General features: G+C 64.6%; 52 protein-coding genes and 1 pseudogene (2 of these 53 only partly in view). 34 read left to right on the plus strand and 19 right to left on the minus strand.

Annotated features, from left to right (window positions below; genetic code table 11):
- Positions 1-221, plus strand: the 3' portion of a protein-coding gene (locus tag GEU84_RS17350; protein ID WP_174539956.1) for a hypothetical protein. Its footprint begins 160 nt before the window's first position; only the last 221 of its 381 coding nucleotides appear in the window; its start codon lies off the left edge, out of view; the stop codon is at positions 219-221.
- Between the two features lie 89 nt (positions 222-310).
- Complete coding sequence (locus GEU84_RS17355) at positions 311-1,057, plus strand: YebC/PmpR family DNA-binding transcriptional regulator (protein WP_152828332.1); 747 nt, start codon at positions 311-313, stop codon at positions 1,055-1,057.
- 43 nt (positions 1,058-1,100) lie between these two features.
- On the opposite strand, the gene GEU84_RS17360 is transcribed toward GEU84_RS17355, so the two are convergent.
- From GEU84_RS17360 to GEU84_RS17370, 3 genes are all read right to left on the minus strand, one after another.
- Positions 1,101-1,745, minus strand: a complete 645-nt coding sequence (locus GEU84_RS17360) for an MT-A70 family methyltransferase (protein WP_152828333.1) — start codon at positions 1,743-1,745, stop codon at positions 1,101-1,103.
- The gene (locus tag GEU84_RS17365; protein WP_152828334.1) at positions 1,742-2,335 is read right to left on the minus strand and encodes a BglII/BstYI family type II restriction endonuclease; all 594 of its coding nucleotides are present in this window, start codon (positions 2,333-2,335) and stop codon (positions 1,742-1,744) included. The genes GEU84_RS17360 and GEU84_RS17365 overlap by 4 nt, the downstream gene beginning before the upstream one ends.
- Positions 2,336-2,414: 79 nt before the next feature.
- Positions 2,415-3,566, minus strand: a complete 1,152-nt coding sequence (locus GEU84_RS17370) for a HupE/UreJ family protein (protein ID WP_152828335.1) — start codon at positions 3,564-3,566, stop codon at positions 2,415-2,417.
- On the opposite strand from GEU84_RS17370, the gene GEU84_RS17375 reads away from it, so the two are divergent.
- Positions 3,565-4,365 carry a DUF4198 domain-containing protein gene (locus tag GEU84_RS17375; protein WP_152828336.1) on the plus strand — a complete coding sequence of 267 codons (801 nt, stop codon included), beginning with the start codon at positions 3,565-3,567 and terminating at the stop codon, positions 4,363-4,365. The genes GEU84_RS17370 and GEU84_RS17375 overlap by 2 nt on opposite strands.
- A 27-nt stretch (positions 4,366-4,392) precedes the next feature.
- On the opposite strand, the gene GEU84_RS17380 is transcribed toward GEU84_RS17375, so the two are convergent.
- Complete coding sequence (locus GEU84_RS17380) at positions 4,393-5,265, minus strand: LysR family transcriptional regulator ArgP (RefSeq protein ID WP_152828337.1); 873 nt, start codon at positions 5,263-5,265, stop codon at positions 4,393-4,395.
- Positions 5,266-5,357: 92 nt separating this feature from the next.
- Between GEU84_RS17380 and GEU84_RS17385 the strand changes: the two genes are divergently transcribed.
- The 4 genes from GEU84_RS17385 to galE all read left to right on the plus strand — a co-directional run bounded on the left by GEU84_RS17385 (position 5,358) and on the right by galE (position 8,415).
- Entirely contained in the window at positions 5,358-5,768 is a 411-nt protein-coding gene (locus tag GEU84_RS17385) for an ACT domain-containing protein (protein ID WP_217438604.1), read from the plus strand.
- Positions 5,765-6,370 carry a LysE/ArgO family amino acid transporter gene (locus GEU84_RS17390; protein WP_152828338.1) on the plus strand — a complete coding sequence of 202 codons (606 nt, stop codon included), beginning with the start codon at positions 5,765-5,767 and terminating at the stop codon, positions 6,368-6,370. Before GEU84_RS17385 ends, GEU84_RS17390 begins: the two co-directional genes overlap by 4 nt.
- Positions 6,371-6,412: 42 nt before the next feature.
- Positions 6,413-7,318 (plus strand): DMT family transporter, encoded by a 906-nt coding sequence (locus GEU84_RS17395; RefSeq protein ID WP_420899288.1) that lies wholly within the window; start codon positions 6,413-6,415, stop codon positions 7,316-7,318.
- Positions 7,319-7,428: 110 nt separating this feature from the next.
- Entirely contained in the window at positions 7,429-8,415 is a 987-nt protein-coding gene (gene galE, locus GEU84_RS17400; protein WP_152828339.1) for a UDP-glucose 4-epimerase GalE, read from the plus strand.
- 7 nt (positions 8,416-8,422) lie between these two features.
- Here galE and GEU84_RS17405 read toward each other — a convergent pair whose 3' ends face one another.
- From GEU84_RS17405 to GEU84_RS17420, 4 genes are read right to left on the minus strand one after another with little or no spacing between them, the layout of a single operon-like run.
- Complete coding sequence (locus GEU84_RS17405) at positions 8,423-9,208, minus strand: heme ABC transporter ATP-binding protein (RefSeq protein WP_152828340.1); 786 nt, start codon at positions 9,206-9,208, stop codon at positions 8,423-8,425.
- A 1-nt stretch (position 9,209) separates the two neighbouring features.
- A complete protein-coding gene (locus GEU84_RS17410) occupies positions 9,210-10,277 on the minus strand; it encodes a FecCD family ABC transporter permease (protein WP_152828390.1) in 1,068 nt (355 codons plus the stop codon).
- A gap of 4 nt (positions 10,278-10,281) precedes the next feature.
- Positions 10,282-11,160: a heme/hemin ABC transporter substrate-binding protein gene (locus tag GEU84_RS17415; RefSeq protein WP_241427746.1), complete on the minus strand. Its 879-nt coding sequence runs from the start codon at positions 11,158-11,160 to the stop codon at positions 10,282-10,284.
- Entirely contained in the window at positions 11,157-12,215 is a 1,059-nt protein-coding gene (locus GEU84_RS17420; protein WP_152828341.1) for a hemin-degrading factor, read from the minus strand. The genes GEU84_RS17415 and GEU84_RS17420 overlap by 4 nt, the downstream gene beginning before the upstream one ends.
- A 282-nt stretch (positions 12,216-12,497) precedes the next feature.
- On the opposite strand from GEU84_RS17420, the gene GEU84_RS17425 reads away from it, so the two are divergent.
- From GEU84_RS17425 to GEU84_RS17435, 3 genes are all read left to right on the plus strand, one after another.
- Positions 12,498-14,579 carry a TonB-dependent receptor domain-containing protein gene (locus tag GEU84_RS17425; RefSeq protein ID WP_241427747.1) on the plus strand — a complete coding sequence of 694 codons (2,082 nt, stop codon included), beginning with the start codon at positions 12,498-12,500 and terminating at the stop codon, positions 14,577-14,579.
- A gap of 1 nt (position 14,580) precedes the next feature.
- On the plus strand, positions 14,581-15,072 hold the full coding sequence (locus GEU84_RS17430; protein WP_152828343.1) for a hypothetical protein: 492 nt from the start codon (positions 14,581-14,583) through the stop codon (positions 15,070-15,072).
- A gap of 280 nt (positions 15,073-15,352) precedes the next feature.
- Positions 15,353-16,489 carry a TonB family protein gene (locus tag GEU84_RS17435; protein WP_152828344.1) on the plus strand — a complete coding sequence of 379 codons (1,137 nt, stop codon included), beginning with the start codon at positions 15,353-15,355 and terminating at the stop codon, positions 16,487-16,489.
- Between the two features lie 11 nt (positions 16,490-16,500).
- On the opposite strand, the gene GEU84_RS17440 is transcribed toward GEU84_RS17435, so the two are convergent.
- Together GEU84_RS17440 and GEU84_RS17445 are read right to left on the minus strand one after the other, a co-directional pair.
- The gene (locus tag GEU84_RS17440) at positions 16,501-17,382 is read right to left on the minus strand and encodes a cation diffusion facilitator family transporter (protein WP_152828345.1); all 882 of its coding nucleotides are present in this window, start codon (positions 17,380-17,382) and stop codon (positions 16,501-16,503) included.
- Positions 17,383-17,631: 249 nt separating this feature from the next.
- Positions 17,632-18,210 carry an SH3 domain-containing protein gene (locus tag GEU84_RS17445; RefSeq protein WP_152828346.1) on the minus strand — a complete coding sequence of 193 codons (579 nt, stop codon included), beginning with the start codon at positions 18,208-18,210 and terminating at the stop codon, positions 17,632-17,634.
- A 143-nt stretch (positions 18,211-18,353) separates the two neighbouring features.
- On the opposite strand from GEU84_RS17445, the gene GEU84_RS17450 reads away from it, so the two are divergent.
- Both GEU84_RS17450 and GEU84_RS17455 read left to right on the plus strand, forming a co-directional pair.
- Positions 18,354-19,340, plus strand: a complete 987-nt coding sequence (locus tag GEU84_RS17450; RefSeq protein ID WP_152828347.1) for a 2-hydroxyacid dehydrogenase — start codon at positions 18,354-18,356, stop codon at positions 19,338-19,340.
- A 169-nt stretch (positions 19,341-19,509) separates the two neighbouring features.
- On the plus strand, positions 19,510-20,481 hold the full coding sequence (locus GEU84_RS17455; RefSeq protein WP_152828348.1) for an acyltransferase family protein: 972 nt from the start codon (positions 19,510-19,512) through the stop codon (positions 20,479-20,481).
- A gap of 3 nt (positions 20,482-20,484) precedes the next feature.
- Here the strand turns inward: GEU84_RS17455 and GEU84_RS17460 are convergent, their stop codons facing one another.
- Positions 20,485-21,648: an alpha-hydroxy acid oxidase gene (locus GEU84_RS17460; protein WP_152828349.1), complete on the minus strand. Its 1,164-nt coding sequence runs from the start codon at positions 21,646-21,648 to the stop codon at positions 20,485-20,487.
- 134 nt (positions 21,649-21,782) lie between these two features.
- On the opposite strand from GEU84_RS17460, the gene GEU84_RS17465 reads away from it, so the two are divergent.
- Entirely contained in the window at positions 21,783-22,328 is a 546-nt protein-coding gene (locus GEU84_RS17465) for a heme NO-binding domain-containing protein (RefSeq protein WP_152828350.1), read from the plus strand.
- An 8-nt stretch (positions 22,329-22,336) separates the two neighbouring features.
- Positions 22,337-23,722, plus strand: coding sequence for an ATP-binding protein (locus GEU84_RS17470; RefSeq protein ID WP_152828351.1), 1,386 nt, complete (start codon positions 22,337-22,339; stop codon positions 23,720-23,722).
- A gap of 185 nt (positions 23,723-23,907) precedes the next feature.
- Here GEU84_RS17470 and trpA read toward each other — a convergent pair whose 3' ends face one another.
- Entirely contained in the window at positions 23,908-24,699 is a 792-nt protein-coding gene (gene trpA / locus GEU84_RS17475) for a tryptophan synthase subunit alpha (RefSeq protein ID WP_152828352.1), read from the minus strand.
- A gap of 157 nt (positions 24,700-24,856) precedes the next feature.
- Between trpA and ychF the strand changes: the two genes are divergently transcribed.
- On the plus strand, positions 24,857-25,954 hold the full coding sequence (ychF, locus tag GEU84_RS17480) for a redox-regulated ATPase YchF (protein WP_152828353.1): 1,098 nt from the start codon (positions 24,857-24,859) through the stop codon (positions 25,952-25,954).
- Positions 25,955-26,184: 230 nt separating this feature from the next.
- Here ychF and GEU84_RS17485 read toward each other — a convergent pair whose 3' ends face one another.
- The gene (locus GEU84_RS17485) at positions 26,185-26,484 is read right to left on the minus strand and encodes a hypothetical protein (RefSeq protein WP_152828354.1); all 300 of its coding nucleotides are present in this window, start codon (positions 26,482-26,484) and stop codon (positions 26,185-26,187) included.
- Positions 26,485-27,103: 619 nt separating this feature from the next.
- Between GEU84_RS17485 and fabI the strand changes: the two genes are divergently transcribed.
- The 12 genes and pseudogenes from fabI (at position 27,104) to GEU84_RS17545 (ending at position 40,910) form a co-directional block, all read left to right on the plus strand.
- Positions 27,104-27,868, plus strand: coding sequence for an enoyl-ACP reductase FabI (fabI, locus tag GEU84_RS17490; protein WP_152828355.1), 765 nt, complete (start codon positions 27,104-27,106; stop codon positions 27,866-27,868).
- Positions 27,869-27,878: 10 nt separating this feature from the next.
- On the plus strand, positions 27,879-30,371 hold the full coding sequence (locus GEU84_RS17495) for a DUF3141 domain-containing protein (protein WP_152828356.1): 2,493 nt from the start codon (positions 27,879-27,881) through the stop codon (positions 30,369-30,371).
- 1 nt (position 30,372) lies between these two features.
- Entirely contained in the window at positions 30,373-31,749 is a 1,377-nt protein-coding gene (locus GEU84_RS17500) for a bifunctional enoyl-CoA hydratase/phosphate acetyltransferase (protein ID WP_152828357.1), read from the plus strand.
- Positions 31,746-32,921, plus strand: a complete 1,176-nt coding sequence (locus GEU84_RS17505) for an acetate/propionate family kinase (protein ID WP_152828358.1) — start codon at positions 31,746-31,748, stop codon at positions 32,919-32,921. Before GEU84_RS17500 ends, GEU84_RS17505 begins: the two co-directional genes overlap by 4 nt.
- Entirely contained in the window at positions 32,918-33,571 is a 654-nt protein-coding gene (locus tag GEU84_RS17510; RefSeq protein ID WP_152828359.1) for a CoA transferase subunit A, read from the plus strand. The genes GEU84_RS17505 and GEU84_RS17510 overlap by 4 nt, the downstream gene beginning before the upstream one ends.
- A 10-nt stretch (positions 33,572-33,581) precedes the next feature.
- Positions 33,582-34,235, plus strand: coding sequence for a 3-oxoacid CoA-transferase subunit B (locus tag GEU84_RS17515; RefSeq protein ID WP_152828360.1), 654 nt, complete (start codon positions 33,582-33,584; stop codon positions 34,233-34,235).
- A gap of 40 nt (positions 34,236-34,275) precedes the next feature.
- Complete coding sequence (locus tag GEU84_RS17520; protein ID WP_217438605.1) at positions 34,276-35,136, plus strand: 3-hydroxybutyryl-CoA dehydrogenase; 861 nt, start codon at positions 34,276-34,278, stop codon at positions 35,134-35,136.
- Between the two features lie 24 nt (positions 35,137-35,160).
- Positions 35,161-36,006 (plus strand): alpha/beta fold hydrolase, encoded by an 846-nt coding sequence (locus tag GEU84_RS17525; protein WP_152828362.1) that lies wholly within the window; start codon positions 35,161-35,163, stop codon positions 36,004-36,006.
- Between the two features lie 415 nt (positions 36,007-36,421).
- On the plus strand, positions 36,422-36,865 hold the full coding sequence (locus tag GEU84_RS17530; protein WP_338144826.1) for a helix-turn-helix domain-containing protein: 444 nt from the start codon (positions 36,422-36,424) through the stop codon (positions 36,863-36,865).
- 158 nt (positions 36,866-37,023) lie between these two features.
- On the plus strand, positions 37,024-37,437 hold the full coding sequence (locus tag GEU84_RS17535; protein ID WP_152828363.1) for a universal stress protein: 414 nt from the start codon (positions 37,024-37,026) through the stop codon (positions 37,435-37,437).
- Positions 37,438-37,537: 100 nt separating this feature from the next.
- Positions 37,538-38,308: an SDR family NAD(P)-dependent oxidoreductase gene (locus GEU84_RS17540; protein ID WP_152828364.1), complete on the plus strand. Its 771-nt coding sequence runs from the start codon at positions 37,538-37,540 to the stop codon at positions 38,306-38,308.
- Positions 38,308-40,910: pseudogene (locus tag GEU84_RS17545) on the plus strand (cation-transporting P-type ATPase). Before GEU84_RS17540 ends, GEU84_RS17545 begins: the two are co-directional and overlap by 1 nt.
- Positions 40,911-41,325: 415 nt before the next feature.
- Here the strand turns inward: GEU84_RS17545 and GEU84_RS17550 are convergent.
- The 3 genes from GEU84_RS17550 to GEU84_RS17560 are packed head-to-tail and all read right to left on the minus strand — an operon-like array spanning position 41,326 to position 45,203.
- Positions 41,326-42,432, minus strand: a complete 1,107-nt coding sequence (locus GEU84_RS17550) for an aminomethyl transferase family protein (RefSeq protein WP_152828365.1) — start codon at positions 42,430-42,432, stop codon at positions 41,326-41,328.
- A gap of 1 nt (position 42,433) precedes the next feature.
- Complete coding sequence (locus tag GEU84_RS17555) at positions 42,434-44,593, minus strand: oxidoreductase (RefSeq protein WP_152828366.1); 2,160 nt, start codon at positions 44,591-44,593, stop codon at positions 42,434-42,436.
- Positions 44,583-45,203 carry a hypothetical protein gene (locus tag GEU84_RS17560; RefSeq protein WP_152828367.1) on the minus strand — a complete coding sequence of 207 codons (621 nt, stop codon included), beginning with the start codon at positions 45,201-45,203 and terminating at the stop codon, positions 44,583-44,585. The genes GEU84_RS17555 and GEU84_RS17560 overlap by 11 nt, the downstream gene beginning before the upstream one ends.
- Positions 45,204-45,577: 374 nt before the next feature.
- Here GEU84_RS17560 and GEU84_RS17565 point away from each other — a divergent pair, with 374 nt between their 5' ends.
- A complete protein-coding gene (locus tag GEU84_RS17565) occupies positions 45,578-46,201 on the plus strand; it encodes a TetR/AcrR family transcriptional regulator (RefSeq protein WP_152828368.1) in 624 nt (207 codons plus the stop codon).
- Between the two features lie 230 nt (positions 46,202-46,431).
- On the opposite strand, the gene GEU84_RS17570 is transcribed toward GEU84_RS17565, so the two are convergent.
- Entirely contained in the window at positions 46,432-47,016 is a 585-nt protein-coding gene (locus GEU84_RS17570; RefSeq protein ID WP_174539958.1) for a YgjV family protein, read from the minus strand.
- Positions 47,016-47,300, minus strand: a complete 285-nt coding sequence (locus GEU84_RS17575) for a hypothetical protein (RefSeq protein WP_174539959.1) — start codon at positions 47,298-47,300, stop codon at positions 47,016-47,018. Before GEU84_RS17575 ends, GEU84_RS17570 begins: the two co-directional genes overlap by 1 nt.
- Positions 47,301-47,436: 136 nt before the next feature.
- Between GEU84_RS17575 and GEU84_RS17580 the strand changes: the two genes are divergently transcribed.
- Positions 47,437-49,335 (plus strand): PAS domain S-box protein, encoded by a 1,899-nt coding sequence (locus tag GEU84_RS17580; protein WP_174539960.1) that lies wholly within the window; start codon positions 47,437-47,439, stop codon positions 49,333-49,335.
- Here the strand turns inward: GEU84_RS17580 and GEU84_RS17585 are convergent.
- Positions 49,325-51,103 (minus strand): calcium-binding protein, encoded by a 1,779-nt coding sequence (locus GEU84_RS17585; RefSeq protein ID WP_174539961.1) that lies wholly within the window; start codon positions 51,101-51,103, stop codon positions 49,325-49,327. The genes GEU84_RS17580 and GEU84_RS17585 overlap by 11 nt on opposite strands.
- Positions 51,104-51,352: 249 nt before the next feature.
- On the opposite strand from GEU84_RS17585, the gene GEU84_RS17590 reads away from it, so the two are divergent.
- The 5 genes from GEU84_RS17590 to GEU84_RS17610 form a co-directional block, all read left to right on the plus strand.
- A complete protein-coding gene (locus GEU84_RS17590; RefSeq protein ID WP_152828372.1) occupies positions 51,353-52,090 on the plus strand; it encodes a response regulator in 738 nt (245 codons plus the stop codon).
- Between the two features lie 165 nt (positions 52,091-52,255).
- Entirely contained in the window at positions 52,256-52,498 is a 243-nt protein-coding gene (locus GEU84_RS17595) for a hypothetical protein (RefSeq protein ID WP_241427748.1), read from the plus strand.
- A 333-nt stretch (positions 52,499-52,831) separates the two neighbouring features.
- The gene (locus tag GEU84_RS17600; RefSeq protein ID WP_152828373.1) at positions 52,832-53,635 is read left to right on the plus strand and encodes a hypothetical protein; all 804 of its coding nucleotides are present in this window, start codon (positions 52,832-52,834) and stop codon (positions 53,633-53,635) included.
- A 124-nt stretch (positions 53,636-53,759) separates the two neighbouring features.
- Positions 53,760-55,664, plus strand: a complete 1,905-nt coding sequence (locus GEU84_RS17605; protein ID WP_152828374.1) for a hypothetical protein — start codon at positions 53,760-53,762, stop codon at positions 55,662-55,664.
- A gap of 270 nt (positions 55,665-55,934) precedes the next feature.
- On the plus strand, positions 55,935-56,774 hold the start of the coding sequence (locus tag GEU84_RS17610) for a toll/interleukin-1 receptor domain-containing protein (protein WP_338144827.1). Its footprint extends 2,148 nt past the window's final position; only the first 840 of its 2,988 coding nucleotides appear in the window; it begins with the start codon at positions 55,935-55,937; its stop codon lies beyond the right edge, outside the window.

Here is a 56,774-nt window from a genome sequence, read left to right on the forward strand (position 1 = left end):
CCGAGGGCCGGTTTGACCGCTGCAATGCCGATCTGGGCTGGCAGATTGCGCCCGACCTGCCCGCCAACCCGCTGCGTCAGGTGGTCGAGGCGGTGTTTACCGGCATCGGTGCCGAAACGGCACTGGCCCCCATGGCACGCATCACCCTGACCGACGCGGCAGGGCGCAGCAAGGAATTCATCTCGCCCGAGCCGCTGGATCTGTCCAACTTCGGCGATTGAACTGGCCTGCGCCCGGCCCGGGCTTGCGGCCCCCCCCGCCGCTGGGCTATAGCCCCACAGCGCCGGAATTCAGGGATCGGAGATGGGTCATGGCAGGCCATTCAAAATGGGCAAACATCCAGCACCGCAAGGGCAAGCAGGACAAGCTGCGCTCCAAGCTGTTCTCGAAACTCGCCAAGGAAATCACCGTTGCGGCCAAGATGGGCGACCCCGACCCTGACAAGAACCCGCGCCTGCGCCTGGCGGTAAAGGCCGGCAAGGCCGTGTCGATGCCGAAAGACGTGATCGACCGCGCCATCAAGAAATCCATCGGCGGCGACGCGGCGGATTACACCGAACTGCGCTATGAGGGCTACGGCCCCGAGGGCATCGCCATCATCGTCGAAACGATGACCGACAACCTGAACCGCACCGCATCGAACGTGCGCAGCTATTTCACCAAGCATGGCGGCAATCTGGGCACCACCAATTCGGTCAGCTTCATGTTCGACCGGGTGGGCGAGATCACCTATCCGGTATCGGCGGGCGATGCCGATTCGGTGATGATGGCAGCCCTTGAGGCCGGGGCGGATGACGTGGAATCCGATGACGAGGGCCACTGGATCTATTGCGCCGCCGACATGTTGTCCGAAGTGTCGGATGCGCTGGAAAAATCGCTGGGCGAAAGCACCGAGGCGAAATTGATCTGGAAACCGCAGAACCGCACGAATGTGGATTTCGATACCGCGGTCAAGCTGATGAAGCTGATCGACGTGCTGGAGGAAGACGACGACGTGCAGGCGGTGACGGCCAATTTCGACATCCCCGAGGATGTCGCGGCCCGGCTGGACGCCTGATCTGCAAAACCAAAGGCCCCGGTTGCGGGGCCTTTTTTTTTGGTCAGACGCGTTTCTTGAACGGCACCACCTTGGCCTGTGAATGGTTGGAATAGGTGTCCCAGGTGGGGGTGTAATCGTCTGACTGGTTGCCCCAGACTGTCCAGCCGGGGCGGGGGCCGCGCGCGAACAGCTCCAGCCGCGGGCCGGGGCTGCACCCTTCGATCAGCGCATATTGCTCATCCGGCTTGCGGCTGTGTTCGCGCTTTTGCGTGGACAGGATGTTTTCCTGCGTGCGGCCTTGCGTCAGGGTGCGGGCGTTCTTGCCGCGCACGCCGAACAGCAGCACCTCTGTCACATTTCGGAAATAGAAGCCCACGCCGCGCCGGTCCGGCCCGCCATCCTTGCGGATTTTATACCAGATGATGTTGCTTTTATAGCTGAACCCCCAGTTTTCCATCACGCGCAGCCCCTCGGGCAGCAGGGCGTTGGGCACCCACAGATACAGATGCGCCGTTTCTTCCACCACCGCCTCGACCGGCAGGTCGCAGATGTCGCGCAGCGTCATTGTGGGGTAGCGCGACAGGCGCTTGTGTTCCGGCGCCATCTTGCCGGTGCGGTTCTGGAACTGCCATGGTGGGTCGGCCAGCACGGTCTTGAACTTTTGCCCGGCGGTGCGGGCCAGAAGGTCGTCACTCGCGCTGATCATTCTGTGTCCTTCACGAAGAGGGCCTTTGTAATGCCAAACACCAGCAGCGGGCAACCCGCCCCGCCACCGCCTTCGATCCGTGGCAGCAATTTCGACATATGCGTGGTCGAGGCCCCATAGGATGAGCCCCGGCCAATGCCGTTGAAAATCTCTTGCAGGCTGTCGGCCCGGGTGATGATCACCCCCACGCTGACCGCGCGCAGGTCGAACAGCAGGCGGAAATTGTTCAGGTCGCGGTCAAAGAACGGATCCTTGTTGTTCCATTCGATTTCCAGCGCGATGCCGTTCTTGAAGCAGTCGATCTTGTGGGTGGGCGAGTCGAGCCGGATGTTGTCGATGACCACGCCGGTGTGGAACTGTTTTTCAACCCAGCCACGCGCATAAAGGAAACGGTCGATGAAGCCTGACAGGCCCGATTTGTTGCCGCCGCCCGCGCTGATCCAGCTTTCGCGCAGCCGGAAGGTGCCCAGCAGGTCAAGCAGATCCTGCCATTCCTGCGCAAAGTCCTGCGACAGGATCGCGCTGGCATGCCGCCACTCGTGACATTCGTAATGGTCACGGATGAACGGCGGCAAACGGCCATGCAACATGTTGTGTTCCGGGTGCATCCGGCAAGCATAGGTGGCGGCCCGGGGCAAAGCAACGGCTGTTGCCCCGGGCCTTGGGCCGTTACAGGAACACCCGTTCCACAAACCAGTAGCCGCCCACCATGGCGATGACCGCCGAGGCCGGAACCGCGATGGCGCGGCGATACCAGGGCTTCTTGCCAAACCAGTAGCCGACCAGCAGGAACGCCACGGCGATGACCGCCAGCTGCCCCAGTTCCACCCCCACGTTGAACCCCAGCAGCGCCGGGATGAACTGGTTCGCAGGCACGCCGAACTCGCCCAGAACCGAGGCGAAGCCCAAGCCGTGCAGCAGGCCAAAGGCAAAGACCACCGCCGGCCGCCAGGGGCTAAGCCCGTTGGACAGGATGTTTTCCACCGCCACATAGACAATGGACGCCGCGATGATCGGCTCCACGATCTCGCCCGGGATGTTCACATAGCCCAGGGCACCCGCCGCCAGTGTGAAAGTATGCGCCAGCGTGAAGGCCGACACTTGCCACAAGAGCGGCGCAAGGCTGGTGGAAAGGAAGAACAGCCCCAGCACGAACAGGATGTGATCCAGCCCCTTGGGCACGATATGGTCGAACCCCACGGGGATGTAATCGACAAAGGCCTCGAACGCCGTGGCCTGATCGCCGCCACCCAGCGCGATGGGCGGGCTGACATCGCCGGGTTGCAGATAGCCGTCATAGGGGCTTTCAACCCCGTTCTGCCGCAGTACCAGCGCGCCGTAGGGGGCAGCCCAGCCCACCTGCACCGCCGTCGCACCGGGGGGCAGCGCCGCCGTAAACCGCAGCACCGATGTGCGGGGCACCTCGCTGTCGGGGGCAGGCGGCACGGTCAGGCCGACCAGAACCGGGGCCAACGCTGCACCATCCGCCGTCAGGGCGATGTTTTCGGCCATTGTGGGCCAGAAGGCGCGAAACCGCGCCTCCAGCGCCGCAGGGTCCATCGCGTGCAACTCTTCATAGGTCGCGACTTCGGGGGCGGCGTCGGTATCGGTGACAGCGGCAAGGTCGATGCCCGCAATGAAGCTTTCCGCGTTCATCTGGATGTCGAAGGTCAGTTCATCCCCGGCGCGTGCCATGTCGGCGATGGCGGGCATCACCTCATGCGCGGTGGCCGATGACGGAAGAGTGATGGACACAAGCAGCAGACTTGCCAGTATCTGTGCAAGAAATCCTCTGCCGCGTTGAATGTAGGAAAATGCCATGCGTGTCTTGTCCCTTTGTCTGTTCTTGGTGGCGTCGTCGGTGTCGGCCCATGAATTCTGGATCGAACCACTGGATTATCAACCGGAAGTAGGGGGTTCGCTGCGAGCGAACCTGCTGAACGGCGAGATGTTCGAAGGTCAGACCTTTGGCTTCCTCCCTGACCGAAGCAGGGTTTTCGTTGTGGTGGCAGGGGACAAGACCATCGGTGTGACAAACAGGATCGGCAACCTGCCCGCCGTCGACCAACCGGCCCTGGGCGATGGGCTGCACGTTGTGGTTTACCAATCGGTGAATAACAAAGTTTCATATGCAACCTATGAAAAATTTGAACCCTTTGTTCTGCACAAGGATTTTTCCGGCATACGCGAACGTCATGCGGCACGCGGCCTGCCCGAAACCGATTTTGCCGAGCTTTACACCCGGTTTTCCAAGTCACTGATCGGGGTGGGCAGCGGGGCGGGGGCCGACCGCTTTCTGGGGCTGGAAACCGAGATTGTGGCGCTGAACAACCCCTATACCGATGACCCGGCGCAGGGCATGCACGTGCAGGTGTTCTACCGCAACAGCCCGCGCGCCGATGTGCAGGTGGAGCTTTACGCCCGCGGCGCGGATGGGGTGGCCACGGTCACAAAGCACCGGACCGATGCCGAAGGGATAGCACTGCTGCCGGTGGCGCGGGGCATGGAATACATGGTCGATGCCGTGGTGCTGCGCGAACCCGAACCGTCATTGGCGCAGGCGACCGGCACGGTATGGGAATCGCTTTGGGCCAACCTGACGTTTCGCGTGCCGGATTAAGCGGGCCGTGTGCCGGATTGAGCGGGATCAGGCCACGGGGCGCAGCACTTCCGCCGCCGCGCGGATGGCCCGGGTCAGCGGTGCCAGCGCGGGTGCCGACAGCCGGGTGAATTGCCAATACAGCGGCACATCCAGCGGCAGCGCCGGCGCCAGATCGACCAGCCGCCCCTTGGCCAGATGACCGGCCACCAGCAGGGCAGGGTTCATGCCCCAGCCAAGGCCGGCCAGCGCCGCATCGACAAAGGCCTGCGATGACGCCATCCGGTGCGTGGGAAAGGCAAAGCGCCGACCCGTGACGGCGCGCAGCCAGTCTGCCTGTAACCTGTCCTTGTCGGAAAACGTCAGTGCGGGGGCCTTTTCCAGCGCCTGCACCGTGGGGCCATCCGGCAGCCAGCGCGCCACAAAGCCCGGGCTGGCCGTGGCGTGATAGCGCAGGGTGCCCAGCGGGATCGTATCGCAGCCCTGCAACGGGCCGGGGTGGCCGGTGATCGCCGCCGCCACCTCGCCCCGCCGAAGCCAGTCCTGCGAATGGTCCTGATCGTCGATCACCAGATCGAACAGCACGCCCTCTACCGCCGCCAGTGCCGGGATCACCCAGGTCGCCAGACTGTCGGCACTCACCGCGATGCGCAGCGTGGCCATGGCCGCGCCGGGTCGGGGCAGCGCAAGTGCCTGTTCCAGCAGCATCACCTCGTCCAGATGGCGGATCAGCCGCAGGCCCGCATCGGTGGCCACCGAAGGCTGGCCCCGGCGGATCAGCAAGGTGCCCATCCGCTCCTCCAGCGCCTTGATGCGCTGCGACACGGCCGAGGGCGTCAGCCCCAGACTGGCAGCCGCCAGATCGAAACTGCCGCGCCGGTGAACGGCGGCAAGGGCGGTGAGAAGGGGATAGTCCAGCATTAGTTTGGCTTCATTGGGAACAGGAAATTTAACTCGACTAATGTCATGGCCCCATGTCAGGTCAAGCCGGAAGCGATGATGGACGGGACGGCATGATGGACAAGGGCGAAACCGATCTGGCCACCCTGCTGCGCTGCATGGTGCCGGTGCTGCATGATCAGGATCATGGCTTTGGCCTGCTGGCCGTCGGTATGGCGATGCCGGCGGGCCTCGCCCCCTTTGCCATCGTGGCAGAGGCCGAGGGCACCACGCTGATCGCGCCGGCTGCCGATCTGGCCCGACACGGGATTGCCCACCGGGCCGGATGGGCGCGCATCAGCCTGACCGTGCATTCCGATCTGGCGGCGGTGGGGTTGACGGCTGCCTTTGCCACAGCGCTGGCCCGGCAGGGGATCAGCGCGAATGTGGTGGCGGGCTGGCATCACGACCATATCTTCGTGCAGCGCGAACGCGCCGCCGAGGCCATGGCGGCGCTGGCTGCGCTGGCGGGGCCAGAGGCATGACCGGGGCCTTGCTGGCGGGCTATCTGGTGTCGCTGAGCCTGATCGCCGCCATCGGCGCGCAGAATGCCTTTGTGCTGCGGCAGGGCATCAGGCGCGAACATGTGGGCGCGGTGGTTCTGGTCTGCGCGCTGTCGGATGCCGTGCTGATTGCCGCCGGGGTGGCTGGGTTTGGCGCGGTGTCGGGCGCCGTGCCCTGGCTGGGCACGGTGATGCGCTGGGGCGGGGCGGGGTTTCTGCTGGTCTATGGCGCGCTGCGGTTTCGCGCCGCATTGCGTGGCGGGGCGGCGCTGCAACCGGCGGCCACCGGCCCCGCACCATTGCGCCGGGTTCTGGGCACGGTGCTGCTGCTGACCTGGGCCAACCCGCATGTCTATCTGGATACGCTGGTGCTGATCGGGTCCATTTCCGCGCAATATGCGCCGCGCGGGCTGGCCTTTGGCACGGGCGCGGTGCTGGCCTCGCTCAGCTTTTTCACGGCGCTGGGCTATGGCGCGCGGCTGCTGGCCCCGGTGTTCGCCAGCCCGCGCGCCTGGGTGGTGCTGGAACTGGTGGTAGGCTGCACCATGTGGGCGATTGCGGCGGGGCTGCTGCTGCACGGCTGATCCGGGGTTGCAGGCCCCCCGTGGATCGGAAATGGTCGCAGCATGAACCCGCCCCCGCCCACCCGCACGTTGCAAGGCATTGGCTGGATGCTGGCCTCGGGCCTGTGTTTCGTGGCCGTGACCGGCATCGTGCGCTATCTGGGCACCGATCTGCCCACCGCGCAATCCGCCTTCATCCGCTTTGCCTTTGGCGGGGTGTTCCTGTTGCCCGCGCTGATCCCCATCCTGCGGGGTGGCTTTGCCCCCGGCGCGCTGCGGCTGTTCGGGCTGCGGGGCTTTGTGCATGCCTGCGCCGTGGTCTGCTGGTTTTACGCCATGGCGCGCATCCCGGTGGCCGAGGTGACGGCCATCGGCTATCTGAACCCGGTTCTGGTCACGCTGGGGGCGGCACTGTTCTTTGGCGAGGCGCTGGCCTTTCGCCGTCTGGCAGCCATCGGCGTGGCCGTGGCGGGCGCGCTGATTGTCCTGCGCCCGGGTGTGCGCGAGGTGACGGACGGCCATCTGGCGCAGATCGCAGCGGCGTTTTTCTTTGCCGGTTCCTACCTGATCGCCAAGCGGCTGAGCGAGCGTGCCGGGGCAGGGGCCGTGGTGGCGATGATGTCATTCGCCGTGACGCTGGTGCTGTTGCCCTTTGCGCTGTGGGTCTGGGTGCCGGTGACGCCGGTGCAACTGGGCTGGCTGGCGCTGGTGGCCGCCTTTGCCACGCTGGCGCATTACTGCATGACACGGGCGTTTCGTGCGGCACCGCTGACGGTAACGCAACCGGTGACATTTCTGCAACTGGTCTGGGCCACGGCGCTGGGCGCGCTGGTGTTTGGCGAGGGGGTGGACGGTTTCGTGCTGCTGGGTGGCGGGGTCATCATCGCGGCCATCAGCTATATCACCTGGCGCGAGGCACGGGTAAAGCGCCGCGCCGTGACACCGAACCCGGCGGAAACCAAGGGCTGAGGCTGTGGCGCTGTGTCCGCAGCGCGTGGATTTCGCGTGGCGGACATTCGACAGGCACCGCTTTTCAGGCTAGGCGGAAGGCGGAAACGGGACAGTGGCAGGGTAGTGTGATGGCGGATCATGTGCTGGTGACGGGCGGGGCTGGCTATATCGGTGCGCATGCCTGCAAGGTCTTGCGGAACGCGGGTTTTGTGCCGGTGGCCTTTGACAATCTGGCAACCGGCTGGCGCGGGGCGGTGAAGTTCGGCCCCTTCGTGCAGGGTGATCTGATGGACCGCGCGGCAATTGATGCGGCACTGTCGCAGTATCGCCCGGTGGCGGTGATGCATTTTGCGGCGCTCTCGCTGGTGGGCGTGTCGATGCAGGATCCGGGGCTTTATTGGCGGGTGAATGTGAACGGCGCGCTGAACCTGCTTGAGGCGACTGTCGCGGCGGGGGTGAAGAATTTCGTGTTCTCCTCGACCTGCGCCACCTATGGCGACCAGGACGGCGTGCTGCTGGACGAGGATACACCGCAGCGCCCGATCAACGCCTATGGTGCCTCGAAATTGGCGATTGAAGAGATGCTCCGCAATTTCGGCGCGGCCTACGGGCTGAACCATGTGATCTTTCGCTATTTCAACGTGGCGGGGGCCGACCCGGACGGCGAGGTGGGCGAACAGCACACACCCGAAACCCATCTGATCCCGCTGATGCTGGATGCGATTGAAGGCAAGCGCGCGGCGCTGACGGTGTTCGGCACCGATTACCCCACGCCCGACGGCACCTGCATCCGCGACTATGTGCATGTGATGGATCTGGCCGAGGCGCATGTGTTGGGCCTGCGCCGGCTGCTGGACGGGCAGGGCGATGGCGTGTTCTGCCTTGGCACCGGATCGGGGTTTTCGGTGCGCGAGGTGATCGAGGCCTCGCGCGCCGTGACCAACCGCGAGGTGCCCATCGTGCTGGGGGACCGGCGGGCGGGCGATGCGGTGGCGCTGGTGTCAGGCTCGGCCCGCGCGATGCGCGACCTGGGGTGGGAGCCGAAACGATCAACCCTGCCGCAGATGATCCGCGATGCCTGGGCCTGGTCGCAAAAGCCGGGGTTCGAGGGCTGAAACTGGCCTATTCCGCCGCCAGTGATGCCGCATGTGGCAGCAGCCACGTGCCCGCTGCCGGTGGCGTGTTGACCCGCACGCGGCAGCGATAGGCCTGCGTCAGCAAACCGTCGGTCAGAACGGCGGCAGGCGTGCCTTGCCCCAGAACGCGGCCCTCGGCGATCAGCGCCACAGAATCGGCGAACATCGCGGTCAGGTTCAGGTCATGCATCACCGCCACCACCCCGCCGCCCGCATCGGCAAAGTCGCGGGCGATCTGCATCACCAGCAGCTGATGGCCAATGTCGAGGCTGGAGACCGGTTCATCCAGAAACAGCCAGCGGGGGTGCCCCTGTGCCACGGGTTGCCACACCTGCGCCAGAACGCGGGCCAGTTGCACGCGCTGCTGCTGGCCCCCCGACAGTTCCTGATAAAGTCGGCCCTCATAGCCCTGCAAGCCACAGCGGGCCAGTGCCTGCGCCGCGATGCCATGGCGGGCGGCGTCGATACCCGACGCAAGGCCCAGCCGCACCACCTCGACCACGGTGAAGGGAAAGGCCAGCGGCGTGGCCTGCGGCAGCACGGCGCGGATGGCGGCCAGTTCCCAGGCCTTTGCGCGGCGGATGTCGTGGCCGTTCAGCGTGACGGGGCCGGTGGAGGGTATCTCGCCCGTCACCGCGCGCAGCAGCGTGGTCTTGCCCGACCCGTTCGGCCCCACGATGGCCGTCAGCGCGCCCGGGCGGGCGGTGAAATTGACGCCATGCAGGATGGTTGTGTGGCTCAGCGTCACGGTCAGGGTGGTGGCGGTCAGCATGTCACAGATCCATCATTCCCCTGCGGCGCAGCAGGATCCACAGAAACACCGGCGCGCCCAAAGTGGCGGTAACGATGCCGATGGGCAATTCGGCGGGGGCCACGACCAGCCGCGCGATGATGTCGGCCAGCACCAGCAGGATCGCCCCCAAAAGCGCGGCGTTGGGCAACAGCCAGCGGTGATCGGGGCCGGAGGCGAGCCGCAGAAGATGCGGCACTACGATGCCGATGAACCCGATCCCCCCCGCCACGGCGACCGAGGCCCCGGTTGCGGCGGCCACAGCCAGAATGGCCAGCAGCTTGATGCGCTGCACCGGCAGGCCGATATGCCCCGCCGCGGCCTCGCCCAAAGCCAGTCCGTTCAGCCCGCGCGCCAGCAGCGGCGCCAGCGCCAGCGCGGGCAGGATCAGCGGGGCCGCCGTCAGCAGCTTGGCCCAGCTTGCCCCGGCCAGCGACCCCATGCCCCAGAAGGTCAGGTCGCGCAATTGCCGGTCATCGGCCAGATAGACCAGTATCCCCGTCACAGCCCCCGCCAGCGCACCCAGGGCGATGCCCGCCAGCAGCATCGTCGCCACCGAGGTTTGCCCCCGCCGCGTGGCCACGCGGTAAAGCAGCAGGGTCGAGGCCCAGCCCCCCAGAAAGGCCGCAAGGCTGACCAGATGGTTGCCCGCCACCGCCGCCACGGATGCGGGCAACAGCCCGCCCAGCACGATGGCGAATACCGCGCCCAGCCCCGCGCCCGCCCCTACACCCACGATGCCGGGGTCGGCCAGCGGGTTGCGGAACAGCCCCTGCATCACCGCGCCAGATACCGCCAGCGCCGCCCCGATCAGCACACCCATGGCAAGGCGCGGCAGGCGGATATCCAGCAGCACCACGCGGTCGCGCGTGCTGATCGGCTGCCCGGCCCACAGATCGCCCAGCACCTGCGGCACCGACACGCCCGAGGCCCCGGTGCCGACCGACAGCAGCGCCGTCAGCCCCAGTGCGGCCAGCAAGACCCAGAACAGCATTGCCGCCCGGGCCGAACGGTCGCCCGGCATGCTGCGGGCAAAGGGCAGGGCCACCATCGGCTCAGCCCCTGCCGTAAAGGGCTGCATTCAGCGCCATGGCGGCATCGGGGGTGCGCGGGCCAAAGCCCAGCAGCAGCATGCCATCCATGCGGATCACCGCGCCATTGACGGCGGCAGGGCTGCTGGCCAGCGCCGGGTGTGCGAAAAGATCGGCATCGGACATGGCATGATCGCCCTCGCGGTCCATCATCACGATCACATCGGGGGCGGCGGCCAGAACCGCCTCATCCGTCATCTGCTTGTAGCCCTCAAAGCCCGTGGCGGCATTGGTGGCCCCCGCCAGATGCAGGATGCCTTCTGCCGATGTTCCCTGGCCCCCCGCCATGATCCGCCCGCCCTGCATTGACAGCACGAACAGCACCTTCTTGGGGGAAGTCACCGTGGCGGCCTGTGCCGCAGCCCGGGCAAAACCATCCTGAACCGAGGCGGCCAGCGCCTTGCCCTCTTCGGGCAGGCCGATGGCACTCGCCACTGCGGCGATCTTGGCCAGCACGCCCTGCGCCGAGGGATCTTCGGGGATGGCCACATAGGGCACGCCTGCGGCCTGCAACACTGCCACAGCCTCGGCCGGGCCTGCGCCCGCCTCGGCGATCACCAGATCGGGGCCAACCGACAGAACACCTTCGGGCGACAGGGCACGCACATAGCCCACATCGGGCAAGGCCAGCAGGCTGGCGGGATAATTGGTCGTGCTGTCACGGGCGATCAGCCGGTCAGCCGCCCCCAGCGCCGCGATGACTTCGGATACCGATCCGCCCACCGACACGATACGCTCGGCGCGGTTCTGCGCCTCGGCGGGGGCCAGGAACAATGCGCCCGCCAGCGCCAGCGTCAGCACCAGATGCAACCCGCCGACCGAGGGTTTCAGACGGCACATCATGCCATCACCTCGACCGCCAGCCGGGGCAGTGTGGCGGTCAGCGCCTGCCATGCCTCGGGCCCGGTGTTCTTGCGGTAGCCGAAGATCTGCACGATCAATTCGCCATCCGCGTCAAAGGCCTCGACCGACACCGCATCGCCGCGCTGGGTGGGTTTCGTCACCAGCCAGACCTCGGCGATATGGTCGGCGCGCAGATGCAGGTTGAATCGCGGATCCATCACGTTGATCCACGGCCCCATCGGCACCACCTTTTCGATCGGCCCGCCATGGATCTGGATGCAGCCCTGATTGCCGACAAAGATCATCACTGGCACCTTGCCATCGGCCGCGGCATGCAGCGCCGCCGTGACCGCGCCAGTTTCCAGCGGCAGGGCAAAGGGCGAACCCACCACACGGTTGGCACCCAGCCGGTTCATCTTCAGCCGCCGCACCAGTTTCAGAAACTGATGCGTGTCGGTCATCTGGCCCCATTCCGCGCGCAGGTCGTCGGCGCGGGCCGGGTCTGCCCGTGGGCCTTCGGGGGCGGCGCGGGGGGTGGTGGCGACTGTGTCGGACTGTTCGGCCACCCGCAGCGTCTCGACCAGCGTGATGAAGGCCAGATGGTCGCTTTCCGGTTTCAGATGCACCTTGTGCACCGCATCGCCATGGGCGTCAAAGATTTGCAGGCTGCGTTTCGCGCCCTCGGGGCTGTTTTCCTCGACCGCAAACCCATGCACCCAATGGGCGGGGAACATCCGCATGTCGATCTCGTCGCCCGTCACCATCGCCGCATGCGCGCCGCCGTGAAACGGGGTGTAGCTGCCGCGCCGTTCATGCACGCAAGATGAATTGCGCGTCAGCGCCATCACATCGCCCAGCGTGCCGATCAGCGGGAACAAAAGGTCCACGGTCGCATCAATCCGCGTGGTGCCGTGGCCCACAAAGGCGGCCACCAGGGCGGCCTCGGATATGCCATGCAGGGCGGCAAAATCGCGGGCGCGGGGTTTCGGGTTCTCGGCACGCAGCAGGCGAATCTTCGCGGGGCTGAGCGGGGCAGGCACAAGATCGGCAGCCATCGGCGCGGTTCCTTTCACAACATTTGTGGCGGGCGCGTGTCTGGCGGGCCAAGGGGGGGGCGGGGCTGGAGCGCGTGGCCCGGCCTAAAGCGCGGGCGATACTTGACAGTTTCTGTCGGAGTATCTAGAAGCCTTTTCCTGACAGATCAAGTCAAGAAATCCCTGCACCCGCCAGCTCCTGCCGCCAGCCCCTTTGCAGAAACAATTCTGGGGAACCGCATGTCTGCTGGCCAAATCCGGGCGCCTTTGGGGCGTCTACTTTCCACCGTTGCACTGGGCGCTATGCTCGCCGCCACACCCGCCGCCGCGCAGGACCAGGACGAGGGCCTGTTCACCCTGCTGGGGCGGCTGATTCTGGGCACCGGCACGGCCAAGGTGGCCATCGACACGCCGCAGGCGGTCAGCGTGCTGGAACAGGCCGATCTTGACCGCGAGCAGGCCACCAGCATCGGCGATCTGTTTGCCGCCGTGCCGGGTGTTCAGGCGGCCGGGGCCTCGGCCCGGGCGCTGGGGCAGGCGTTCAACATCCGCGGCATCGGCAACACCGAACAGACCGCGTCCGAGGCGCGGATCATCGTCACCGTCGACGGCGCGCCAAAATTCTTCGAACAATACCGGATGGGGTCGTTCTTTGGCGATCTTGAACTGTTCAAGCGGGTCGAAGTGCTGCGTGGCCCGGCATCATCAACGCTTTACGGCTCGGGCGCCATCGGCGGCGTGGTGAATTTCACCACCAAGGATGCGTCGGATTTCCTGGTGGACGGGTCAGACAACGCGCTGCGGTTCAAGCTGGGCTATGACAGCAACGGCGACGGGATGCTGGCCTCGACCATCTTTGCCACCCGTGTGGGCGAGAATGCCGAATTTCTGGGCGCGCTGAACTGGGGCAGTTCGGGTGCCAGCGAGGATGGCAGCGGCGCGGAGATCCTGGGGTCGGGCTATGACCGTGTGTCGGGGCTGGCCAAGGGCCGCTTCACCTTTGGCAATGACGCCGACCAATCCGTGACCCTGTCCTTCTCGCGCAGCGACAGCGATCTGGATGATACCGTGGTGGCCCAGACCGGCGGCGCTGCGGTGCCGTCCTTTGGCACGGCCGATGTGCATACGGTGGATGACACCTTCACCCTGGCCTACAACCACGCGGCATCTGCCAACCCGCTTGTCGATCTGGATGTGACCCTGTCCTACACCGACACATCGGTGGACAAGACGAATTTCAGCCTCGGCTCCTTCTGCAGCCCCGGCACGTTCCAGGTGCTGTGCGACAATGACGCGGCCTACAAGACCCTGAGCCTGAAGGTAGAAAACACCGCCGACATCAGCAGCGGGGCGTGGGATAACTACCTGACCTTCGGCGTGCAGCTGCAGGAGCAGGAGCGTGAAGCGTCATCCTCGATCGGCGCGCTGGCCTTCCACCCCGAGGGCACCGACCGCAAGCTGGGCCTCTATGCGCAGGGCGAGTTTGTCTGGAATGACCGGCTGACCCTGATCCCCGGCATCCGCGTGGATTTCGGCGAAACGACGCCCGGCACGGCGGCTGCGGCGGCAGGGGCCACCGCGCAGGATGACACCGCTGTGTCGCCCAAACTGGCGGCCATGTATAGATTCAACGACTCGTGGGGCGTCTTTGGTTCCGTTGCGCGCACCGAACGGATGCCCACGCTGGATGAACTTTATTCGTCGGAAGGCGAGAGCTTCTCGCGCACGACCGGGCTTTATTCGGCAGCCCGTCTGCCCAGCCTCAATCTGGAAAAGGAAACCGCCACCACGTTTGAACTGGGGGCCACCTTCCAGCGCGAGGGGCTGCTGGCCGAAGGCGATTCGCTGCAGCTGAAAGCCACGGTGTTTCACAACGATGTGGATGACTTGATCGCCACGACACCCCGGCCCACCTCACCCACGCCGGGGCTGACGCCGGTGGCCTATTATTCCAACATCCGCGCGGCGGAAATCTGGGGCGCAGAGATCGAGGGCAGCTATGATGCCGAAAACTGGTTCGCGCAGCTGGCCTATTCCAATGTGAAAAGCAAGGACAAGGACACCGGCCTGACGCTGGCCGACACACCGGCGGAAAACGTGGCGCTGACGCTGGGTGCAAAACTGCCGCAGTGGGATGCCGTGCTGGGCTGGCGTGCCAGCTATTACGACGCGATCACCACTTCCTCGGCCACGACATCGGCGGGCAGCTATGACACGCACGACATCTTTGTCACCTGGACGCCGGATCAGGGGGCGTTCAAGGGCTTCAACGTGAATTTCGCGGTGGAAAACGTGTTCGACAGCACCTACCGCAACAATCTGGTGCAAGACAACGCGGCGGGGCGCACGTTCAAGCTGTCGCTGGCCAAGACGCTGGATTGGTAAGATGGCCGTGTTGCGCGCAATGGGGTTGGGGCTGGCGCTGTGTGCGGCAGCCCCCGTCTGGGGCCAGGATGCTCCGTTGACCGGTGCGCAGGCAGGCGGCGCGGCAGGGGCGGGGGGCGGTGCGGTGCAGCCCGCCTCAGCCTCTGCCGCGCTGGTGCTTGATCTGAACGCGGTGCAGGATGCGGGCGGGGCCTGCCGCCTGATCTTTGTGGCCGAAAACCGGCTGGGCGCCGATCTGGCCTCGGCGGTGTTCGAGGCGGTGTTCTTCACCCCGGATGGCGGGGTGGAACGGTTGACCCTGCTCGACTTTCAGGATTTGCCGCAGAACCGCCGCCGGGTGCGGCAGTTCGACCTTCCAGATACGGGCTGTGCGGCGCTGGGGCAGGTGCTGATCAACGCCGCAACTTCCTGCGAAGGTGCGGGGCTGGCAACGGGGGCCTGCATGGCCGGGCTGACCGTCAGCTCGCGGGTGGCGATGGGGATTTCGGGGTGATGGCATGGCGGTGATGCTGGCCCGGAACCGGCTGTGGCAGAATGCGCCCGCCTTGTCCGCCCGCCGGGCTGTCGCCGGCGGGCCACCGCGCCCGCTGGGGGCCGCGCCACTTGCGGCCAATGCGGTGAACGGGCCGCGTGGCGCACCGGCATTTGCTGCCATTGCCGAAGACTTGGCCCAAGCAGCGCCTGCCGGTTTGACGGCAACTGCATGGCCCCTGCCAGTGTCGCCCTCGCCTGCCCCGCCGCTACCTTGCCTCGGCATCAGCACAGGGCAATCCATGCGCGGGCAGGCTGCCCTTGCTGCCCCGGCCCGGTTTCCGGTGGGGCTGGCGGCATCCAGCCTCGCCCATGCGGGGGCCGTGCTGTGGGTGGCCCTTGGCGGACTGTTCTTTGCGGATGATGAACAGCCCCAGATCGCCGGGGTGGAAGTCTCGTTGATTTCCGGGGCTGCGTTTGACGCGCTGATGGCACGGTCTGACGGGGACGCAGCGCCGCCTGATCCGACCCCCTTTGCCGACATGCAGCCGGTGCCCAGTCTGATGCCCGAGGTGCAAGCCGCAACGCCGCCCGCCACCCCTCAGGCCATGCCTTTGGCCGTCACACCGCCCCCGCCAACCCTGCTGACCGCACCCACCGCCGCCCCGACCGCGCCTGACGCCACAAGGCCACTGGCTGTGCCAGCAGCGCCGGTGACAACAACCGCGCCCGTTGAACTGGCTCGCGCGCCAATGCTGGCTCCTGTCGGTGCCACGCCCAGCTTGCCGCAGGCCAACGTTGTGTCGGCGCTGGTGCCGCAGTCGGGTGCTTTGGCCCCTGCGCAGGCCACGCCCGCCGCCCCGCCGCCCCCCACGGTCCTGCAACCCTTGCCCGACCTTCCCGCCGCACAAGAGGCTGGGCCAGACACGCCCCGCCCCCGCCCGCGCCCCGCGCCAGAGGATCGGCGGGTGGCCAAAGCCGCGTCGCCCGCCCCCGCACAGGTGGTTCAGAAACAGGTGGAACCGGAAAGGCCCGCAGCAAGGGCCGCCCAAAAGCCCGCAGCCACCACCGACGGCGATCAAGAGGTGAACAACCGGCGCGGCGCCGCCGAGGGCGCGGCAGATGGCGCTTCGGTCGATGGCAAGGCCAAGGCTGCGGGAAAGGTTGCAGGCAATGCCAGGGCGTCGAATTATGGCGGTCAGGTGCTGCGCCAGATCAGTCGCACGAAAAAACCCAAAGCGCCCGCGCGCGGCACGGTGGTGGTGGGCTTTACCATTGCCGACTCGGGCGGTCTCGCTGGTGTTCAGGTGTTGCGCAGTTCGGGTGCCCCCGCACTGGATGCCGTGGCGCTGGATCATATCCGCCGCGCGGCACCCTTTCCCGCACCGCCCGAGGGGGCAAAGCGCAGCTATTCGTTCGAATTCGTCGGGCGGCCCTGACCTGCGCAGGGTTACGTCCGCGCCACATCCTTGTGGATGATCACATCGGTCTGCGGATAGGCCAGCAGGATGGTGCGGCGCAGGCCCGCGCCGATGTCATGCGCCTCGCGCAGCGTCAGGTCGCCGTCCAGCTCGATATGCAGGTGCACGAAGATGCGGCTGCCCGCCGAGCGGGTTTTCAGGTCGTGAAACCCCCGCACCCCCGGCCATTCGCGGGCCAGTGTGGCGATGCCCTCGATCACCGCAGGGTCGGCCCGCCGGTCCATCAGCGCATCGAACGCGCCCTTGCCGATGCGCAAGGCCCCCAGCGCCAGCATCGCCGCCGCCCCCAGCGCCACGGCACTGTCGATCTGCCCCAGACCGAACCGGGCCGACGCATAAAGCGACACGATGGCCCCGATGTTGGGCAGAAGGTCGCCCAGATAATGCAGCCGGTCGGCCTGCACCACGCGGCTGCCCGTGCGCCGGGCCACCCGGCTTTGCCACAGCACAAGGGCAATGGTCAGCGCGACCGACAGCGCCATCACCGCCATGCCACGGCCCTGCGCCGCCAGCGGCACCGGGGCCGGATCGACCAGCCGCGCCACGGCGGCATAGGCAATGATGCCCGCTGACACGAGGATGAACAACGCCTGCCCCAGCGCGGCCAGATCCTCGGCGGATGTGTGGCCAAAGGCATGGTCATCATCGGCAGGCTTGGCGGCATAAAGGATGGCGGCCATCGCCCCCAGCGACATCATCAGGTCCATCGCCGAATCCGCCAGCGAGGCCGCAACCGCCAGCGATCCGGTCTCGCCCATCGCCCAAAGCTTCAGCGCGACCAGCAAGGCGGCGACGACCAGCGAGGCTGCGCCTGCCGACAGGTTCAGGCGGGTGGTATCGGGGATGGCCATGGGGGTATCCGCGTTGCTGCGATGCGGCGGAATTATCGCAGGGCAGGGCATGGCGGCAAGCGCGAACGTCTCGCAGCGGCGGGGGAAGGGTGGCGCGTGCCCGCGCCGGGCGGTTGTCGCTGCGGCTGATGCCCGCTTTGCCGCAAGTGGTGGTGCTGCGCGCTGGCTGGCCGCGTCGCTGCGCCGAAAGCGAGGATCGCCCGAACGGAAGGGGTCAGCGGCCTGTGCGACCCGTGCCGCCAACGCCCCCTATTCGATCACTTCGCCCGGCTCTACCCCCCACAGCGCCGGTTTGCGCAGCCAGCCGCGTTCACCCTCGACGCTGACGCGGCACCAGTCGGTGCTGCACTCCATCAGCCGCGCCACCACGCCCAGTTCTGCCTGCATCAGCACGGGGGCCTCATCGGCGGGCTTGCTGCGGAATTCGGCCATGTCTTGCGCGATCAGCACCGAACGGGTGCCCGACAGCAGCGCATAATGCATCCAGCCGCCTGCGCCCTCGGCATCTTCCACACGCCGCCAGTTTTCATATTCCGCCGTCACCCGCAGCGGCATGCCGACGCGGGTGAACACCCAGTCGATGCGGTGCGACAGGCCGGGGCCGCGCCGGGCGTTACCCTCGGCGGTTTTCAGCGTGACATAGCGCGGCAGCGGCAGGTTGGTGACAGCGCCGCGGTTCGGGTCGCGCGGCTGCTCCGGCGGGGCGGCAACGGTGGTGATGTCGGCGGGCAGCGCATCATCGGGCGACGTCTCCGCCTCCTGCGCCAGAGCGGCATTGCATGCCAGCAGAGCCACAGCGGCCACAGCCGCAAGCCTTGTCAGTGCCATCCTGTCCTGCCCTCTGCCACCCGTTCGGGGTGGCTGCTTGCCTCGCCGCCGGTTCGGCGGCACTTTCCGGGGCTTGTGGAATGCCCCGCTTGGCGTCACCTTGCCACCAAGAGGCCAGCTTTGGAAGTGCAGGGAGGGGTGACATGCCCGCAGGACGCCTGAGTGTTGTAGTCACGCGACGCTTGCCCGAGGTCGTGGAGACCCGGATGAAGGAATTGTTCGACGTTGACCTGCGCGACCCCGACGAAAAGATGTCGCGTGACGAGCTGGCCGATGCGATGCGCCGTGCCGACGTGCTGGTGCCCTGTCTGAACGATCAGATCGACGCGGGCCTGCTGGGCCAGGCGGGTGACAAGCTGAAGCTGATCGCCAATTACGGCGCAGGGGTTGACCATATCGACGTGGCCACTGCCCGGCAGCGCGGCATTCTGGTGTCGAACACACCGGGCGTGATGACCGAAGATACGGCGGATATGGCGCTGGCGCTGATGCTGTCGGTCACAAGACGCATCCCGGAGGGGCTGGCGGAAATGCAGGCGGGCGAGTGGCGCGGCTGGTCGCCGATGGCGCATCTGGGCGGGCGCGTCGGCGGGCGGCGGTTGGGCATTCTGGGCATGGGGCGCATCGGGCAGGCGGTGGCGCGGCGCGCGCGTGCCTTTGGCATGCAGATCCATTACCACAACCGCAAGCGCCTGCGCCCCGAGGTGGAGGCGGAACTGGAGGCGACCTATTGGGAAAGCCTTGACCAGATGGTCAGCCGGATGGACATCATCAGCGTCAACTGCCCGCACACGCCTTCAACCTTTCACCTGATGAACGCGCGGCGGCTGAAGCTGATGAAGCCCACGGCGGTGATCGTCAACACCTCGCGCGGCGAGGTGATCGATGAAAACGCGCTGACACGCGGGCTGCGCGCAGGCGAGATTGCCGGGGCGGGGCTGGATGTGTTCGAACATGGGCACGAGATCAACCCCCGCCTGCGCGAACTGCCCAATGTGGTGCTGCTGCCGCATATGGGCTCGGCCACGGTCGAGGGGCGCATCGAGATGGGCGAAAAGGTGATCATCAACATAAAGACCTTCGCCGATGGCCACCGCCCGCCCGATCAGGTGTTGCCGGGGATGCTGTAAGCGCGGTTCTCGCACCACATCAGCGCCGATTTGCCGACAATTGGCGGCGCTTTGATGTGGGTTTTGCAGGAATTGCCCTCAGATGACCGCATTGTTGCCAGAATAGGGGTGCAGCCATGACGCAGAACGGCAAAGCACCCCGGCGGTTGAGGACAGAGATTTGGCTGACATGACGCATTTTCCGGCCCATGCCGCTGCCCCGGCCGCTGTCGCAGCCCCGGTGGCCAAGGCCATCGGCTACCGTCGTGCCATCGACCTTGCGCGCTTTCTGGCGGCGGCGGGCATCGTCTGGGATCATGCCCGCGCGCCCTATGCCGACATCGGTTATGTCTCGCTGGCGCTTTTTCTGATGCTGACCTCGTTTCTGGCGGTGCAATCCTATGAACGGGCCAGCCCAGCCGATACGGGCACCCGCAGGTTCTGGCTGTCGCGGGCGCGGCGCATCGCGATGCCCTGGCTGTTCTGGTCGGTGGTCTATTTCTTCGTGCATCATTGGGTGACGGATGATGAAGGCCCGTGGTGGCAGATCGACCCGTTCACCCTGCTGATCGGATCGTCACTGCATCTGTGGTTCCTGCCCTTCGTGATGATCGCGCTGGTGCTGATCCCTCCCATGGCGCGGACGATCCGCACACCCGCCGCCGTCTGGTTGGCCTGCGGCGGGCTGATTGCGCTGTCATTGCCGCTGGCATGGGTGTCGCTGCCGATTGCCTGGGTGGAAAACAGCGGGGCTTTCAACGAACCGTTGCCGCAATGGGCGTTCTCTCTGCCCCTGTTCCTTTATGGCGCCATTGCCGCGCTGGCCCGGCGGCTTGACATGGTGGCGCTGCCGGTCGCCACCGCCGGCATCATCAGCCTTGGCGAATATCTGATCGAGCCGGGTTTCGGGTCTGTCCAGATGATCATCGTGGCCCTGCTGTTCGAGGCGCTGTGGCGCTGGAACCTGAAAGGCGCATGGGCCACCGTTCTGGCCGGCCTCGCCTTTGGCGTCTATCTGGTGCACCCGTTCTTCATGCTGGTGGCGTTCAAGTTTCTGGGCACCGACACCGACCGGACCACCATCGGCCTGTTTACCCTGTTGGCCTCGGTCATCGGCACCATGGTGTTGCAGCGCCTGCCATTGGTGCGGCGGTTCGTCTGACCGCTACTCCCAGTCGCCCGCAAAGCCCTTGGGGATCAGCAGGTTGTCGCGCCGCAGCGCCTGCACGTTCTTTTCGCCGCACAGCGCCATCGAGGTGTCCAGCTCTTTCCTGATCACTTCCAGCGCCTTGGTCACGCCCGCCTCGCCCATCGCCCCCAGCCCATAGATGAAGGCGCGGCCGATATGGGTGGCATGCGCCCCCAGCGCCAGTGCCTTCAGCACGTCCTGACCCGACCTGATGCCACTGTCCATATGCACCTCGATCCTGTCGCCCACCGCCGCGACAATCGACGGCAGCATGCGGATGGCCGATACCGCGCCATCCAGTTGCCGCCCGCCATGGTTCGACACGATGATGGCATCGGCGCCGAAATCAGCAGCCAAACGGGCATCGTCGGCATCAAGGATGCCCTTGAGGATCAGTTTTCCGCCCCATTGGTCGCGGATGCGGGCGATCTTGGCCCAGTCCAGCATCGGGTCGAATTGCTCCGATATCCAGCTCATCAGGCTGGACGTGTCGCCCACGCCCTTGGCATGGCCCACGATATTGCCAAAACTGCGGCGTTTCGTGCCCAGCATTCCCAGACCCCAGCGCCATTTCGTCGCCAGATCCAGCAACACCGGCAAGGTCAGCTTGGGCGGGGCAGACAGGCCATTCTTCAGATCCTTGTGGCGCTGGCCCAGGATCTGCAAATCCAGCGTCAGCACCAGCGCCGAACAGCCCGACCGTTTCGCCCGGTCGATCATGCCATCGACAAATTCCTCGTCCTTCATGACATAAAGCTGGAACCAGAAGGGTTTGGCGGTTTGCGCCGCCACGTCCTCGACCGAGCAGATCGACATCGTGGACAGGGTGAAGGGCACGCCGAACGCCTCTGCCGCCCGCGCCGCCTTGATCTCGCCATCGGCGCATTGCATGCCGGTCATTCCCACCGGGGCCAGCGCCACCGGCATTGTGACTGGCTGGCCGATCATCGTGCTGGCGGTGCTGCGGCCCGCCATGTCGACCGCCACCTTCTGCCGCAGGCGCAGCGCCGCAAAATCGCCCGTATTGTCGCGGAAGGTCTGTTCGGTGTAGCTGCCGCTTTCGGCATAATCATAAAACATCTTTGGCGCGCGCTTGCGGTGCAGGCGTTTGAGGTCTTCGATGCAGGTGATGACGGCCATGGGGCACCCTATGCGCGGATCGGTCAATTTTGTTTACCAATGAGGGGAGGCAAGATCAATCCTGCGCAGATTAAACAAGGCTTAACTCTGGCGCTGCTAGGGTGAAGCGGGCAATGTGGCACGATGGGGGACGAATGAAGGGCATGGTTTTCGTCGAACTCTTGCAGATGGCCGAACAGGCCATGGGCGAAGAGGCGGTTGATGACATCATCGAAAGTTGCGACCTGCCTTCGGGCGGGGCCTATTCGGCGGTGGGCAACTATCCCTGTGCCGAGTTGATGACGCTGGTGCAGGCGTTCAGCGCCCATACCGGCGCGCCGGAAAATGACCTGCAACGCGCCTTTGGCCGCTGGATGCACGAACGTTTCGTGGTGTCTTACCCTGCGTTCTTCCGTGACAAGCCCGATGCTTTGGCCATGCTGGCCGCCATCGAGGGCGAGGTGCATGTCGAGGTGCGCAAACTATACCCCGATGTCGAACTGCCCACGTTCGAAACCGAACGCCTGTCGCCCCGCGTGTTGCGCCTGACCTACCGTTCACCCCGTCCGCTGTCGGATTTCTGTCATGGGCTGGTCGAGGGCTGTCTTGACCATTTCGGCCGGGCCGCCGTGATCGAACGCCGCGATCTGTCGCGTCCGGGTGAATCCGTGGCCGAATTCACCATCACCCTCGCCGCCTGACCACCATCATGACCGAACCACCGCCCCGCTTTCCGCTGCAAAACCCGGCCCCGGCGGAACCTTCGGCCATGGTGTCGCGTGGGCGGTATGAGCGGGAAAAGCGCGCCCGGCAAGAGGCCGAGGCGCTGCTGGAGGCGAAAAGCCGCGAACTTTACGAGGCGAATCAGGCGCTTACCCGACAGGCCGAGGCGCTGGAACGCGCCGTGCGCGAACGCACCGCCGATCTGGAGGCCGCCCGCGCGCAGGCCGAGGCAGCGAATGCCGCCAAGTCGATCTTTCTGGCCAGCATGAGTCACGAGATCCGCACCCCGATGAACGGCGTGCTGGGCATGACCACCGCATTGCTGGAAACCGATCTGGCCCCGGTGCAGCGCGACATGCTGGAGGTCATACTGGGCTCCGGCGATCTTTTGCACAGCGTGATCAACGATATACTTGATCTGTCCAAGATCGAGGCCGGCAAGTTCGAGATCGAATCGCTGCCTTTCGATTTGACCGCCGCCGTGCAGTCGGTGGCCGCGCTGCATGCGTTGAAGGCGCAGGAAAAGGGGCTCGATTTCTCGGTGCGGCTGGGGGCCGGTGCGGCGGGCTGGGTGATCGGTGATCCGACGCGGCTGCGGCAGATCATGGGCAACCTGATTTCCAACGCGATCAAATTCACCGAACGCGGCGCGGTGCGGGTCATCGTTGACCAGATCAGCGCGGGGCAGGGGGCCAGCTTGCGCATCACCGTGTCCGATACCGGGCCGGGCATTCCGCCTGACCGCTGTGCGCAGCTGTTCGCGCCCTATGCGCAGGCGGGGGCGGGGGTGTCACGCCAGCATGGCGGCACCGGGCTTGGCCTGTCGATCGCGCGGCAGTTCTGCCGGTTGATGGGCGGTGACATCACGGTGCAAAGCCATCCCGGTTTTGGCACCACCTTTGTCGCCCGCCTGAACGTCACGCCCACGGTTCCTCCGCCGCTGGTGGGGCAGGGCGAGCCGGAGCGAGAGTTTGCCGCCCTTCTGCGGCATCGACGGCTGAACATTCTGGCGGCCGAGGACAACGGCACCAACCAGCTTGTGCTGCGCAGCCTGCTGCGACGGTTCGACCTGCGGCTTGACATCGTGGGCAATGGCCATGCCGTGCTGGAGGCCTGGGCCGCGCGCACCCCCGATGTGATCCTGATGGATGTGCAGATGCCGGGCATGAACGGGCTGGAGGCAACAGCTGCCATCCGCGCCGCCGAGGCCAGCGGCGGGCTGCGCCGCACCCCGATCATCGCGCTGACTGCGAACACGATGCGGCATCAGGTGGCGGAATATCTGGCGCTGGGCATGGATGCCAATGTGGCCAAACCGATCCGGCGCGGCGAGTTGTTGCAGGTGATAACGGCGCTGTTGCCGCAGGGCTGAACGGGGGGGCGCTGCGCCGGGATCAGCGCCCTGATGGCCAACTGGCAGGGCGAAGGCGTCTCGCGCGCTTGCCGGTGGTTTGTGCCACCACAGGCATTGCGAAGCGTGCCGCCGATCGCAGCCGCAGGTTCCCGCCGTGATGGCGGGCCGCGGCGGGAACATGCGGCCGTTGCAGACCTCAGCCTTCAGGCCGCATGTGCCCCCGCCGCCAGCGCAGCAATGCCGGCCAGCACCTCGGCCACAGGCTTGCCCGCGCCGATTTCTTTGACAATGGCCGATCCCACCACGCAGCCATCGGCAATGCCTGCGATCCCGCGCGCCGCGTCGGGCGTTGTGATGCCAAAGCCCACGATGACAGGCAGGTCTGTGGCCGCCTTGATCCGCGCCACATCGGGGGCCACATCGGCAGGCTGCGGCGCCGCTGCCCCGGTGATCCCGGTGATCGAGACATAATACACAAAGCCGCTGGTGTTTTGCAGCACCTTGGGCAGGCGTTTGGCATCGGTTGTCGGCGTGGCCAGCCGGATGAAGTTCAACCCCGCCGCCTGCGCGGGCAGGCACAGCTCGTCATCCTCCTCGGGCGGCAGATCGACGACGATCAGCCCGTCGATGCCCGCCGCTTTCGCCTCGGCCAGAAACACATCCACCCCACGGGAATAGATCGGGTTGTAATAACCCATCATCACGATCGGGGTTTCGGAATCGCCCTCACGGAAGGCGCGCACCATATCCAGTGTCTTGGCCAGCGTCTGTCCGCCTTCCAGCGCGCGCTGCCCGGCCAGTTGCACGGTGGGGCCATCCGCCATCGGATCGGTGAAGGGCATGCCCAGCTCGATGATGTCCACCCCCGCGCCGGGCATGCCCTGCATCACCGCCAGCGAGGTTTCGACATCCGGATCGCCCGCCATGATATAGGCGACAAAGGCTTTTTTGCCCTCGGCCCGCAGCCGAGCGAAAGTCGTGTCAATTCTGGTCATGTCCCCGCCCGCCTGTCCTTGATGCTTTTCATGTCTGTGCGACAGGCGGGGCGGAAAATCAATGGCCTGTCACAGCCTGCCGCGCGTGGCAAAGCGGTGCTTGCGCCGGGGCGGGGGCTTGCCTAAAAGCCCTGCAAACCTTGGATCGGAGAATGCAATGGGCTTTCGCATGGGGATTGTCGGCCTGCCGAACGTGGGGAAATCCACGCTCTTCAACGCGCTGACCCGCACCGCTGCCGCACAGGCCGCGAACTTTCCGTTCTGCACGATCGAGCCGAATGTGGGCGAGGTGGCGGTGCCCGATGCGCGGCTGGAAAAGCTGGCGGCGATTGCGGGCAGCAAGCAGATCATCCCCACGCGGATGACGTTCGTTGACATCGCGGGACTGGTGCGCGGCGCCTCGAAGGGTGAGGGGCTGGGCAACCAGTTCCTTGCAAACATTCGGGAATGTGACGCCATCGCCCATGTGCTGCGCTGTTTCGAGGATGGCGACATCACCCATGTCGAGGGCCGGATCGACCCGGTGGCCGATGCCGAAACCATTGAAACCGAACTGATGCTGGCCGATCTGGAATCGATCGAGCGGCGGCTGGCGAACCTCGCCCGCAAGCTGAAGGGCGGCGACAAGGACAGTCTGGACCAGGACCGGCTGCTGCGCGCAGCCCTTGCGGCGCTGGAGGCGGGAAAGCCCGCCCGCACCGTGAAAGTGGCCGAAGATGACCAGCGCACATGGCGTCTGTTGCAACTGCTGACCTCGAAACCCGTGCTTTATGTCTGCAATGTAGAGGAATCCTGTGCGGCCGATGGCAACAGCCAGTCGGCCCGTGTGGCGGCGATGGCTGCGGCGCAGGGTGCGGCTTCCGTTGTGATTTCCGCCCGGATCGAGGAAGAGATCAGCCAGCTGCCCGCCGACGAGGCCGCGATGTTCCTGGAGGAGATGGGCCTGCACGAGGCGGGTCTGGACCGGCTGATCAAGGCGGGCTATGCGCTTTTGGGCCTGTCCACCTATTTCACCGTCGGCCCGAAAGAGGCCCGCGCCTGGACGATCACCAAGGGCATGCTGGCCCCGCAGGCGGCGGGCGTGATCCATGGCGACTTCGAGAAGGGCTTCATCCGGTCGGAAACGATTGCCTATGAGGATTACATCGCGGGCAAGGGCGAGGCGGGGGCGAAAGAGGCCGGCAAGTTCCGCGTGGAAGGCAAGACCTATGAGGTGAAGGACGGCGACGTCCTGCACTTCCTCTTCTCTGGCTAAGCTGTTGCGGGCATCGGGTTGACCGCAAGCCGAGCGGCGACTTGCGTGTTGCACCGGGCTTGCAGGCCGCCACTGGCGGTTCACAATGCGTTTGCCCCGGCGACGCAGGGCCGGCGGGCAGCAAAAACCCGCAGCAAAGACACCGCCATGTCCTGCGGATCAAAGCTGCGGGCGCGGAAATGGTCTTGCGCGACAAGGGGGTATCGGTCGCGGTTTCCTGCCGTGATGTCTCATGTCAGGCTCAGCACAGTCATCAGGATCACCACCGCCGCCCGCGCCAGGTCGCCATGCCGGTGTGGCGGATCGTGGCGTGCAGCGGACCGCCAGACGCCGACAACTGCCACGACATTGTAGGGAACCGAGAAACCATAGCCCACGATCAGGGCTGGCCAGGGTTGATCCATCGACAGCAGCACCAGGAAGGCGATGCTGGTCGTGAGGTTGACCAGCAGCCCCCCAAACACGGCCCATGTCCAGAAGGCATCATCAAGGCGCAGGTCGCCACGCCACAGTGCTGTCAGCTTTTCCATAGGCCCTGTTTGGTCATCATCGGGCAAAATGCCACACATTCCGCCCGTTGCATCGCTGGGGCCAAGCCGATTCTTGGTTGGCCGGGCTTGTCGCGTCAACCCCCAAGAGCGCTGCATTTCGATCTTGTCCTGACTATAAAGGCCGCACCGATGGGCAGTAACTGCCGCCAAAGCCGCCGCAAATGGCCAAACCATCATGGGCCCGACCGATCAGCGCAAGCGCATTGCGGCGGGTCATCCATCGCCGGGTTCCGCGCCATCTTTGACGCACCCAGAAGCCGCAGCGGCGGATGGATGTGGCCATGGTTCATCTGCCTTGCTACGCTTTGCCCGGTCAAAGGTGCGGCAGCGAAGCGCCTAAGCTCCGGTGGCCCCTTTGGGACGGCCGCCTTCAGATATTTTGCCAACGACCGCAGATGGGGCCGATCAACCGCGACATGTGCTGTCGTCAGATCGCGCGCAATTGGCCGGACCGGATTGCACGCTCAACCCTTCCGGAAAATCGGGCACGAAGCGGGAATAAAGCAGCCGAGCACTCAATGCAGCAAAAGTGTCGTTTATCTGAAACCCGCGCGCGGTAAGCCAAGCGCAGGAATCGTATTTTTCCGAAGGGGTGACCATGTTTTCGCTGGCTGGCAAGACTGCATTGATCGTCGGCATTGCAAACGAGCATTCCATCGCCTGGGGCTGCGCGCAGGCGCTGAAGGCCCAAGGGGCCGATCTGGCGGTGACCTGGCTGAACGACAAGGCCGAACCCCATGTCCGCCCGCTGGCCGAACAGGTGGGGGCGTCGATCATGATGCCGCTGGATGTGTCGGTGCCGGGGCAGTTGGAGGCGGTGTTCGACCAGATCACGTCGCAGTGGGGGCGGCTTGACGCGCTGATCCATTCCATCGCCTTTGCGCCGCGCGCCGACTTGCAGGGCCGGGTCGTCGATTGTTCCGCCGAAGGGTTTGCCCTGGCGATGGATGTCTCGGTGCATTCCTTCGTGCGGATGATCCGGCTGGCAGAGCCGCTGATGCCCCAGGGCGGGTGCTGTCAGTCTGTGTCGTTCTTCGGGTCGTCGCGTGTGGTGCGGCACTACAACATGATGGGTCCGGTCAAGGCGGCGCTGGAAAGCGTGGTGCGCTACACCGCCGCAGAACTGGGGCCGCAAGGCATCCGCGTGCATGCCCTGTCACCCGGGCCGCTGAAAACCCGGGCCGCCAGCGGAATCGACCACTTTGACGAGCTTCTGTCGGCCGCGTCCGAGCGCGCCCCGACACACCAACTGGCCACGATCGAGGATGTGGGGGCGATGTGCGCCTTTCTTGCCTCGGACGAGGCGCGCAATCTGACCGGCGGTGTGCATGACATCGACGGCGGCTTCTCGATCACCGCGTAAGGAGACTGCCATGGTCAACGTTTTCGACATGTTCGATCCCGCCCGCCAGCCCGCCGTGCCCCGCCCGGAAGGCGATGTGCTGGACGTGATGCGCCGCACGATGGAAACAATGGAGCGCGAGCTGACCGCCACTGCGGCCACATCGAACATCCTGTCCACCGCCGCGCAGCGCCATACGCAGCGGATTTCGGACACCCATTCGGCCCGCGCCCGCGATTCGGTCGCCAAGGCCGAGGCGCTGATGCAGGCCCTGCGCGACAATCAGGCCAACGGTGGCCTTGTCCAGGCCTGGCGCGACTATGTGCGGGATGCGACCGAACGCGCGGTTCTGAGCATGGATACACTGCGCAAGCGCGGTGACATCTTCTTGCAGCATGAAGAGGCAGGCTGCCCGCCGGTGCTGGTCTATGACTACGAGATCGTGATGGATGGCGCCGACCTGCCGTTCCCGTCGAACTACATGCTGCTGCGCATCCTGCCGCCCGAAGGTGTGACGATCATCGACACCCGCCGCCCCTATGTCATCATCGACCCGCGCGCGGGTCACGGGCCGGGCATTGGCGGGTTCAAGTCGGACAGTCAGGTGGGCGTGGCGCTGCGCGAGGGCCATCCGGTGTATTTCGTGGCCTTCCGCCGCGAGCCTGAGCCGGGGCAATTCCTGTCCTACGTCACCCGCGCAGAGGCGGCCTTTGTGCGCGAGGTGATGCGCCGGCACCCCGAGTCGGCCAAGCCGGTGGTCATCGGCAACTGTCAGGGGGGCTGGGCCACACTGCTGCTGGCTGCGACCAACCCCGACCTGACCGGGCCGGTCGTGATCAACGGTGCGCCGGTTGCCCCGTGGTCGGGCAAGGTGGGCGAGAACGTGATGCGCTACAACGCCGGGGTTCTGGGCGGCACGTGGATTCCGATGCTGCTGTCCGACCTTGGCGGCGGCATCTTTGACGGCGCGCATCTGGTGCAGAACTTTGAACAGATGAACCCGTCGCGCACATTGTTCCGCAAATATACCGATCTCTTCCGCGACATCGACAAGGGCGACGAGACGTTCCTTGATTTCGAACGCTGGTGGGGCGGGTTCTTCTTGCTGAACGAGCCGGAAATCAAGTGGATCGTCGAGCAGTTGTTCGTCGGCAACCGTCTGATCAAGAACGAGGCCCGGATCGAGCCCGGCCGCCCGGTTGACCTGAAGGCGATCCGCGCGCCGATCATCGTCTTCGCCAGCCACGGCGACAACATCACCCCGCCGCAGCAGGCGCTGAACTGGATCGCCGAAACCTATGCCGATGTGCAGGAAATCCGCATCCGGGGTCAGCGCATCGTCTATATGGTGCACGATCAGGTCGGGCATCTGGGGATTTTCGTATCGTCGGGCATCGCGAACCGCGAACATACCGAAGTGGCATCCACCCTCAAGACCATCGAGGCTCTGGCCCCCGGCCTTTACGAGATGACCATCGTCGATGTGACGGAAAAGAACGGGCAGAAACACTTCACCGTCGGCTTTTCGGAACGCACCTTCGCCGATATCCGCGGGCTGGACGACGGCCACAATGATGAGCAGTCCTTTGCCGCCGTGGCGCGGGCGTCGGAAATTCAGGCGCAGGTCTATGACACGATGCTGCGCCCGATGATCAAGGCGGCCGTCACCGGGACTGCCGCCGAGATGAGCCGGGCGCTGCATCCGCAGCGGCTGACCCGGGCGCTGGCCTCGTCGCGCAACCCCATGGTCAAGCCGGTCGAGGCGATGGCGCAAAAGGTGCGCGAGACCCGCGTGAAGGCCGCACCCGACAACCCGTTCCTTGCGGCCGAGGCGCTGTGGGTGCAGACCACCGAACAGATGATCGACGTGATGCGCGACGTGCGCGACATGACGTTCGAACTGGCCTTCTACACGATGTGGGGCAACCCTTGGGTCCGCGCCTTCGGCAAGACCCACGAGACGCGCCGCACGCTCAAGACCAGTGACGAGTTGCGCGGCCTGCCCGAAGTGGCGCAGGCCCTGATGACGATGGAACTGGGCGGCTTCCCCGAAGCGGTGATCCGCATGCTGGTGCTGCTGGCGGAAAACCGCGGTCAGGTGCGACGCGACCGTCTGGAACGCGCCAGCCGGGTGTTGACGCAGGACGAACCGTTCCGCAGCCTTGGGGCGGAACGCCGGGCGATGATCATCCATCAGCAGACCCTGATCGCGACTTATGAAGAGGAGCGGGCCATCGAAACCCTGCCGCTGCTGCTGCCCGACGCCAAGGACCGCGAGCTGGCCTTGCAGGTTGTGCAGTATGTGCCCGGCGTGATCGAGGAAATGTCGCCGCGCACCCTGTCGCTTTTGCAGCGGTTCCGCGATGTGCTGGGTCTGCCGCCGCTGACCGGCGATGTGGTGGACGACCCGCTGCATGTGGAGCCGGAGGCAGAACCGGCCCCTGTTGCCGATCAGGTGGTCGCCGCACCAACCCGAAAGCCCCGCCGCGAGGCCTCAGAACAGACATCAGAAACGGTCGAATAACATGCTGCTGGTAAATCGGACCTATGACGAAGTGCAGCCCGGCGATGTGGCCGAGCTGCGGCGGCTGATCACGGCGGACGACCTGTTCGTGTTCGCCGCCGCATCGGGCAACCACAACCCGATGCACCTGACCGACAGCGATCTGGACGGCGACGGACAGACCGAACGGGTGGCTCCGGGCATGTTCGTGGCCTCGCTGATCTCGGCTGTTCTGGGCATGCAACTGCCGGGCGCCGGCACGCTCTATCGCCGCCAGGTGCTGGATTTCCACGCCCGCGCCCATGCGGGCGAAGAGGTGATCGTGCGCGTCGAAGTGCTGGAAAAGCTGGAGGGTGGCGTGGTGCGGCTGGCCACCACCATCCGGCGCAGCACGGACGATGCCCCTATCCTGACCGGCGAGGCGCTGGTGCAGGCGCCCACCGAAAAGTTCGAGCGCGATGGCATCGACGTGCCCGGGCTGGTGGTGCAGCGGCATCGTCATTTCGAGGCGCTGCTGATGCTGGCCAAACCCTTGCCCGCGCTGCCGACCGCTGTCGTGTGCCCCGATGATGCCAACTCGCTGGGTGGCGCGCTGCTGGCGATGCGCGAAAGCATCATCACCCCCATTCTGATCGGATCGGCGGCGGGTATCCACGCAGCCGCCGCTGAAATGGGGGCCGATCTGGCAGGGATCGAGATCATCGACATCGAAGGCGACGAGGCGGCGGCGGCCATGGCCTGCGCGCTGGTGCATCAAGGCCGGGCGGCGGCGGTGATGAAGGGCCATCTGCACACCGACGACCTGCTGCGGCCGATGATGGACAAGTCTTTGGGTCTGCGCATCGGGCGTCGGCTGACGCATGTCTTCGTGATGGACGTGCCGGGCCAGCCCGAGCCGGTGATGGTCACCGATGCCGCGATCAACATCGCACCCGACCTCGCCACCAAAATGGACATCTGCCAGAACGCAATCGATCTGGCGCTGTCCCTGGGGATGGAGCCGCGCGTCGGCGTGCTGTCGGCGGTGGAAACGGTGAACCCGGCGATCCAGTCGTCGATAGACGCCGCGCTGCTGTCAAAGATGGCGGATCGCGGCCAGATCAAGGGCGGGCTGGTCGAGGGGCCCCTGGCGATGGACAACGCCATCGACATGGCCGCCGCGCGCACCAAGGGACTGACCGGCGGCGTGGCAGGGCGGGCCAACATCCTTGTCGTGCCGGGGATCGACGCAGGCAACATGCTGGCCAAGCAACTGGCCTTCGTCAGCCACGCCGAAGGCGCGGGGTTGGTTCTGGGGGCGAAGGTGCCGGTCATCCTGAACTCGCGTTCTGACAGCCCGGTGTCGCGGCTGGCGTCCTGCGCGGTGGCGGCGATCCACCACTTTGCGGGGGCCAAATGACCGAGGCTGTTCTCACGCTCAACGCGGGCTCGTCCTCGCTGAAATTCGCGCTGTTTCCGGCACGGGGGGACCGCCCGCTGGCCACCGGACTGGCCGACCGGATCGGGCCCGAAGGCACGCTGAAGCTGAAGGGTCGGGACGGTCAGCCTGTGGCGGCAGCGCCCGGCGACCTGCGCAGCCATGCAGGTGCCATCCGCGCGGTGTTCGACAGCTTTCGGGGCCAATACCCTGATCTGACGTTGCGGTCGGTCGGGCACCGCGTGGTGCATGGCGGGGTCAGCCATGCCGCGCCCGTGACGGTGACGGCCACTGTGATGGCCGAACTCGAGGCGCTGGCGCCCTTTGCCCCGCTGCACCAGCCCCACAACCTGACCGGCATCCGGGCTGCGGCCGAGGCCTTTGCCGGGGTTGCGCAGGTCGCCTGTTTCGACACGGCGTTTCACCGCAACCAGCCCTGGATCAATGACGCCTTCGCCCTGCCACGTGCGTTGTATGACGAAGGTGTGCGGCGCTACGGCTTTCACGGTCTGAGCTATGACTATATCGCAAGCGTCCTGCCGGGCGAAGTGGCGCATGGGCGGGTGATCGTGGCGCATCTGGGCAACGGCGCCTCGATGTGCGCCCTGCACAATGGTCGCTCTGTGGCCTCGACCATGGGGTTTTCAGCGTTGGACGGGCTGCCGATGGGCACGCGCTGCGGCCAGATAGACCCCGGCGTGCTGCTGTATCTGATGGATCAGAAAGGCATGTCTGCGGCGCAGATCTCGGATCTTCTGTATCGGCAATCCGGGTTGCTGGGCCTGTCGGGGCTGTCCAATGACATGCGCATGCTCGAAACCGCTGAAACCCCTGAGGCAGAGCAGGCGATTGACTATTTCGTATACCGCTGCCAGCGCGAGATCGGCTCGCTGGCGGCTGCGGTGGGCGGGATCGACGCGCTGGTGTTCACTGCCGGCATCGGGGAAAACTCGCGCTTGATCCGCGCCCGCATCTGCGCGCGCCTGTCCTGGATGGGGATCGAACTAGACCCCGCCCGGAACGCCGACAACGGACCGGTGATTTCAGCCGCCGGTGCGCCCACGACCGTCATGGTCATCCCGACGAACGAAGAACTGGTCATCGCCCGGGCGGCCCGTGCCGCCGTGGGGCTGACGGAACAGGAGGCGGCATGAAGGGCGCAATAACTCCGGCGGCGGCGGCCGAGATGATCCCCGACGGGGCCAGCCTGATGATCGGCGGCTTCATGGCGGTGGGCACGCCGGAACGGATGATCGACGCGCTGGTGGCGCGGGGCGCGCGCGGGCTGACCGTGATCGCCAACGACACCGCGATGCCCGGCAAGGGCATCGGCAAGCTGATCACGGCGGGTGCGGTGGCGCGGGTCATCACCAGCCATATCGGCCTCAATCCCGAAACGCAGGCCAAGATGATCGCAGGCGAGATCGAGGTTGAACTGGTGCCGCAAGGCACGCTGGTGGAACGCATCCGCGCCGGTGGCATGGGGCTTGGCGGCGTGCTGACGCCGACCGGGCTTGGCACCGAGGTGGAAGACGGCAAGCCGGTGATCGAGGTCGAGGGCAAGCGGTTTCTGCTGGAAACCCCGCTGAAGGCCGACTTTGCCCTGCTCGCGGCCTGGCAGGCCGATTACGTCGGCAACCTGTGCTACATGCTGACCGCGCATAATTTCAATCCGGTGATGGCGCTGGCCGGCCGGACGGTGATCGCCGAGGCCAGCAGCATCGTGCCGGTGGGTGTGATCCCGCCGGATGCGGTGAAAACGCCGGGTGTTCTGGTCGATCACCTGCTGATCCGTGCAAGCTGAGGGGGCGATGATGGATGCCAAGGATCTGATCGCCCGCCGCGTGGCACAGGAAATCAAGCCGGGGATGCTGGTCAACCTCGGGATCGGGCTGCCCTCGCTGGTGGCGGGGTTCGTGCCTGCCAGTCTGGGCGTGTTCTTTCAGGCCGAGAATGGCGTGATCGGTCTGGGCGCGCGCCCGACCGAAGGTATGGAAGACCCGCATCTGACGGATGCGGGCGGCGGGTTTGTATCGGCCGTGCCGGGGGCCGCCAGCATCGACAGTGCGATGAGCTTTGGCCTGATCCGGGGCGGGCATCTGGACATGACGGTTCTGGGCGGGCTTCAGGTGGATGAGGCCGGGCATCTGGCCAACTGGAAAGTGCCGGGCAAGATGGTGCCGGGCATGGGCGGCGCGATGGATCTGGTCACCGGGGCCGCCCGCGTCATCGTCGCCATGCAGCACACCGCGCGGGGGGCATCCAAGATCGTGCCGCGCTGCACGCTGCCGCTGACCGCGCGGCGCCGCGTCGATCTGATTGTCACCGATCTGGCGGTGATCGAACCCACCGAAGCCGGCCTTGTGCTGCGCGAACGGGCGCCCGGCGTCAGCGTCGAGGCGATCCTGGTGGCAACCGAAGCGAACTTGATTCTGCCCGGCGACATTCCCGAAATGACCCTGGTCTGAAACTGATGATGGCGGCGCAAGCCCCCGAAGGGAGATGACAATGACCGACCTGCGCAACATAGGCGTGATCGGCGCCGGAACGATGGGCAATGGCATCGCGCAGACCTGCGCGCTGGCCGGGTTTCCGGTGGTGCTGCAAGACCTGTCCGACGCGGCCCTGGACCGCGCGCGCAAGACGATGGAGGGCAGCCTGGCCCGTCTTGTGAAAAAGGCCACCCTGACCGAGGCGCAGGCGGCTGACACGCTGGCCCGGATTACGATGACCACCACGCTCGACCTGATGGCCGACCGCGACATCGTGATAGAGGCGATCGTGGAAAAGCTGGAGGTGAAGGCGGCGATCCTGGGCAAGCTGGATGCGATCTGCCGGGCTGATGCTGTGCTGGCCTCCAACACCTCGTCAATCTCGCTGACGCAGCTTGCCGCCGCCTCGGCCCATCCCGGGCGGGTGATCGGGATGCACTTTTTCAACCCGGTCCCGGTGATGCAACTGGTTGAAATCATTCGCGCCCTGCAAACCACCGATGCCGTGGCCGAAGCGGTGACTGCGCTGACCCATGCCATTGGCAAGACGCCGCGCGTGTCGAAAGACAGCTACGGGTTCATCGTCAACCGCCTGTTGGCCCCGCAGATCAACGAGGCGATCAATTGCGTTTACGAAGGTCTGGCCACGCCCGAAGACATCGACAGCATGATGAAACTGGGGGCCAACCACCCGATGGGGCCTCTGGCGCTGGGCGATCTGATCGGGCTGGATGTTGTGCTCAACATCATGGAAACGCTTTATGACGGGTTCGACGATCCGAAATACCGCCCCAGCCCCCTGTTGAAGCAGATGGTCAGCGCGGGCTATCTGGGGCGCAAGGCGGGCAAGGGATTTGCAGAGTATCCCGCAGCCTGAAACAGGGCGGGGGTGCGGGCAGCGATGGCAACGTTCAGGGCCGAAGACGGAACGCGGTTGGCCTACCGCGACGACGGTTCGGGACTGCCGCTGCTGGCGCTGGCCGGACTGACCCGGGACGGGCGTGATTTCGACTATCTGGCGCGGCATCTGGGGCGCGATGTCCGCCTGATCCGGCTGGACAGTCGCGGGCGGGGCGGCTCGGACTGGGCAGCAGCCGAGACTTACACCGTGGCGCAGGAAACCCGTGACGCGCTGGCGCTGCTGGATCATCTGGGGATCGGCCGGGCGGCGGTGGTCGGATCGTCGCGGGGCGGTTTGCTGGGCATGGTGATTGCGGCGACCCAGAAGACGCGCCTTCTGGGGCTGTGCCTGAACGACGTGGGGCCGGTGCTGGAACGCGGCGGGCTGACGCGGATCGGGCTTTATGTGGGGGTCGCCCCCACCGTCGCGACCCTGCAGGAGGTTGCCGACCGGATGCCGGCGGCCATGCCGGGGTTCCAGCGTGTGCCCGACACCCGCTGGCAAGAGGAAACGGTGCGGCACTATGTGCAGCTTTCGGGCGGGGTGGGACTGACCTATGACCCGGCGCTGCGGATCGGCCTTGATGCTGCGCTGGCCGGGCCGCTGCCGCCGGCGTGGCCGCTGTTTGAGGCCTGCGCCGGGCTGCCGCTGGCGCTGATCCGCGGTGCCAATTCTGACGTGATCAGCCGCGAGACCGCCGCCGAGATGCACCGCCTGCGTCCTGACATGGTTTTTGCCGAGGCCGCTGACAGGGGTCACGTTCCGTTTCTGGACGAACCTGCATCGGTGGCCTGCATCCATCACTGGCTGCGTCTTGTCCGCGACGCCCCGCCGGTTGCGGGATGATCTGACGGGCGACCGGGTGGTGGTGTTTCGCCGCACTGACCTTGGTGCGCAAGTTGTCCGATGGTCAGGGCTTCGGCAACGGGGTTGTGCCAGTCAAGCGGTGTTGTGCTTGCGGGATGTGCCGCCGAAGCGCGGTCTTGCTCTTTGGGCAAGTGATCGGCTTCCCCGTTCGGCAGCCTTCGCCCCAGATCGACCCGGCTGCATGAACCGGTCCGTTGTCAGCGCCGTGGCTGCCAACATGATGCGGGTTCAATGCAAGTCCGGTGTGCCCATCTCATTGGCACGCTGAATACGATCGGCATCAGTCCTGGGCGCGGCATCACCGGAACCGCGCCCCGCGGGGTGTTCGAAGGCCCGCGATCAGACGGGTATCGACGGCCAATCAATAGGTCAGCGGCATCGGGGCGATGCGACTGTGCATGACGCATCGCCTGCGGGGAACGGGCATGGCCTGGCACCGGTTCAAAGCGGCTGTCCCGGCGTCGGGATCATCGCCGCCATGCGACCAGATGGGAATTGCCTGGCGATCATTGATCCAAATCAATCAAACAAAGCCGAAAGCGACTATACTTCACCACACGTCAAACGGGTGGAGGCCACGCCGCAGGATCACTATCAGACCGTGCAGGACGTCGTTGGCAGACTTGAAGTGGCCGAGGCCACGGTGCGGCGGCAGATCAAGACAGGCGCGCTGCGCGCCATCGACATCGGGAAGGGCTGGCGCGTTTCGGACACCGATTTTTCGAGGTTTCTGACTGCTCGTGGAGCGGCGCCGAGAGGTAGTGCCACCGAAGCTTCCGCTCCTCTGGCCTCGCCGGCAGGGTCACAAGTTCCAGATCGCAGTTCGAAGATACCCTGAACACAAAGGAAAACGCGGGCTTTGAACCGGCCTGCAGATGAAGGCCGCAGGATTGGCGCTTGTGAACCGTGTTGGTGCCAGACTGCCCGCAGCCGTGCGGCGAGGCATGGAATGACGATGAGAACCTGTCACGTTGATTGAATGGGAAAGGCAAACAGATGAAACACATCCTGTGCTGTGTAGATGGGTCCGAGCACGCAGATATCGCCTTGCGTGCAGCGATCCAGCTTTCGGCAAAGCTTTCTGCTGATCTCTCGCTTCTGGTGGTGAATGTCTCCTTTGGTCGGTCCCCGCGTGGGCCGCAGGCCCTGATCTGGACCAACGACGAGGCGCAGGCCATACTTGACAAGGCCTGCGATGTGGTCGCGAGGAACGGGCAGAAACCGGCCCTGGCCGGGATCACGGTGGCGCGCGAGGCATCAACCGGGATCATCGACCACGCGCTTGAACATGACATTGATGCCATCGTCATTGGCACTGGTGACAAGCGCGGGATGTCGCGGCTGTTTCTGGGCTCTGTCGCCATGGATGTGGCCAATCGGGCGCCTTGCACCGTCATCGTCGCGCGCTGATCCCGTCGTTCGGTCAGCACGGGCGTGATCTTCATGCTTTCAAGGCAGGGTGCGGGGCCGCGCCCTGGCAAGTCAATCCAACTCAGGAAAGGACAAGACCATGAACCGTCTTGACACAAAAACCGCCATCGTGACCGGGGGTGCCGTGGGCATTGGCCGCGCCTGTGTCATCCGCATGGCGGAGGAAGGCGCAAAGGTCGCCATCCTTGACCTGCTGGAGGCCGAGGGCATGGCGCTGGCCGCCGAATTGGTGGCAAAGGGCCATGAGGCAGCCTTCTGGCCGGTTGATGTGGCTGACGAGGCCGCGGTGAAGGCTGCCATCGACGCTGCAGCCGCCCGGTTTGGAAGCCTCGATGTGCTGGTGAACAACGCGGGCATTTCCGGCAGCCCCAAACCCACCGATCAGGTGTCCGAGGCGGAATGGGACCGGGTTCAGGCGGTGAACGTTAAGGGCGTTTTCTTTGGCACCAAACACGCCATTCCGCATCTGCGCGCAGCCGGCAAAGGCTCGATCATCAACCTGTCGTCCATTGCCGGGCTGATCGGGGTTGGCGGCATCGCGCCCTATCATGCCTCCAAGGGCGCGGTGCGGTTGATGACCAAGAACGACGCGATCACCTATGCGGCGGAAAAGATCCGGGTGAACTCGATCCACCCCGCCTATATCTGGACCCCGATGGTGGAAAACCACCTGCGCGCCACCGCCCCTGATCTGGAGGCGGCAAAGGCGGCGGCGGGGGCCGCGCATCCGATCGGCACCATGGGCGAGCCTGACGACATTGCCTGGGCGGTGGTCTGGCTGGCCTCGGACGAGGCGAAGTTCGTGACCGGCACCGAGATCGTCATCGACGGCGGCTACACGGCGCGATGATGCACCTGACCCAGCCGCACGCCAGCCCCGCCGCCGATTGCCTTGCCGGTCTTGCCGCAACGCCTGATGGCCTGACCGCGCCAGAGGCCGCACGGCGGCTGGCCGAACATGGGCCAAACCGCCTGCCGGACGTGCGGTCGCGCGGGCCGGTGGCACGTTTTCTGCGGCAGTTCCACAATGTGCTGATCTATGTGCTGATCGTTGCGGCCGTGGTGACGGGCGCCCTGCAGCACTGGTTGGATACCGGGGTGATCCTGGCCGTGGTGCTGGCGAACGCGATCATCGGCTTCGTCCAGGAGGGCAAGGCCGAGGCGGCAATGGCGGCAATCCGGGGCATGCTGGCGCCGAAAGCCGCCGTGTTGCGCGACGGGCAGCGGTTAACGGTGGACGGGGCCGACCTTGTGCCCGGCGACATCGTTCTGTTGGAGGCGGGTGACAAGGTGCCCGCCGACCTGCGGGTGATCGAGGGGCGGGGGCTTGCCGCGCAAGAGGCGATCCTGACCGGCGAGTCGGTGCCCGTGGAAAAGGGCCAGCCCCCGGTCGCCGCTGATGCCGCCCTTGGCGACCGCCGGTCGATGCTGTGGTCGGGCACGCTGGTCACCATCGGCACCGCGCGCGGGCTGGTGGTGGCGACGGGCGCGGGCACCGAGATCGGGCGCATCGGCGGGCTTCTGGCTGGGGTGGAACAGTTGACCACGCCGCTGGTTGCGCAGATCGACCATTTCGCGCGCTGGCTGTCGTTCCTGATCCTGCTGGTGGCGGGGCTGCTCCTCGTCTACGGCTATTACGTTGGCCACATGCCTTTTTCCGATCTTTTCATGGCTGTGGTCGGCGTCGCCGTGGCGGCAATCCCCGAAGGCCTGCCCGCCGTGATGACGATCACCCTGGCCATCGGTGTGCAGGCCATGGCTCGGCGCAACGCCATCGTCCGCCGCCTGCCTGCGATCGAGGCCATCGGTTCGGTCTCGGTGATCTGCACCGACAAGACCGGCACCCTGACCCGCAACGAAATGGTGGTAGCTGCGACAGAGACGGCGCAAGGCGTCTTTGCCATCGATGGCGAGGGCTATGCGCCGACAGGTGCCATCACCCGGCGGGTGATCTTGAACGGCTCGCCCGGGCGGCGGCGCTGTGCAATGACGCTGCCCTTCGCTGCAAGGATGGTGTCTGGATGGTCGAGGGCGACCCGATGGAGGGCGCGCTTCTGGCATTTGCGGGCAAGGTCGGCAGTGGCCCCACCGCGCGCCGTCTGGACGCGATCCCCTTCGACAGCCGTCACCGTTTCATGGCCGTGCTGACCGAGGGGCCGCAGGGCCGCGTGACCCATGTAAAGGGCGCGCCGGAACGCGTGCTGCGGATGTGCGCGGGCATCGACATGCATCACTGGCATGACCGGGCCGAGGCGATGGCGCGGCGCGGTCTGCGTGTGCTGGCGCTGGCAGAGCGGCCAGAATCGGGCGACCAGATCGATACGGCCACGCTGGACCACAGCCTGACCTTCCTTGGCCTCGTCGGCCTGATCGACCCGCCGCGCCCCGAGGCAATTGCCGCCGTGGCCGAATGCCGGGCGGCAGGCATCCGGGTGAAGATGATCACCGGCGACCATGCCGGAACCGCCGCCGCCATCGGCGCGCAGATCGGGCTGGCGAACCCCCACCGCGTGCTGACCGGGGCCGATCTGGACAAGCTGGACGACGCGCAACTGGCGCTGGAAGTGGCGGATGTCGATATCTTCGCCCGCACCAGCCCCGAGCACAAACTGCGCCTTGTGACCGCGCTGCAGGCGCATGGCCTGTCGGTGGCGATGACCGGCGACGGGGTGAACGACGCGCCCGCGCTGAAACGCGCCGATGCGGGCATTGCGATGGGCCTGAAGGGGTCGGAAGCCGCCAAAGAGGCCGCCGATCTGGTGCTGGCCGACGACAACTTTGCCAGCATCGCCGCCGCCGTGCGCGAGGGCCGCACGGTCTATGACAACCTAAAGAAGGTGATCAGCTGGACCCTGCCGACCAATGCGGGCGAGTCGATGGTTGTGGTGCTTGCCCTGCTGGCAGGGTTGGCCCTGCCGGTGACGGCGGTGCAGATCCTGTGGATCAACCTGATCACCGGCATCACACTTGGCCTGGCGCTGGCGTTTGAGCCGACCGAGACCGGCACAATGGCCCGCCCGCCGCGTGCCCGCAATGCGCCGATCCTGTCGGGCGAACTGGTCTGGCATGTCGTGCTGGTCGCTACCCTGTTCATGGCAGCGGTCTTTGGCATCTTCACCTATGCCACGGGCAAAGGCTATCCGCTGGCTTTGGCGCAGACGATGGCGATGAACACGCTGGTGGTGCTGGAAATCTTCCACCTGTTCTTCATCCGCAACATCCACAGCACCTCGCTGACATGGGCCGCAGCGCGCGGGACGAAGGTGGTCTGGAGCGTCGTCCTTGTCATCTCCGCCGCGCAATTCGCTGTCACCTACCTGCCGCCCTTGCAGGCGGTGCTGGGCACAAGGCCCGTTCCGCTGATGGACGGTGTGTTGATCGTGGCCATCGGCGCCGCCTTTTTCGCACTGATAGAAATCGAAAAGCAGATCCGGCTGGGGTTGAAATCATGATGCGACCACCAAAACGAAAGCCGCCTTCCCATGCCCTTCTCGCTGCTGCCGGACGCCGGCGAAACTGCCCGCAATGGTGCCGCCCCCCAAACACTTGCAACAGCACCGTCCACACAACGCCCCCGACTGTGCGGCGCGCGGCACTCCACGCCCGGCCGATCATGATCGTTCCGATCTGGATCATGAAACACCGCAACCTTGATCTGCCGCCCGAAAACCCGGGGGTGAGCTATCTGGTCGGGCAGGGTTTCACCGTCGTCATGATCTACTGGACCACCCCTATATCTGATAAGCGCGATGGACCTTGCGGTGTTGGCCTTTCCGAACGCCGGATAACCGATGCCGCCGCGACGTGGCGGATCGCCGCGCCAGGGGCGCTTGTCGCGGGTAGGGGTCCACAGCCCTGCGGTCTGCGTCACCCGCGCGTGCGTCTGCGGTCGGGGTCATGGACCGGTATCTTGACCACAGATCCGAGATGGCCCGCGGCGGAGACAACTGTTCCCTCCGAAGCATGTGTTGTGTCGATCCGGCCCAAAGCGAGCATTTTCCCGCCCAGTGCTGGCGAAGGTATGGCCATGCTCACGACTCCGGCAAGACTGCCTTTGACCGTGATCTCGGCCCCATCCAAACCATCGGCCCCTTCGGGAAAAACGATCGAGGCGACGGTTTTCTTTGCGCTGCCTTTTGATGCGGCAAGTGCTGTCCTTCCCTGAAACTCCGGCTTGGCCAAATCCACAGCCCAGCCCATACGGCATTCCCATGGCGTTGAGGTATGGTCATATTCCAGGCCACCCATGATAAGCCCTGCCTCGATCCGGGCCATCATGAGGGCCGCACCACCGACTGGTTTCAGGCCGTGTTTCTGCCCCGCTGTCGTCAGGGCTGTCCAAAGTTCCGGCGTTCTTGCAACGGGCAGGAGAAGCTCGTAGCCAAGCTCGCCCGTGAAGCCCAGGCGACTGATCTGCATGGAAATCCCGGCGATGGTCACGCCGGTGCGGAAATCATAGTAGGGCAGCGCCATGTTGGAGAGATCGTGCGCGGTGAGATCTTGCAGCAGGGCGCGCGACTTCGGCCCTTGCACCGAAATCTGGGCATGATCGGCACGGCACTCCCGCACCAGCACGCCCGGACCGGCGGAGGCTGTCAGATCTTCACCCAGACGGGAATTTGCACCCATCACCATGACGCGCTCGGGGCTGTGGTAGAACACCGTGCAATCGTCGATCATATGACCGTCCACGTCGACGACCACTCCGTAAGCCACCCGCCCCGGCTTCATCGCCGTCACATCGCGCGAAAAGACCCGGTTCACGCAATCGGCGGCCCCCGGCCCGGTCACGTCGTATTTCAGCAGCATCGAGAACTCGATTGCCGCCACATGGTTGCGGATGGCGTCATACTCGGCTTCGGGGTCGCCCCAAGTGACGGGAATGGCAAAGCCAAAGACATCCATCCATTCCACCACCCCATCACCATAAAGCGCGGCAAGCGGGGTGGGCATAAGGGTATCGGGATAGGTCATTCTACCGTCCTCCGCCAATGGCTGCCGACAGGGTTTGCGCGCCCAGCCGGTAATCTTCCTCGGTTGCCCCGATCAGGCGGCGTTCGCGGATAAAGGGCTGGTGGGTGTCGGGGTCTTCGGTGTCGAACTCACGTGCCAGACGCGCGCCCGAAAAGGTGGCCTGCGCGATCATTCCCGGCGTATGGGCGTCGCCGATCAGGTGGATCGAGGTGATACCGGCCTCTTTCAACCGCTCGGGCTGGGCTTGCAACTGGTCATAGATCGCGCATTCCGACTTTCGCCAGGTGACCATCAGGACCGAGTCATAGGCGGTCTCGGTTTCCTCGTTGGTCCACTTGTTCACCGAGGTCACTTTGCCGCCTTCGACGGACACGGCGAACTGTAGTGGCAGCAGTTTGACGCCCAGTTCCATCAGCTTCATGTGGACGCGCTGTTCTTCCAGCGTATAGCGCAGATAGGGGCCGACGCTTTCGTTATGGGTCAGATAGACCACCTCATGGCCCTTTTCGGCCAGATCGATCGCCACGGCAGAGCCCATGAAATAGGCGTCATGGTCGATCACCACCACGCGCTTGCCGACCGCCTTGCCGTCGCGGACATACTGGTCGGGCGTCACGATTTCGGGCTTGGACGCATCTGCCCCAGCGATGTAGTCATGGATCGGCGCGCTCATCCCCGTGGTGTCCCAACTGGAGCCTGTCGCAAAGATCACATGCTGCGCGCCATAGTTCAGGATGTCGTCAAGGCTGAGCCTTGTGTTCAATTCGATGCCTACATGCGTGTGCAGGCTCAGCTGGGTCTTGCGCCAGTCAACCACCCGTTTCCAGGTGCCAAAACCCGGCAGTTTCGTCACCCAGTTGAGGTGCCCGCCAACGGCTGACCCCGCATCGACCAGTTGCACGGTTTCATACCCGCGCTTGCCCAGCACCATGGCGCATTCAAGACCAGCGGGGCCTGCGCCCACCACCATCACGGCGGGTTCTGGATTTCGGGTCGGCACAAAGATTTCCGGGTGCCAACCGCGGCGGTATTCCTCGCCCGCTGTTGTGTTCTGCGTGCACCAGATCGGCGGGCCGCCCTTTTCCCAGCGGCTGACGCAGACGTTGCAGCCAATGCACTCGCGGATGTCCTCATACCGCCCGTCGCGGATCTTGTTGGGCAGGAAGGGGTCGGCGATTGACGGTCGCGCCATGCCGATGATGTCGCATTGCCCCGAATTGATCGCCTTGACCATCACATCTGGGTCGGTAAAGCGGCCGACGTTGATGACGGGCTTCTTAGAGACGCGCTTGGCGTGGCGGGTATAGGGGGCCTCGTGGTTGGTCTCGAAGAAGCGTGAGGAACCGGCGTCTTCGCCCCAATTCAGCGTCCCGATGTTGATGTCCCAATAGTCTACCAGATCGTCAAGCAGTTCGATGAATTTCACCCCTTCACCTTCAGCCCGAATGCCCTGATCGCCATAGCCGAACGGCGCATCCAGCGTGTCGATCGGAAAGCGGATGCCAATGGCGCAGTCCTTGATCTCGGCGCGCATCATCTGCATCAGCTCTACGGTAAAACGGGCGCGGTTTTCAAAACTGCCGCCATATTCGTCGGTGCGCTTGTTGTTCCAGGGATAAAGGAAGTAGTTCGGCACGGTCGCCAGACCGCAGAACACCGTCAGAAGGTCAAACCCTGCCTCGCGTGCCCGCAAGGCCGCATCGACATGATCGCGCTGCATCTTGCGGATGTCCCTCAATGACATCTCACGGGCGCTGGACATGCCCTCCATCTCGTTCGGAATCTGCGACGGTGCCCGGTTCGGCATCCGGGTTTCGGCGTTGAAGCAAAAGCTGGAGCCGTGGGTCAGTTCGACACCGGCAAGGCAGCCGTGACGATGGGCCTCTTCGGTCATCATCCGCAGGTTCTGGATGTCCCCCTGATCGATCAGTTTCGATCCGACCCATGGCATGGCGTCACTGTCCGGGGCCACCATGCAGACCTCGGTGAAGACCGCGGCAAAGCCGCCTTCCGCCTTCATCCCGCGGTGCATGGCCTGAAACCCGGGCTTGTCGGACCCTGCACCATTGCAATGGGGCACCTGCCAGAACCGGTTGCGCAGGGTTTTTGGCCCTAGCTGGATGGGTTCGAAAAGGACGTCATGTCTGGGATCACGAGTCATGTGATTGCCTTTCAACTGTCAAATGCATGGTTTGGGTGGCTTTTGGCACGGTCACATCCGGATCGCGCAACTCTTCGGTACAGATCGCCGTCGCCTCAATCCGGATGCGCGCGCCGAAGGTGAACAGGATCGCCGCCACCATGCCGCCGCCGGCGAAGATCAGGTTCGGATCAAGAATGCTGTAGGCCAGATCGCCCGCGCCACCCTTTGCAACTATCGCAAAGGCAGCGATCAGGCCGATGACAACCCCAAGCGAAACCAGAGCCCTGGCTGAAACTGCCGGCTCGTTGCAGCACGGAAAGCCGATCAATGCGACGGTTCCTCCGGCCTCGCCGCCCCGGGTGCGGGCGCTATGCGCATGACAGGCCCCCGCATCGCGAATACGACGGGCCAGCGCAACAAGGCCGAAAGCTGCGATCGGCATGATGACCGCCATGATGACGAAAGTGCCCGGAACACCGGCGCCGATTCCAGCAAGCATGGCGATCGGAATTGCCCCCGCAGTTCCTGCCAGGGGCCCCGCTGCCGATACTACCAGGAAGACCAGCAGGCCAAGACCGATCAAATTGTTCTTCAGATTGTTCGCCTGAAGCGGTGTCGCATGTTCCATGTTTTCCCATCCCGGTTGGTATCGTTCTGATTCTGTCTCCAACCAGACGTTCTGGACAAAGCCCGGCCATGGCGGGCGAAGAACGCTCGCCGTGACATCGGCGGATGTCTCGGGTTTCGGGGTCGAGGGATTGTTCACAATCGCGTGCTGTCCAATCAGTTTTGCGAGGGTGCCACCATAAGTCAAGTATTTCTTGCGTTTTTGGGACTTCCTACGGCTTCAGCCAAGAGACTTGGGTATGAGCCATGAGAGTGTTGCGGCCAGACCACTGATAAAATTGGGAAAAGACCTGCACCCATGGGCTTGGTGCAGTTCCGGACGTGGGTTTCCCTTGCTGCGTTTCTTGTCTAGATTGGCCGCCAGAGGAATGTTCAATGAAGCCTGAAGACTTTTTGCTCGTCCAACCACAGCAAGAGCGCGCCATCGCAAAGTTCCACAAGATGGTTGAGGCAGGTGGCGAGATTCTTGCGGAAGGCGGCTTTGGCAACCTGACGTCTGATGCTGTTGCTGCGCGCGCCGGCGTGAACATTTCTACATTTTACAAGTATTTCGCCAACCGTGATGCCTTGGTCGGCTACTTGGCGGTCGCCTTCATAGAAGAGCAGACTGCTTCACTCTGCGGCCTCGTTGCCCGGACGCCGCCCGATGCGCCGCTAGAACAGCTGATTCCCGCCATGATCGACACTGCCGTTGATGACTGGGCGAACAACCCCACATCACGCGCGTTGCAGGGCAGCTTCATTCTCGACCCGGTGCTTTATGCCGAATACAGCCGCAGCAGCCTGGACGTTGCCGCCGCCCTGCGCCCCTTCATGACAGCGTGGAACATCGCAGGCAGCCATGAGGATTGGGAGCGCATGCATTCCGTATTCGGTGACTGCGCCATCGTGCTGTTTGACCGTGCAGCAAAGGCAGACCCGGACGAACAAGCAAAGGTCATTGCGCAGCTGAAGAACCTTGCCGTGGCGTATTTTCGAACGGCGGTTGCATCCCAATAGCATCAGGTCGGATACCGCTTCTGGTAGCGGCAGACCGGATGAAGGCATGGCAGGCCCTGTCGCTGCGGCGCATTTGAGAATGCCCATCCGGACGCTTGGCTCAGAGTGCGATGTCCGGGCCATGGGTCAAGGCCTGTTCCGCCATGAAGATCGGCTTGCCGGAGGAGTGGCATGGGCAGTGCGCCGGGCGGCAACCGCCCGGCACAACGTTTGTGCAATTCGTGTTCGGGTCATGCGGCGGCGCGCGGTTCGGCGGTCAGGGCATTTCGCCATTCGCGTAGGCGCTGGGAAAAGCCCGCTGCGAACCGGGCCGGGACGACGCCCTTGCGGTGCAGGATGAACCCAAGCCCGATGACGAAGCACAGAACGTCGGCGCAAAGCGGAATCCAGGCCATGGCCAGCACGTCATGGGTGAACCACAGCGCCGATCCGGCAAGAAAGGCGAAGCGCATCGGCATCTCGCTGGACATCATCCGGGCCAGCGCCACGACCGTCATCGCGGCAACCGCCAGAAGCGTCAGCGGGCCAGACCAGGCCACGGTGCCGGCCACCCAGAGCATCGGAATGATGCCATAGCCGACCACGCTTGCAGCAGGGCGCCGCAAGGCCAGGATGGCCGCCGCAGCCTGCACTGCGGCCAAACCGTTCATCGCCGCCGCAGGCACGAGGCCCAGCATCAGGAAATGTGCCCCAAAGGCCAGACCTACGCCGGTCTGCACCTGCAGCATCCGCCGGGGAGAAGTGATCAGGGCACTGGCGACAAGCATCCCTGCCGCCAGCAGGCCCAGACCGGTTGCAACGGTTTCAAGCGCCATCACCATCGCTCCATCACCTCGACCCGCAATTCCAGCCGGCGCGGTTCGGCACCTTTCAGGGGAAGACCGATGTCCGCGCGCATGCGGTCGCACATCCGGTCCACATGTTGAGATTCGCGATACCGCGCGTCGGCTGCCAGCACCGCCGCAACAAGGCGGGCAAGACGTCCGGGGCGGTGGGGCTTGGTGATTTCCCGCAGGTGCAAGCCGGTTGTTTTTTTGCGCAGGTGGCTTGCTGCGGGCCAATTTTCGACAATCTGGAATTGTGCATTGGTCTGGGTCATTGACGTTTCTCCTGTCGGGCAGGACTGCTTGACCCACCTCTGATGACCGGTAATCTGGCGCTGCAGCGTCGCGCCATTTTCGCGCATGCAGCATGAACTTGTCGCAATTGTCGCGACGGCAGGGGGGTGTCGGGCCTTGGCAGACCATCCGGACACATTGCTGGCCGCCCTGGTGCGCAGTTCGCTGAACGCCATCATCGTCGTGGACGAGGCGGGTCTGGTGGTGGAATTCAATCCGGCCGCCGAAACCATCTTCGGCCACTCGCGCGCGCAGGCGATCGGGCGGTCGATCGGCGATCTGATCGTGCCGCAGCATCTGCGCGCCGCGCATCAGGCCGGGATGACCCGATATATGGCGACCGGCGTGCCGCATGTGCTGAACCGCCGGGTCGAGATCGAGGCGATGCGCGCCAGCGGCGAGGTGTTTCCGGTCGAGTTGTCGATCAGCGAGGTCATCACCGGCGACACCCGACATTTCGCCGCCTCGCTGCGTGACCTGACGCGTGAGCGGGCCGCCGAGGCCGCCCGCGACGACAGCGAGGCGCGGCTGCACGCCTTCATGGAGCATGCGCCCATCGGCATGTATCTGAAGGATGGCGCCGGGCGCTACATCATGGCGAACCCGGAGTTTTCACGGGTCTTCGGGCGACCGCTCGAGTCCATTCTGGGGCGCAGCGCGGATGACCTGCTGGAGCCGTCCGAGGCCGAAATGGTGCAGGCGAATGATGCCCGGGTGCTGGCCACGCAGAAATCCGAGGCGGTCGAGGAATACCTCGTCGGTCGGGATGCCTACACATGGACGCTGGTCCTGCGCTTTCCACTGTGGTCCGAGGGCGCGCAGGAATGGCGGATCGGCGGATTTGACATCGACATCACGCCGCTGAAGCTGGCGGCGGCCGAGGTGCAGCGCAGCCAATGGGCCCTGCTGCAAAGCGAAAAGCTGTCGGCCCTGGGAAAGCTGCTGGCGGGTGTCGCGCATGAATTGAACAACCCGCTGGCCGTAGTCAAGGCTCAGGCCGAGATGCTGGGGATGGAGACCGAAGGCACCCCCCTTGCCGCGCGCGCTGCCCGGATCGGGCGGGCTGCGGATCGCTGCGTGCGCATCGTGCAGACGTTCCTTGCCCTGGCCCGGCAGCGCCCGCCTGTGCGTGAGGTCATCCGGCTGAACGCGCTGGTCGAGCAGGTGATAGACTTGCTGGCTTTCCAGTTGCGCGCAGCGGTCATCACCGTGCGGCGCAACCTCGTGGACGGTTTGCCCGAAACGACCGGTGATCCGGACCAGATCCATCAGGTGGTGATGAACCTTGCGCTCAACGCGATTCAGGCCATGGAGGCGCTTGACCCGGCCGTCGCACGGACGCTGACCCTGACAACCGGGCAGTCGGCGGACGGCAGCCTGTGGCTGGAGGTGGCCGACAGCGGTCCGGGGGTCAGCGAAGACCAGCGGGGGCGCATTTTCGAGCCGTTCTTCACCACCAAGGATCAAGGCAAGGGCACCGGCATGGGCCTGTCCTTTTCGCGCGCAATGATCGAAGGCCATGGCGGCACGCTGGACGTGGCGCCGGGCGCGGGAGGGGCGAGGTTCCGGTTGACCCTGCCGAGAGTCGAAACAGCGGCGACGTCTGACGCCAAGACCGTTTCCGCCGTCCCCGAGACAGGCACCGGTGCGGCGCTCATCGTGGATGACGAGATTGATGTGGCCGAGGCGCTGGCTGATCTGATGCGGGTGTTGGGCCACCGCACCGAGGTGCGCACCAGCGCCAACGGCGCGCTGGCGGCACTGGCCGCACGCGATTTCGATGTGATCCTGGCCGATCTGTGGATGCCCGATCTGGACGGGACGTCGTTTCTGGAGGTGCTGTCGGCAACCCATCCGCTGGCTGTGCCGCGTCTTGCCTTTGTCACGGGCGATGTGCTGGGTAGCGCGGCGCAGGAAAGCCTGCGCCGCGCCGGTCGTCCGGTTCTGGCAAAACCATTCGATGTGGAGTCCGTGCGCGCCATTCTGATGGCACTGGGCCCGAAGGTCAGAGGATGAAATCCGAACCCTGGAAATCGACCTCGTAGGGGTTGCCGATGCCGTAGACCACGATGTTCAGGTCCGCCACGCCGTCGCCGTTGATGTCGCCGAAGATCTTGATCCCCGCGCCGCCGACCTCGGTCCACAGATCGCCCGCACTGGTGAAGAACGGCTTGTCCCCGGTAAAGTTGAACGTCTGGTTGCCGGCAAGGGTGGTGTTGGCGTCGATGAACGACAGGTCGATCTTGTCGGCACCGAAGTCGAAGCCCACCACCTTGTCATAGGTGGCACCCGTCGAATCCGACACTGCGTAGAACACGAAGCGGTCGGCCCCTTCGCCGCCATAGAGCTTGTCCTGCCCCGCACCGCCCGCAAGGGCATCGTTCCCTGCGCCGCCGTACAGCGCATCATTGCCGGTGCCGCCGTCCAGCCGGTCGTCGTCGTTGCCGCCGTTCAGCGTGTCATGGTCGGCCCCGCCGTAGAGCTTGTCGTTGCCGTTGCCGCCGTTCAGCGTATCGTTGCCGCCCAGGCCGTAGAAGGTGGAAACGGCCTTGGCCGGGTTTTCGCCCCAGGATCCTTCGATCACATTGGCCAGCGCGTTGCCGGTGCCCGTGTGGTGCTTTTCGGTGTCGAAGTACAGTCGCTCGACGTTTTCGGCCAGGGTCAGGTAGGTCTCATCCGTCAGAACCGTGTCGATGCCGCCATCGAAGCCCTCGATGACCTTGGCCGAGGCATCGACGTTGTAGGTGTCGTTGCCCGCGCCGCCGAAGAGCGAGTCGTTACCCGAGCCGACAAGGCTGTCATGGCCCCCGCCGCCGAACAACTGGTCGGTGCCCCCCTCGCCGAACAGCTTGTCATCATCGTCGTTGCCCCACAGCGTATCGTTGTCCGCCCCGCCCCGCAGTGTGTCACCATGAGCCCCGCCATAGATCTGGTCGGCCCCGCTGCCGCCATAGACCACGTCATAGCCGCTGTCGCCATAGACCGTGTCATTCCCGGTCCCCGCCGTCAGCTCATCGTCATCCGCACCGCCATAGAGCTTGTCATGCCCAGCGCCAGCCTTCAGGGTGTCGTCGCCCGTGCCGCCTTTCAGCGTGTCCCAGCCGCCGGTCGAGATGATCGTGTTGGCCATCCAGTTGCCGGTCAGGACCGAACTGAGGTCATCGGACTTGTAAGCGTTGTTGTATTCCGACGCGGCATCCGCAACGATCAGGTCCTCGACATAGTCGGCGAGGGTAAGCTTTGCGCCGGCCTGCACGATCAGCGTGTCATGGCCGCCGGTCGGATCTTCGACCACCTTGTCGCCGCTCCAGTCCCACAACACGAAAACGTCGTCGCCGATCCCGCCGACCATCGTGTCGGCCTTGTCGTCGAACCCGCCGATGATGGTGTCGTTGCCGTTTCCGCCGGACAGATAGTTGGCGCCTTCCCAGCCTTCGACCAGGTCGTTGTCCCAGCCGCCGAACAGGCTGTCGTCGCCCTCCCAGCCAGACAGCGTGTCGTCGCCCTCGTCACCATAGGCAACAAGCTTTTCATAGGTCAGAACCGTGAAGTTGGCCTGAACGATCTTGTCGTTCCCTGCACCGCCGTGGATTGTGTCAGAGCCGGATTTGCTCCAGATGTCGTCATGGCCGCCCCCGCCAAAGATCAGGTCGTTGCCGTCGAGCGTCCAGATCGTGTCGTCCTTGGTGCCGCCGTGCACTTCGTAGTCAAAGTCGATCAGGCCGTCGACGGGTTTGAACACGTTCTCGATCAGCGGTTCTAGATTGATAATCTTGTTTGGCATCGCTGCCTCCTTTGTTTCGATGCGGGCTTTCTGCCGCATCGTCCGCTCGTTTCTGCGTCGCAGCGTAAGGAGGTTTGTCGCAATTGTCGCAGTGCGTGACGCCTTGTGCAGGGGCAGAGCGGCGCAAGACCGTGCGCCACTCGCGAAATATTTGTCGCAATTGTCGCAAAGCCGGGGCCGGCTGGTGCATTGCGCGCTTCCCTGGATTAACTATTGTTGCAGATTGAGCAGCTTGGGAGGGCCTGATCCATGACCCCACGCGCAGCGCCGACGCTGAAGGGCGAAAAGGCCCGGATCATCGTCTGCGAGGATGATCACGACATGCGCGAGACGCTCGTCGAATTCGTCGGGATGCAGGGCTACGCTGTCGAACAGGCGGTTGATGGCGCCAGCCTGCGGCGTCTGGTGCCGAAAGTCCGCCCCGACCTGGTGCTCTTGGACCTGAACATGCCGGGAGAGGACGGGCTTTCGCTGGCGCGCTGGCTGAAATCGGACCACCGCTGCGCCATCCTGATGCTGACGGCGATGGGCTCGCTGCCCGACAAAGTGGTGGGGCTGGAGATGGGGGCGGACGACTATCTGCCCAAGCCCTTCGAACTGGCCGAACTGCGCGCCCGTATCCGGGCCGTATTGCGCCGCACCATGAACCCTGTGGTGGTGAACGGCCGCCCGCCCGACCGGATGCGATTCGGCAAATGCGTCTTCGACCTGACCGAACGTCTGCTGTTCGACGAGGCCGGAAACAGCCTGTCGCTGACGGCGATGGAATACGACCTGCTCTACGTCTTCGCCACCCATCCGCGCCGGGTGCTGAACCGCGACCAGATCCTTGAACTGGCCCACAACCGCGCGTGGGACCCTTATGACCGGTCGGTGGACAACCGCATTTCACGCCTGCGCAGGAAGATCGAGGTGGACCCCGCCCACCCCCAGGTGCTGCGCACCGTGCGCGGCGAAGGCTATATCTTCGAGCCGGACGACCTATGACCTTCGCGGCAACTGCGACAAAGCCGCCGCGCGCATGGCTAGCTGACGGTCGGCCTGATTGCGTGGCGCAATCGCAAGCGGTCGTTCAACTGCGCACGCACTCACACCCGCTGGCAACTGGTCGCGAACGACGGCACCGGTGCACTGACCCTGACAGACATGGGAGTGGTTCTCAGCATCGCGACCGGCGGGGTGCTGACCCTCTTCATCGCGGCACCGCTCAATGGCAGCTCGGTCTGGGTGCGGGTGGTGGATGAGGTTTCGGACGCGGTGTTCGAGCAGGAGATCACTGCTGACCTGCCAGCCAACACCCAGTTCCTGTCGCCGAGGCTGTTCATGAACAACCGCGCAACGGCGGCATCGGTCGCCTACGACTGCTCGGGGGTGTATCTTGAGACTGACTATTAATGCCCGAATACCTCGGCCAACATGCAAACAAGAACTTCAAGGCTGTGGGCCGCAGGAGGCGAGCTACTTCCTGCTCTCTGACAACACCCGCAATTGGGATGGCCCAGAAACGTTGCGAGCCGATTCTCTATGGTCACTGCATGAGAGCTTGTCAGACGACCACCCCGGTCTGGCGTGAAAACGGAGCGGAGATCCGCCTTGTACAAAACTCTTGGGACGCGACGAAGTCCTATCTTTGCTGCCCATATATCGCTCGGACCTTGTCAGCAATTCCGGGCGGTCGATCAACCTTGCTTGGCGGGCAGGCAGGCGGAAAATGCCGAGCGACCGAGATTGATCGTTGACTGGCAGCAACTATCCGATCAGCCGCGCCAAAAAATCAGCATAGCCAAGTATTCGCACTGCCGGGGCGGATCAACCAGAGGAAGGAGCGAGATGTCACTTTCACCAAACCCGACCTTTCAGCATTCAGTTGCTCAAGCTTCAGTCAAGACCGCTGGGATTTCTGAATGTCGAAAAACGCGCGCTCTGCACCGCATCCTTGTCTGCGCGGTTCTCTCAATCGGGACGAGCACGGCTTTATCGCGCGCTGCGGAGGCTCAACATTGCGACTTCATCCTGTGCGGTCAGGGACATCGCCAATACTGCGAGCCTCAATGTCGTGGTGGCACAGCCCCGACAAACCCGTTCGATGATGCTGTCGGCGATCTGTTGGCTTGTCTCTTGATGCCGTCGCTACCTGGTTGTCCGGGCGGAGGGAGCACCGCTGTCCCGCAGTCGGCGGCTAAACCACCCGTCGCGCCGCATAGCCCTTACAGCATTGCTGCCAATCCGGACATTCCGTTGCGGCTTCCCGAAGACAAGCGATGGATCATTGTCGCAAGCGGCCGAGACCGCGTTGAAGTTGTCGGACGCGCTTTGGAGTTCGCTGAAATCTACGGAACAACACAGGTCTTCGTGACAAGCGACGGAATTTATGCGGCGACTATCGGCTGGGACTTTGCCGGACCAGCCGAACGGGCGCGCGAAGAACTTGTACGGACTGGCCAAATCCCTGAAGACTCATTCCTTTCACGGGGCATGAAACATGTCGACCGCGTTTGGGCAACAGACGCCTTGATGGCAGTGAAGCCATAGCGGTGTTGTCACTGAAACTTGACGCACCTTGGGATAGCGTGCTGCGCAGGCTCGATCTGTACCAACCAAAGCCCCTTCATCGCTCGCCGTCGTGGCAGACGGAGTCTACCGACAGGAGGTTTTCATGAACGTCTCATTGAACCGCTCCCGAACGCATCTTGCTAGCTGCCTACGCAGCTGCGGTGTTGAAAGCAGCCAGCCCTACCCGGTCAGTGCGCAACATGTGCCAGATCGTAGTGCGATGACCCACAATCGCGGCCTGGCCAATAAACTTGTGCACCTCTCCAGCCTCGTCGTGCTCGGCATCCTGCTTTTGGGGCGGCAAACGTTGATGGTTTTCGAGCATGCCTGCCCGGAAGCCGGTAGACCTCCCCTGATAAGGGCCGGGCATCGCGATACCCGGCAAAAATACCGTTCTTGCTGCCCAAAAACCGATCAGTCCGCCGTCTCAACACCGCCGAAGCCGTGGATCAGACAGGCATTGACCCTGCCGATCGCAGCGTGGTTAGGTTTCTGGTGTAGCGGCACGGTGGGTTGGAGCGCGATGAAGGCGAGCCTAGTTGCGCTAATGATTTTGCTGTCTCCATCTCTTGCGGTCGCGCAGCAGGCAGGGTTGTCTCAGGAAGCGGTGCCCGGCGACCTCCCCCTGTTCGCACGCCTTTACGATGACCGTGGCGCGCGCATGACCGTTCAGGCGTTCTGCGAACTGACGGGCCGAATCACCGCCGCGAACGAAGGGCTGGTTACCACGGCCAGCATGGTGCATCCCGACCAGGCTCTTAACGAAGGCTTCTGCCGCGTCCTGCGCGGCGTCACCGAACCTTGGACCGAAGGGCCTCCGATATCGATGCGGGTCGAGGACCCGGGGCTGATCGCTTGCTACTCTGTGATCGATGGGGTGATCCCGATTCTCCTGGATCAGCCGGCAGAACAGATTCTCGGCCCCGGCAGTTCCTGGACGAAGGCGATCCCTGACAAGCTGGCAGAACGCTATGCCTACTGTCTTGCCCATGCTCTGAACGAGGATGATGACGACCGCGCCCTCTATTTCGCCGTGCTTCTGGTTGTGGGCCAGAAGCTCGGCTATGCCGAGCTGGTCGGCCATGCCCTCGCGCTCGGTTTGGGCACAGCGCCGGACCTTGATGCAGCGGCAGCCTGGTATGAGGGTCCCGTTTTCGACCTGCCCGCCATGAGTGCGGCGGAACAGGCCGAACGTCGGGAGCTGAACCGTCTGGCTTTGGCCGCAATGCGCGACAACCGCGATTTCGACAAAGCGATGCAGGCGCTTCCAACGGATCGCGCGGTGTCCTTCATCGAGGAATGGGCGCGCGCCATGAACACGCTGGATATTGCTCTAACCTATAGGGACACTGGCATGACAGCGAAGTACCGTGCTGAACTGTCTGGCGTCATCGCCCGCGCTGTGACAGAGTCCATAACCGGAAAGATCGAAGCGCCGCCGCCGCACGCCGAGGAACCGGCGCAACCGAAGAAGGCGACAAGCGGCATTCGCTGGGGCATGACGACGTCGGAACTCCAGGCGCTGTTCGACGGAGGGTATTTGTATGATAACAGAATCCGGTTTCAGTTTTCGACACCTGGGCTGCGTGAAGCGATCGGAATAGACCCTATGCTTATATCGGTAAGCTACGTTCCAGAAGTGTTCTTCCACTTTGATTCGTCGACTGGACTGAAGAAGATATCGATCAGATCGGATCTGGTCCCAGTTTCCGTCGGCGATCAAGTCGCGCCCAGCCTGGACCTTTTCGGCGAAGCACTTGGAAACCTTGTTGGTGTCTTTGGCGAAGCCACAGTAGACGACAATCCTTCCGCAGAACCGATTGACAGGCTGATATGGTCTTGCCTGGCTGCTGAGGATTGTAAGGCACCGATCTCAATCTGGACGAGTTCTAGCATTCAGGTTTCCTTTTCCCTTTATGCTGAAAAAATGTTCCCCAGAGAAACATCAACTTATCTAGCTGATAAAATAAGACCGTTCCTCAAATTGCGGATCGAGCCAGCCCGATGAAACAAGTTCGTGGGGCGAAACTCGTTTTCGCTGAACTCCAAGTTGGCAACAACTTTCGCGACCGAGGCGCCACCGCATCCATCTTGGCCCGAAACTGTTCGCTGCGGGCCGCTGCTTTTTCATCGCGTCGCGGAGGCCGTGAGATGCGAGCTTGTTTGGCATCGGAGGGACGCCGTTTTGGGTAGTTAAGGCAACCAAGTCAACCCAAGAGCGACGAGGTTCCTCGAAAAAGCCTAGATCCGTGATGGAGTTCGAAAACTGGAACGTATAGTGCCTCAATCCGATACATCTGTTGCGGTCTTCATATGCTACTCGCGCCGCGATATGAGCGACGCGAATGCGTTGGCGTCGGCGCTCGAGGCCGACGGTTTCACGCCATTGATCGACCACAGGGACTTGCCCTACGGCGAGGAATGGCGTCGCGAACTCGAAGGTCTGATCGCGGGTGCCGATGTGGTGGTCTGGCTCGTTTCGCCGGATTCTGCGTTGTCAGACTGGTGCAACTGGGAATTGGGCGAAGTCGTTCGCCGCGCCAAGAGGCTAGTTCCCGTCGTGATCCGGCCAGTCGAACCCAACATGCTGCCGCAGGCGCTCGGTCGACTGCAGCTGCTGCCGTCGACCGGCATTTATACACCAGAACAACACTTTCCTGTGCTTCGAGACACTTTGAGGGCGGATCAAGGGTGGGTGAAGCAAGCAACCATCCTTGGCATGAGCGCGCAAGAGTGGTCTCGCTCTGGCAAGGGCACTGGGAACCTTCTGCGCGCAGAGGCACTGGACGCTGCCGAAGCCTGGTCGGTCAACGTGCCGCGAGAAACACCTGCGCCATCTTCGGCGATACTGGAGTTCATTCTGGCCAGTCGGCGCGCCCATCGCAAGCGCCAGCGCATGACGGTGGCCGGGTCGCTGGCGGTGGCTGCAATCGCGGGCCTGCTGGCATTCTGGGGGTTGGATCGCGCCGAAGAAGCAGAAACGCAGCGTGCACTTGCGGATTCCAAGACCCGCGACGCCATAGCCAATGAAAGCCATGCGCTGTCAGCCCTGTCTGATGCCGCCTTCGCACGCGGAAACACGACGCACGCTTTGAAACTCGCCCTCGCAGCCTGGCCG

The sequence above is a fragment of the Fertoeibacter niger genome (genome assembly GCF_009380135.2).
Classification (GTDB): Bacteria; Pseudomonadota; Alphaproteobacteria; order Rhodobacterales; family Rhodobacteraceae; genus Fertoeibacter; species Fertoeibacter niger.

Excerpts from the sequence above, each read along its gene's own strand:
- GEU84_RS17470 (WP_152828351.1), top strand. The coding sequence starts at position 22,337 with ATGACCGAACCACCGCCCCGCTTTCCGCTGCAAAACCCGGCCCCGGCG.
- ychF (WP_152828353.1), top strand. The coding sequence starts at position 24,857 with ATGGGCTTTCGCATGGGGATTGTCGGCCTGCCGAACGTGGGGAAATCC.
- GEU84_RS17405 (WP_152828340.1), bottom strand. The coding sequence starts at position 9,208 with ATGCTGACCGCCACCACCCTGACCGTGACGCTGAGCCACACAACCATC.
- GEU84_RS17420 (WP_152828341.1), bottom strand. The coding sequence starts at position 12,215 with ATGGCTGCCGATCTTGTGCCTGCCCCGCTCAGCCCCGCGAAGATTCGC.
- GEU84_RS17450 (WP_152828347.1), top strand. The coding sequence starts at position 18,354 with ATGCCCGCAGGACGCCTGAGTGTTGTAGTCACGCGACGCTTGCCCGAG.
- GEU84_RS17445 (WP_152828346.1), bottom strand. The coding sequence starts at position 18,210 with ATGGCACTGACAAGGCTTGCGGCTGTGGCCGCTGTGGCTCTGCTGGCA.
- GEU84_RS17500 (WP_152828357.1), top strand. The coding sequence starts at position 30,373 with ATGCTGCTGGTAAATCGGACCTATGACGAAGTGCAGCCCGGCGATGTG.
- GEU84_RS17560 (WP_152828367.1), bottom strand. The coding sequence starts at position 45,203 with ATGGAACATGCGACACCGCTTCAGGCGAACAATCTGAAGAACAATTTG.
- GEU84_RS17425 (WP_241427747.1), top strand. The coding sequence starts at position 12,498 with ATGCTCGCCGCCACACCCGCCGCCGCGCAGGACCAGGACGAGGGCCTG.
- GEU84_RS17605 (WP_152828374.1), top strand. The coding sequence starts at position 53,760 with ATGAACGTCTCATTGAACCGCTCCCGAACGCATCTTGCTAGCTGCCTA.
- GEU84_RS17525 (WP_152828362.1), top strand. The coding sequence starts at position 35,161 with ATGGCAACGTTCAGGGCCGAAGACGGAACGCGGTTGGCCTACCGCGAC.
- GEU84_RS17575 (WP_174539959.1), bottom strand. The coding sequence starts at position 47,300 with ATGACCCAGACCAATGCACAATTCCAGATTGTCGAAAATTGGCCCGCA.
- GEU84_RS17505 (WP_152828358.1), top strand. The coding sequence starts at position 31,746 with ATGACCGAGGCTGTTCTCACGCTCAACGCGGGCTCGTCCTCGCTGAAA.
- GEU84_RS17355 (WP_152828332.1), top strand. The coding sequence starts at position 311 with ATGGCAGGCCATTCAAAATGGGCAAACATCCAGCACCGCAAGGGCAAG.
- GEU84_RS17465 (WP_152828350.1), top strand. The coding sequence starts at position 21,783 with ATGAAGGGCATGGTTTTCGTCGAACTCTTGCAGATGGCCGAACAGGCC.
- GEU84_RS17535 (WP_152828363.1), top strand. The coding sequence starts at position 37,024 with ATGAAACACATCCTGTGCTGTGTAGATGGGTCCGAGCACGCAGATATC.
- GEU84_RS17435 (WP_152828344.1), top strand. The coding sequence starts at position 15,353 with ATGCGCGGGCAGGCTGCCCTTGCTGCCCCGGCCCGGTTTCCGGTGGGG.
- GEU84_RS17415 (WP_241427746.1), bottom strand. The coding sequence starts at position 11,160 with ATGATGTGCCGTCTGAAACCCTCGGTCGGCGGGTTGCATCTGGTGCTG.
- GEU84_RS17570 (WP_174539958.1), bottom strand. The coding sequence starts at position 47,016 with ATGGCGCTTGAAACCGTTGCAACCGGTCTGGGCCTGCTGGCGGCAGGG.
- GEU84_RS17515 (WP_152828360.1), top strand. The coding sequence starts at position 33,582 with ATGGATGCCAAGGATCTGATCGCCCGCCGCGTGGCACAGGAAATCAAG.
- GEU84_RS17375 (WP_152828336.1), top strand. The coding sequence starts at position 3,565 with ATGCGTGTCTTGTCCCTTTGTCTGTTCTTGGTGGCGTCGTCGGTGTCG.
- galE (WP_152828339.1), top strand. The coding sequence starts at position 7,429 with ATGGCGGATCATGTGCTGGTGACGGGCGGGGCTGGCTATATCGGTGCG.
- GEU84_RS17365 (WP_152828334.1), bottom strand. The coding sequence starts at position 2,335 with ATGTTGCATGGCCGTTTGCCGCCGTTCATCCGTGACCATTACGAATGT.
- GEU84_RS17360 (WP_152828333.1), bottom strand. The coding sequence starts at position 1,745 with ATGATCAGCGCGAGTGACGACCTTCTGGCCCGCACCGCCGGGCAAAAG.
- GEU84_RS17395 (WP_420899288.1), top strand. The coding sequence starts at position 6,413 with ATGAACCCGCCCCCGCCCACCCGCACGTTGCAAGGCATTGGCTGGATG.
- GEU84_RS17430 (WP_152828343.1), top strand. The coding sequence starts at position 14,581 with ATGGCCGTGTTGCGCGCAATGGGGTTGGGGCTGGCGCTGTGTGCGGCA.
- GEU84_RS17455 (WP_152828348.1), top strand. The coding sequence starts at position 19,510 with ATGACGCATTTTCCGGCCCATGCCGCTGCCCCGGCCGCTGTCGCAGCC.
- GEU84_RS17565 (WP_152828368.1), top strand. The coding sequence starts at position 45,578 with ATGAAGCCTGAAGACTTTTTGCTCGTCCAACCACAGCAAGAGCGCGCC.
- GEU84_RS17540 (WP_152828364.1), top strand. The coding sequence starts at position 37,538 with ATGAACCGTCTTGACACAAAAACCGCCATCGTGACCGGGGGTGCCGTG.
- GEU84_RS17385 (WP_217438604.1), top strand. The coding sequence starts at position 5,358 with ATGATGGACAAGGGCGAAACCGATCTGGCCACCCTGCTGCGCTGCATG.
- fabI (WP_152828355.1), top strand. The coding sequence starts at position 27,104 with ATGTTTTCGCTGGCTGGCAAGACTGCATTGATCGTCGGCATTGCAAAC.
- GEU84_RS17585 (WP_174539961.1), bottom strand. The coding sequence starts at position 51,103 with ATGCCAAACAAGATTATCAATCTAGAACCGCTGATCGAGAACGTGTTC.
- GEU84_RS17370 (WP_152828335.1), bottom strand. The coding sequence starts at position 3,566 with ATGGCATTTTCCTACATTCAACGCGGCAGAGGATTTCTTGCACAGATA.
- GEU84_RS17460 (WP_152828349.1), bottom strand. The coding sequence starts at position 21,648 with ATGGCCGTCATCACCTGCATCGAAGACCTCAAACGCCTGCACCGCAAG.
- GEU84_RS17590 (WP_152828372.1), top strand. The coding sequence starts at position 51,353 with ATGACCCCACGCGCAGCGCCGACGCTGAAGGGCGAAAAGGCCCGGATC.
- GEU84_RS17485 (WP_152828354.1), bottom strand. The coding sequence starts at position 26,484 with ATGGAAAAGCTGACAGCACTGTGGCGTGGCGACCTGCGCCTTGATGAT.
- GEU84_RS17440 (WP_152828345.1), bottom strand. The coding sequence starts at position 17,382 with ATGGCCATCCCCGATACCACCCGCCTGAACCTGTCGGCAGGCGCAGCC.
- GEU84_RS17555 (WP_152828366.1), bottom strand. The coding sequence starts at position 44,593 with ATGACTCGTGATCCCAGACATGACGTCCTTTTCGAACCCATCCAGCTA.
- GEU84_RS17410 (WP_152828390.1), bottom strand. The coding sequence starts at position 10,277 with ATGGTGGCCCTGCCCTTTGCCCGCAGCATGCCGGGCGACCGTTCGGCC.
- GEU84_RS17380 (WP_152828337.1), bottom strand. The coding sequence starts at position 5,265 with ATGCTGGACTATCCCCTTCTCACCGCCCTTGCCGCCGTTCACCGGCGC.
- GEU84_RS17390 (WP_152828338.1), top strand. The coding sequence starts at position 5,765 with ATGACCGGGGCCTTGCTGGCGGGCTATCTGGTGTCGCTGAGCCTGATC.
- GEU84_RS17495 (WP_152828356.1), top strand. The coding sequence starts at position 27,879 with ATGGTCAACGTTTTCGACATGTTCGATCCCGCCCGCCAGCCCGCCGTG.
- trpA (WP_152828352.1), bottom strand. The coding sequence starts at position 24,699 with ATGACCAGAATTGACACGACTTTCGCTCGGCTGCGGGCCGAGGGCAAA.
- GEU84_RS17520 (WP_217438605.1), top strand. The coding sequence starts at position 34,276 with ATGACCGACCTGCGCAACATAGGCGTGATCGGCGCCGGAACGATGGGC.
- GEU84_RS17550 (WP_152828365.1), bottom strand. The coding sequence starts at position 42,432 with ATGACCTATCCCGATACCCTTATGCCCACCCCGCTTGCCGCGCTTTAT.
- GEU84_RS17510 (WP_152828359.1), top strand. The coding sequence starts at position 32,918 with ATGAAGGGCGCAATAACTCCGGCGGCGGCGGCCGAGATGATCCCCGAC.